62 protein-coding genes (1 of these 62 only partly in view) are annotated in these 55,587 nt (G+C 69.8%); 30 read left to right on the top strand and 32 right to left on the bottom strand.

Features of this window, described 5'->3' with window-relative positions; translation table 11 throughout:
* From IFR11_RS07785 to IFR11_RS16870, 7 genes are all read left to right on the top strand, one after another.
* Positions 1-29 carry the end of a sugar transferase gene (locus IFR11_RS07785; protein WP_441005396.1) on the top strand. The gene continues 1,510 nt to the left of window position 1, outside the view, so the window shows 29 of its 1,539 coding nt (coding positions 1,511-1,539); the start codon falls outside the window, past its left edge; its stop codon occupies positions 27-29.
* Positions 30-106: 77 nt separating this feature from the next.
* On the top strand, positions 107-1,432 hold the full coding sequence (locus IFR11_RS07780; protein ID WP_191915765.1) for a nucleotide sugar dehydrogenase: 1,326 nt from the start codon (positions 107-109) through the stop codon (positions 1,430-1,432).
* 194 nt (positions 1,433-1,626) lie between these two features.
* Positions 1,627-1,851 carry a hypothetical protein gene (locus tag IFR11_RS07775; RefSeq protein ID WP_191915764.1) on the top strand — a complete coding sequence of 75 codons (225 nt, stop codon included), beginning with the start codon at positions 1,627-1,629 and terminating at the stop codon, positions 1,849-1,851.
* A 156-nt stretch (positions 1,852-2,007) separates the two neighbouring features.
* Positions 2,008-2,187: a hypothetical protein gene (locus IFR11_RS16755; protein ID WP_055936111.1), complete on the top strand. Its 180-nt coding sequence runs from the start codon at positions 2,008-2,010 to the stop codon at positions 2,185-2,187.
* Between the two features lie 20 nt (positions 2,188-2,207).
* Positions 2,208-4,214 (top strand): AarF/UbiB family protein, encoded by a 2,007-nt coding sequence (locus IFR11_RS07765; RefSeq protein WP_191915763.1) that lies wholly within the window; start codon positions 2,208-2,210, stop codon positions 4,212-4,214.
* A gap of 97 nt (positions 4,215-4,311) precedes the next feature.
* On the top strand, positions 4,312-4,476 hold the full coding sequence (locus IFR11_RS07760; protein ID WP_156458714.1) for a hypothetical protein: 165 nt from the start codon (positions 4,312-4,314) through the stop codon (positions 4,474-4,476).
* Between the two features lie 55 nt (positions 4,477-4,531).
* Positions 4,532-4,966, top strand: coding sequence for a VanZ family protein (locus IFR11_RS16870; RefSeq protein ID WP_055833861.1), 435 nt, complete (start codon positions 4,532-4,534; stop codon positions 4,964-4,966).
* A gap of 286 nt (positions 4,967-5,252) precedes the next feature.
* Here IFR11_RS16870 and IFR11_RS07750 read toward each other — a convergent pair whose 3' ends face one another.
* On the bottom strand, positions 5,253-5,918 hold the full coding sequence (locus IFR11_RS07750; RefSeq protein ID WP_055936104.1) for an arsenate reductase/protein-tyrosine-phosphatase family protein: 666 nt from the start codon (positions 5,916-5,918) through the stop codon (positions 5,253-5,255).
* 223 nt (positions 5,919-6,141) lie between these two features.
* Here IFR11_RS07750 and IFR11_RS07745 point away from each other — a divergent pair, with 223 nt between their 5' ends.
* Positions 6,142-6,387: a twin-arginine translocase TatA/TatE family subunit gene (locus tag IFR11_RS07745; protein WP_055833857.1), complete on the top strand. Its 246-nt coding sequence runs from the start codon at positions 6,142-6,144 to the stop codon at positions 6,385-6,387.
* A 41-nt stretch (positions 6,388-6,428) separates the two neighbouring features.
* Positions 6,429-7,160 carry a twin-arginine translocase subunit TatC gene (gene tatC, locus IFR11_RS07740; RefSeq protein WP_055833854.1) on the top strand — a complete coding sequence of 244 codons (732 nt, stop codon included), beginning with the start codon at positions 6,429-6,431 and terminating at the stop codon, positions 7,158-7,160.
* On the opposite strand, the gene IFR11_RS07735 is transcribed toward tatC, so the two are convergent.
* Positions 7,149-7,502 (bottom strand): hypothetical protein, encoded by a 354-nt coding sequence (locus IFR11_RS07735; protein ID WP_191915762.1) that lies wholly within the window; start codon positions 7,500-7,502, stop codon positions 7,149-7,151. The genes tatC and IFR11_RS07735 overlap by 12 nt on opposite strands.
* A 94-nt stretch (positions 7,503-7,596) precedes the next feature.
* Complete coding sequence (locus tag IFR11_RS07730) at positions 7,597-7,872, bottom strand: helix-turn-helix domain-containing protein (RefSeq protein ID WP_055833847.1); 276 nt, start codon at positions 7,870-7,872, stop codon at positions 7,597-7,599.
* A gap of 342 nt (positions 7,873-8,214) precedes the next feature.
* Between IFR11_RS07730 and IFR11_RS07725 the strand changes: the two genes are divergently transcribed.
* Positions 8,215-9,690, top strand: a complete 1,476-nt coding sequence (locus tag IFR11_RS07725; protein WP_055936100.1) for a sugar transferase — start codon at positions 8,215-8,217, stop codon at positions 9,688-9,690.
* 63 nt (positions 9,691-9,753) lie between these two features.
* Here the strand turns inward: IFR11_RS07725 and IFR11_RS07720 are convergent, their stop codons facing one another.
* A complete protein-coding gene (locus IFR11_RS07720; protein ID WP_244630669.1) occupies positions 9,754-11,376 on the bottom strand; it encodes a polysaccharide biosynthesis tyrosine autokinase in 1,623 nt (540 codons plus the stop codon).
* 343 nt (positions 11,377-11,719) lie between these two features.
* Here IFR11_RS07720 and IFR11_RS07715 point away from each other — a divergent pair, with 343 nt between their 5' ends.
* Positions 11,720-14,194: a LuxR C-terminal-related transcriptional regulator gene (locus IFR11_RS07715; protein ID WP_191915760.1), complete on the top strand. Its 2,475-nt coding sequence runs from the start codon at positions 11,720-11,722 to the stop codon at positions 14,192-14,194.
* Here the strand turns inward: IFR11_RS07715 and IFR11_RS07710 are convergent, their stop codons facing one another.
* A complete protein-coding gene (locus IFR11_RS07710) occupies positions 14,195-14,380 on the bottom strand; it encodes a hypothetical protein (RefSeq protein WP_156458711.1) in 186 nt (61 codons plus the stop codon). It lies immediately after the preceding gene.
* A 44-nt stretch (positions 14,381-14,424) separates the two neighbouring features.
* The gene (locus IFR11_RS07705) at positions 14,425-15,120 is read right to left on the bottom strand and encodes a DUF998 domain-containing protein (RefSeq protein WP_055833836.1); all 696 of its coding nucleotides are present in this window, start codon (positions 15,118-15,120) and stop codon (positions 14,425-14,427) included.
* A gap of 573 nt (positions 15,121-15,693) precedes the next feature.
* Here IFR11_RS07705 and IFR11_RS07700 point away from each other — a divergent pair.
* Both IFR11_RS07700 and IFR11_RS07695 read left to right on the top strand, forming a co-directional pair.
* Positions 15,694-17,037 (top strand): cell division initiation protein, encoded by a 1,344-nt coding sequence (locus IFR11_RS07700; protein ID WP_181015993.1) that lies wholly within the window; start codon positions 15,694-15,696, stop codon positions 17,035-17,037.
* Between the two features lie 48 nt (positions 17,038-17,085).
* Positions 17,086-18,021 (top strand): aldo/keto reductase, encoded by a 936-nt coding sequence (locus IFR11_RS07695; protein ID WP_191915759.1) that lies wholly within the window; start codon positions 17,086-17,088, stop codon positions 18,019-18,021.
* Between the two features lie 10 nt (positions 18,022-18,031).
* On the opposite strand, the gene IFR11_RS07690 is transcribed toward IFR11_RS07695, so the two are convergent.
* On the bottom strand, positions 18,032-18,622 hold the full coding sequence (locus IFR11_RS07690; RefSeq protein WP_191915758.1) for a hypothetical protein: 591 nt from the start codon (positions 18,620-18,622) through the stop codon (positions 18,032-18,034).
* Between the two features lie 146 nt (positions 18,623-18,768).
* Between IFR11_RS07690 and IFR11_RS07685 the strand changes: the two genes are divergently transcribed.
* Positions 18,769-18,996: a hypothetical protein gene (locus IFR11_RS07685; protein ID WP_156458710.1), complete on the top strand. Its 228-nt coding sequence runs from the start codon at positions 18,769-18,771 to the stop codon at positions 18,994-18,996.
* A gap of 200 nt (positions 18,997-19,196) precedes the next feature.
* Here the strand turns inward: IFR11_RS07685 and IFR11_RS07680 are convergent, their stop codons facing one another.
* The gene (locus IFR11_RS07680) at positions 19,197-19,574 is read right to left on the bottom strand and encodes a DUF7882 family protein (RefSeq protein ID WP_055833824.1); all 378 of its coding nucleotides are present in this window, start codon (positions 19,572-19,574) and stop codon (positions 19,197-19,199) included.
* 81 nt (positions 19,575-19,655) lie between these two features.
* Between IFR11_RS07680 and IFR11_RS07675 the strand changes: the two genes are divergently transcribed.
* The 3 genes from IFR11_RS07675 to IFR11_RS07665 are packed head-to-tail and all read left to right on the top strand — an operon-like array spanning position 19,656 to position 22,933.
* Positions 19,656-20,243, top strand: a complete 588-nt coding sequence (locus IFR11_RS07675; protein WP_191915757.1) for a MarR family winged helix-turn-helix transcriptional regulator — start codon at positions 19,656-19,658, stop codon at positions 20,241-20,243.
* Positions 20,240-21,031: a transglutaminase-like domain-containing protein gene (locus IFR11_RS07670; protein ID WP_055833820.1), complete on the top strand. Its 792-nt coding sequence runs from the start codon at positions 20,240-20,242 to the stop codon at positions 21,029-21,031. Before IFR11_RS07675 ends, IFR11_RS07670 begins: the two co-directional genes overlap by 4 nt.
* 51 nt (positions 21,032-21,082) lie before the next feature.
* Positions 21,083-22,933 carry a DUF2207 domain-containing protein gene (locus tag IFR11_RS07665; RefSeq protein WP_191915756.1) on the top strand — a complete coding sequence of 617 codons (1,851 nt, stop codon included), beginning with the start codon at positions 21,083-21,085 and terminating at the stop codon, positions 22,931-22,933.
* Positions 22,934-22,984: 51 nt separating this feature from the next.
* On the opposite strand, the gene IFR11_RS07660 is transcribed toward IFR11_RS07665, so the two are convergent.
* Positions 22,985-23,668 carry an esterase/lipase family protein gene (locus tag IFR11_RS07660; protein ID WP_191915755.1) on the bottom strand — a complete coding sequence of 228 codons (684 nt, stop codon included), beginning with the start codon at positions 23,666-23,668 and terminating at the stop codon, positions 22,985-22,987.
* A gap of 123 nt (positions 23,669-23,791) precedes the next feature.
* Here IFR11_RS07660 and IFR11_RS07655 point away from each other — a divergent pair, with 123 nt between their 5' ends.
* Together IFR11_RS07655 and IFR11_RS07650 are read left to right on the top strand one after the other, a co-directional pair.
* Positions 23,792-24,040: a hypothetical protein gene (locus IFR11_RS07655; RefSeq protein ID WP_191915754.1), complete on the top strand. Its 249-nt coding sequence runs from the start codon at positions 23,792-23,794 to the stop codon at positions 24,038-24,040.
* Entirely contained in the window at positions 24,037-25,476 is a 1,440-nt protein-coding gene (locus tag IFR11_RS07650) for a glycosyltransferase (RefSeq protein ID WP_191915753.1), read from the top strand. The genes IFR11_RS07655 and IFR11_RS07650 overlap by 4 nt, the downstream gene beginning before the upstream one ends.
* A gap of 149 nt (positions 25,477-25,625) precedes the next feature.
* Here the strand turns inward: IFR11_RS07650 and IFR11_RS07645 are convergent, their stop codons facing one another.
* Together IFR11_RS07645 and IFR11_RS07640 are read right to left on the bottom strand one after the other, a co-directional pair.
* Positions 25,626-25,811, bottom strand: a complete 186-nt coding sequence (locus tag IFR11_RS07645) for a hypothetical protein (protein WP_055833809.1) — start codon at positions 25,809-25,811, stop codon at positions 25,626-25,628.
* A gap of 90 nt (positions 25,812-25,901) precedes the next feature.
* Entirely contained in the window at positions 25,902-28,559 is a 2,658-nt protein-coding gene (locus IFR11_RS07640) for an MMPL family transporter (RefSeq protein ID WP_191915752.1), read from the bottom strand.
* A gap of 119 nt (positions 28,560-28,678) precedes the next feature.
* On the opposite strand from IFR11_RS07640, the gene IFR11_RS07635 reads away from it, so the two are divergent.
* From IFR11_RS07635 to IFR11_RS07625, 3 genes are all read left to right on the top strand, one after another.
* Positions 28,679-29,242, top strand: a complete 564-nt coding sequence (locus IFR11_RS07635; RefSeq protein WP_055833802.1) for a TetR/AcrR family transcriptional regulator — start codon at positions 28,679-28,681, stop codon at positions 29,240-29,242.
* A gap of 230 nt (positions 29,243-29,472) precedes the next feature.
* The gene (locus tag IFR11_RS07630) at positions 29,473-30,495 is read left to right on the top strand and encodes a TerC family protein (protein ID WP_191915751.1); all 1,023 of its coding nucleotides are present in this window, start codon (positions 29,473-29,475) and stop codon (positions 30,493-30,495) included.
* A gap of 108 nt (positions 30,496-30,603) precedes the next feature.
* Positions 30,604-31,569, top strand: a complete 966-nt coding sequence (locus IFR11_RS07625; RefSeq protein ID WP_055833795.1) for an LLM class F420-dependent oxidoreductase — start codon at positions 30,604-30,606, stop codon at positions 31,567-31,569.
* Positions 31,570-31,615: 46 nt separating this feature from the next.
* On the opposite strand, the gene IFR11_RS07620 is transcribed toward IFR11_RS07625, so the two are convergent.
* The 6 genes from IFR11_RS07620 to IFR11_RS07595 all read right to left on the bottom strand — a co-directional run bounded on the left by IFR11_RS07620 (position 31,616) and on the right by IFR11_RS07595 (position 35,056).
* Positions 31,616-32,518: a helix-turn-helix domain-containing protein gene (locus tag IFR11_RS07620; protein ID WP_191915750.1), complete on the bottom strand. Its 903-nt coding sequence runs from the start codon at positions 32,516-32,518 to the stop codon at positions 31,616-31,618.
* A 5-nt stretch (positions 32,519-32,523) separates the two neighbouring features.
* Positions 32,524-32,691, bottom strand: a complete 168-nt coding sequence (locus IFR11_RS07615) for a hypothetical protein (RefSeq protein WP_197978720.1) — start codon at positions 32,689-32,691, stop codon at positions 32,524-32,526.
* 302 nt (positions 32,692-32,993) lie between these two features.
* A complete protein-coding gene (locus IFR11_RS07610; RefSeq protein ID WP_191915748.1) occupies positions 32,994-33,485 on the bottom strand; it encodes an FBP domain-containing protein in 492 nt (163 codons plus the stop codon).
* Positions 33,486-33,757: 272 nt separating this feature from the next.
* Complete coding sequence (locus IFR11_RS07605) at positions 33,758-34,135, bottom strand: PPOX class F420-dependent oxidoreductase (RefSeq protein ID WP_082509263.1); 378 nt, start codon at positions 34,133-34,135, stop codon at positions 33,758-33,760.
* 17 nt (positions 34,136-34,152) lie between these two features.
* Positions 34,153-34,671: a 2'-5' RNA ligase family protein gene (locus IFR11_RS07600; RefSeq protein ID WP_055833785.1), complete on the bottom strand. Its 519-nt coding sequence runs from the start codon at positions 34,669-34,671 to the stop codon at positions 34,153-34,155.
* A gap of 7 nt (positions 34,672-34,678) precedes the next feature.
* A complete protein-coding gene (locus IFR11_RS07595) occupies positions 34,679-35,056 on the bottom strand; it encodes a DoxX family protein (RefSeq protein ID WP_070408563.1) in 378 nt (125 codons plus the stop codon).
* Positions 35,057-35,222: 166 nt separating this feature from the next.
* On the opposite strand from IFR11_RS07595, the gene IFR11_RS07590 reads away from it, so the two are divergent.
* Both IFR11_RS07590 and IFR11_RS07585 read left to right on the top strand, forming a co-directional pair.
* Entirely contained in the window at positions 35,223-35,516 is a 294-nt protein-coding gene (locus tag IFR11_RS07590; protein ID WP_156458709.1) for a hypothetical protein, read from the top strand.
* Between the two features lie 317 nt (positions 35,517-35,833).
* On the top strand, positions 35,834-36,286 hold the full coding sequence (locus tag IFR11_RS07585; RefSeq protein WP_191915747.1) for a MarR family winged helix-turn-helix transcriptional regulator: 453 nt from the start codon (positions 35,834-35,836) through the stop codon (positions 36,284-36,286).
* Positions 36,287-36,293: 7 nt separating this feature from the next.
* On the opposite strand, the gene IFR11_RS07580 is transcribed toward IFR11_RS07585, so the two are convergent.
* Positions 36,294-36,611 carry a DUF7882 family protein gene (locus IFR11_RS07580; protein ID WP_191915746.1) on the bottom strand — a complete coding sequence of 106 codons (318 nt, stop codon included), beginning with the start codon at positions 36,609-36,611 and terminating at the stop codon, positions 36,294-36,296.
* A gap of 74 nt (positions 36,612-36,685) precedes the next feature.
* Between IFR11_RS07580 and IFR11_RS07575 the strand changes: the two genes are divergently transcribed.
* Both IFR11_RS07575 and IFR11_RS07570 read left to right on the top strand, forming a co-directional pair.
* On the top strand, positions 36,686-37,711 hold the full coding sequence (locus IFR11_RS07575) for a glycoside hydrolase family 6 protein (protein ID WP_342030265.1): 1,026 nt from the start codon (positions 36,686-36,688) through the stop codon (positions 37,709-37,711).
* A 133-nt stretch (positions 37,712-37,844) separates the two neighbouring features.
* Positions 37,845-38,789, top strand: coding sequence for a response regulator transcription factor (locus IFR11_RS07570; RefSeq protein WP_181015995.1), 945 nt, complete (start codon positions 37,845-37,847; stop codon positions 38,787-38,789).
* Positions 38,790-38,887: 98 nt separating this feature from the next.
* Here IFR11_RS07570 and IFR11_RS07565 read toward each other — a convergent pair whose 3' ends face one another.
* Both IFR11_RS07565 and IFR11_RS07555 read right to left on the bottom strand, forming a co-directional pair.
* The gene (locus IFR11_RS07565) at positions 38,888-40,366 is read right to left on the bottom strand and encodes a glycosyltransferase family 2 protein (protein WP_191915745.1); all 1,479 of its coding nucleotides are present in this window, start codon (positions 40,364-40,366) and stop codon (positions 38,888-38,890) included.
* Between the two features lie 1,188 nt (positions 40,367-41,554).
* Positions 41,555-42,355, bottom strand: a complete 801-nt coding sequence (locus IFR11_RS07555; RefSeq protein ID WP_191915743.1) for a fructose 1,6-bisphosphatase — start codon at positions 42,353-42,355, stop codon at positions 41,555-41,557.
* A 177-nt stretch (positions 42,356-42,532) separates the two neighbouring features.
* Here IFR11_RS07555 and IFR11_RS07550 point away from each other — a divergent pair, with 177 nt between their 5' ends.
* Complete coding sequence (locus tag IFR11_RS07550; RefSeq protein WP_244630658.1) at positions 42,533-44,200, top strand: sensor histidine kinase; 1,668 nt, start codon at positions 42,533-42,535, stop codon at positions 44,198-44,200.
* Positions 44,197-45,315, top strand: coding sequence for a hypothetical protein (locus IFR11_RS07545; protein WP_191915742.1), 1,119 nt, complete (start codon positions 44,197-44,199; stop codon positions 45,313-45,315). The genes IFR11_RS07550 and IFR11_RS07545 overlap by 4 nt, the downstream gene beginning before the upstream one ends.
* Here IFR11_RS07545 and IFR11_RS07540 read toward each other — a convergent pair whose 3' ends face one another.
* Positions 45,316-45,954 (bottom strand): hypothetical protein, encoded by a 639-nt coding sequence (locus tag IFR11_RS07540; protein ID WP_055833754.1) that lies wholly within the window; start codon positions 45,952-45,954, stop codon positions 45,316-45,318.
* An 88-nt stretch (positions 45,955-46,042) separates the two neighbouring features.
* On the opposite strand from IFR11_RS07540, the gene IFR11_RS16750 reads away from it, so the two are divergent.
* Together IFR11_RS16750 and IFR11_RS07530 are read left to right on the top strand one after the other, a co-directional pair.
* Positions 46,043-47,815, top strand: coding sequence for a DUF4012 domain-containing protein (locus IFR11_RS16750; RefSeq protein WP_191915741.1), 1,773 nt, complete (start codon positions 46,043-46,045; stop codon positions 47,813-47,815).
* Between the two features lie 183 nt (positions 47,816-47,998).
* A complete protein-coding gene (locus IFR11_RS07530; protein WP_162242837.1) occupies positions 47,999-48,553 on the top strand; it encodes a hypothetical protein in 555 nt (184 codons plus the stop codon).
* 45 nt (positions 48,554-48,598) lie between these two features.
* On the opposite strand, the gene IFR11_RS07525 is transcribed toward IFR11_RS07530, so the two are convergent.
* The 11 genes from IFR11_RS07525 to IFR11_RS07475 form a co-directional block, all read right to left on the bottom strand.
* Positions 48,599-49,312, bottom strand: a complete 714-nt coding sequence (locus tag IFR11_RS07525) for an endonuclease/exonuclease/phosphatase family protein (RefSeq protein WP_055835835.1) — start codon at positions 49,310-49,312, stop codon at positions 48,599-48,601.
* 81 nt (positions 49,313-49,393) lie between these two features.
* Positions 49,394-50,239 (bottom strand): tRNA pseudouridine(38-40) synthase TruA, encoded by an 846-nt coding sequence (truA, locus tag IFR11_RS07520; RefSeq protein WP_191915740.1) that lies wholly within the window; start codon positions 50,237-50,239, stop codon positions 49,394-49,396.
* Between the two features lie 119 nt (positions 50,240-50,358).
* Positions 50,359-50,916 carry a 50S ribosomal protein L17 gene (gene rplQ / locus IFR11_RS07515; protein ID WP_191915739.1) on the bottom strand — a complete coding sequence of 186 codons (558 nt, stop codon included), beginning with the start codon at positions 50,914-50,916 and terminating at the stop codon, positions 50,359-50,361.
* Positions 50,917-50,958: 42 nt separating this feature from the next.
* Positions 50,959-51,948: a DNA-directed RNA polymerase subunit alpha gene (locus IFR11_RS07510; RefSeq protein ID WP_055833740.1), complete on the bottom strand. Its 990-nt coding sequence runs from the start codon at positions 51,946-51,948 to the stop codon at positions 50,959-50,961.
* A gap of 188 nt (positions 51,949-52,136) precedes the next feature.
* Complete coding sequence (rpsK, locus tag IFR11_RS07505) at positions 52,137-52,535, bottom strand: 30S ribosomal protein S11 (RefSeq protein ID WP_013583990.1); 399 nt, start codon at positions 52,533-52,535, stop codon at positions 52,137-52,139.
* Positions 52,536-52,569: 34 nt separating this feature from the next.
* Positions 52,570-52,944 (bottom strand): 30S ribosomal protein S13, encoded by a 375-nt coding sequence (rpsM, locus tag IFR11_RS07500; RefSeq protein WP_055833737.1) that lies wholly within the window; start codon positions 52,942-52,944, stop codon positions 52,570-52,572.
* 145 nt (positions 52,945-53,089) lie between these two features.
* The gene (rpmJ, locus tag IFR11_RS07495; RefSeq protein WP_005050492.1) at positions 53,090-53,206 is read right to left on the bottom strand and encodes a 50S ribosomal protein L36; all 117 of its coding nucleotides are present in this window, start codon (positions 53,204-53,206) and stop codon (positions 53,090-53,092) included.
* A gap of 59 nt (positions 53,207-53,265) precedes the next feature.
* A complete protein-coding gene (gene infA, locus IFR11_RS07490) occupies positions 53,266-53,487 on the bottom strand; it encodes a translation initiation factor IF-1 (protein ID WP_013583992.1) in 222 nt (73 codons plus the stop codon).
* Between the two features lie 140 nt (positions 53,488-53,627).
* On the bottom strand, positions 53,628-54,326 hold the full coding sequence (locus IFR11_RS07485; protein ID WP_244630657.1) for a DsbA family protein: 699 nt from the start codon (positions 54,324-54,326) through the stop codon (positions 53,628-53,630).
* Positions 54,327-54,331: 5 nt separating this feature from the next.
* Complete coding sequence (gene map, locus IFR11_RS07480) at positions 54,332-55,171, bottom strand: type I methionyl aminopeptidase (RefSeq protein WP_082509262.1); 840 nt, start codon at positions 55,169-55,171, stop codon at positions 54,332-54,334.
* Between the two features lies 1 nt (position 55,172).
* Positions 55,173-55,587 (bottom strand): nucleoside monophosphate kinase (locus tag IFR11_RS07475; protein WP_191915738.1); only part of this gene is annotated, 415 nt, incomplete at its 5' end.

The following is a 55,587-nucleotide window of genomic DNA, read 5'->3' as shown; positions in this document are numbered from 1 at the left end:
CCCTGGCGCCGGGCGAGACGGCCGCGTGAAATCCCCGCGCTCCCTCGCGGGTCCGCGACCCGGTGTCACCGGGTCGCGTCGTCAGGAATCTGGAAGGCTCTGAATCGTGCGCTTGTCTGTAGTGGGTTGCGGGTACCTGGGAGCCGTTCACGCGGCCGCGATGGCCTCCATCGGTCACGACGTCGTCGGTATCGATGTCGACGAACGGAAGATCGCCACCCTGAACAAGGGGGAGGCCCCCTTCTTCGAGCCCGGCCTGCAGGAGATCCTGACCGAGGGCATCGAGTCGGGCCGCCTGACCTTCACCACCGACATGTCTGCCGCCCAGGGCGCCAAGGTGCACTTCGTCGGCGTCGGAACGCCGCAGCAGGCGGGAAGCCACGCCGCCGACCTCACCTACGTGAACGCCGCGATCGAGGGCCTTCTGCCGTTCCTCAGCGAGGGCGACATCGTCGCCGGCAAGTCGACCGTCCCGGTCGGCACCGCCGCGCGGCTCGCGCCGAGCGTGGCCGAGCGCGGCGCGACCCTGGTGTGGAACCCCGAGTTCCTCCGCGAGGGCTGGGCCGTCCAGGACACGATCGACCCCGATCGCCTCGTCGCCGGTGTGCCCACCGAGAACGGCGCCCCCTCGGCCGAAGGAGAGCGCACTGCTCAGGTGCTCCGCGAGGTCTACCACCCCTCCATCGCCAAGGGCACGCCCTTCATCGTCACCGACTACGCCACCGCGGAACTGGTGAAGGTGTCGGCCAACGCGTTCCTGGCGACCAAGATCAGCTTCATCAACGCGATCGCCGAGATCGCCGAGGTCACGGGTGCCGACGTCACGACGTTGGCGGATGCCATCGGCCACGACGCCCGTATCGGCCGGCGCTTCCTGGGTGCGGGCATCGGCTTCGGCGGCGGGTGCCTCCCGAAGGACATCCGCGCCTTCTCGGCTCGTGCCGAGGAGCTCGGGCGGGGCGAGTCCGTCGCCTTCCTGCGAGAGATCGACGCGATCAACCTCCGCCGACGCGACCGGGCCGTCGAACTCACCACCGAAGCCCTGGGCGGCAGCGTCTTCGAGAAGAAGATCGCCGTGCTCGGCGCGGCGTTCAAGCCCCACAGCGACGACATCCGCGACTCCCCCGCGCTCGACGTCGCCGTGCGTCTGCACGGTCTGGGCGCGAAGGTCACCCTCACCGACCCGGCCGCGATCGACAACGCCCGCCGCATCCACCCGCAGCTGACGTACGAGCGCGACCTCGACGAGACCCTGCGCGACGCCGACGCCGTCATCGTCGTCACCGAGTGGGACGAGTACCGTCGCGAGCTCTCCCCCGAGCACGCCGCCTCGCTCGCGCGGGGACGCGTCGTCGTCGACGGCCGCAACTGCCTCGACCCGGCCGCATGGCGAGCCGCCGGCTGGACCTACTTCGGCATGGGTCGCCCCTGATCCCTGCCCGACGGAAGACGCCCCGACCGCTCGGTCGGGGCGTCTTCCGCATTCCGGCGAGCGCACCGCGACGATGAGATCCGCGACCCGGGTTCGGCCGCGGGCGTGACGAATCGGTGTCCCGATACGTCTCCATCGTGAGCGGGTCTTCGTGACCTCTCGCCACGGAGCACATCGAAGAGGAAGAGGATGCCATGCGCAACAAGGTCATCGCGGTCGGCGCGATCGTGTTCATCGCCTACGTCATCGGCGCGCGGGCATCGCGTGTACAGGTCAAGAACCGGGAGTCGGTCGGTCACCAGGTGGTGCGCCTGTGGAACGACCCTCGTGCACGCAAGCGTCGCCACAAGGCGGCAAGGAAGGCCGCCGCCGCCGCCGAGAAGCGCGCGAAGGAGACGATGCGCCAGCTGCGTAAGTGAGCATGACCCCGGGCCGCACCTCCTCGGTGCGGCCCGGGGACGTCTTCTGCGGACGTCGTGCCCGCGTCGCCCCGAGGGCGGATGCTCCCCTGTGGATGACGCCACCCTCTTCGCACATGCGCATGCAAAGATGCTGCACAACCCGAAGGAGACCCCGTGACTTCTGCGCCACGCCTCGCCGCACACGCCGCCTCGCACGACGCCGGCGACGACCTCGACCTCCTCGGCGGGTTCGCACCGACCTGCCGGCGCTGTCTCGCCACGACCACGCCCGAGAGCGGGCTGCGCGGCGTCTGGTGGCGCTGCCCCGAGTGCGCTCTGCCGCAGATCGGCTGACGGCCGGATACGCTGACCCCGTGATCGCCAGCATCCTCATCTCGATCTCCGCCATCGTTTCGGCGGTCCTGGTCGGGTTCGTGGCGCGCCGCATTCTCGGGACCGCCGTCGGCTGGCCCCGCAGCATCGTGGTCGGGCTCCTCGTCTTCTTCCTCGGCGTCCCCTCCGCCGAATGGACGTTGCGCCAGACCGGTCTTCCCGAGGGGACGACCGTGATCCCCGCGCAGGACGTCTGGCTGTGGATCGGCCTGATCGCCCTGTCCCTGGCGTGGGTGTTCGCCCTCGGGGTGGCCACCCTCGTCGCCATCGAGGCGATCTTCCCGACCCGACCACTGCCCAATCCCGTCGACCTCGTGCGGGCAGCCCTGCGCCAACGCAAACGCACTCGGCGCTACCTCGAGATCCTCACGATCGCCTCCCGCCACGGCGTCGGCTGGCTCTTCCATGGCGGCGGCTCCCGCGTCGAGGCCGAGCTCAGCACCTCGGAGGAACGCGCGAAGGCCATCGTCGCCACCATCAACGATGCCGGAGTCAGCTTCGTCAAGCTGGGCCAGGTGCTCTCCACCCGCCGCGACCTCATCCCCGAGCCGTATCTCAGCGCGCTCGCATCTCTGCAGACGAGCGCCACCACTCTTCCCTGGGACACCGTCCGCGCGGTCATCGAAGACGATCTGGGCGCCTCCATCGACGAGGTCTACGCCGACGTCGACCCCGTTCCCCTCGCCGCGGCCTCCGTCGCGCAGGTTCACCGCGCCCACCTCCTCGACGGCACCCCCGTCGTGGTGAAGGTTCAGCGACCCGCGGCACGCGCACAGGTGGAGGCCGATGCCGACATCATCGGCCGGCTCGCTCATCGCGCCGAGGCCCGCACGCGGGTGGGTCGGGATCTGCGCATCGAGTCCGTCGCCCGCGGATTCACCGCCACCCTCGTCGAAGAGCTCAACTACCGCATCGAAGCGCGCAACACGCGCATGATCCACTCGACTCTCGATCTCATCGATCGCGCCGAGCCCGAGCGGCGCGGTGTCGTCACCGTGCCCGAGGTGTTCGCCGCCGCGTCCGGGCAGCGTGTCCTCACGATGGAGCTCGTCGACGGCGTCGCGCTGAGCGATTCCGCGGATCACCTCGCCGCTCTCGACGCCGAGCAACGCGACCGGCTGGCCCAGGTGCTGATGTCCACCGTGATCGAGCAGATCCTCGTCTACGGCGTCTTCCACGCCGACCTGCACCCCGGCAACGTCCTCCTGAAAGAAGACGGCACCCTCGGGCTCATCGACTTCGGCGCGGTCGGGATCATCGAGCGCAGCCGCAGACAGCACATGACCGCTCTGCTCCTCGCCGCCCTCAGTGAGAACGACGTCGCCGCGACCGACGCGCTTCTGCTCATCGTGGACGCCCCGGCCGACGTCGACCTCGAGGCTTTCCGTCATGACGTCGGGATCGTGTTGACCACGGAGCATCTGCGCACCGGCGGCCAGGGATCCATCTTCACGCGCATGGTCGACGTCATCCGTCAGCACCGCATCGCTCTCCCGGGCGAGCTGGCCTCGGCGTTCCGCAGCTTCGCCACCCTCGAGGGCTGCCTGCGCGTGATCGTCGACGACTTCGACATGGTCGGGCGCGCGCTCCCGCTCATGCCGACGCTGCTGCGCCGCACGGTGTCCCTCAAGCGCATGGCGACCGACCTCCAGGCGCAGAGCGTCATCACGATGGCGCGGTTGGAGAACATCCCGCGCCGCCTCGATGCTCTGCTGACCGGTGTGGAGAAGGGGTCGATCGGCATCACGCTGCGCAGTGACGACGGCGACGACGTCAGCGGCATCCTCGGGCGGGTCACCGCCGAGGTGGCCTCCACCCTCGTCTCGATCGCCGCCGTCGTGATCGCGGTGGTCCTGATCCTCGCGGGAGGCGGTCCGGTCCTCGGCGGCGACGTCACGCTCTTCGCCGTGCTCGGAGCCGTCGTCGGTCTCTTCGGATTCCTCGGCTTGCTCCGGATCGTGCGCAGGACCTTCGGTCGCAAGGGCTGACGACACGCCCGCACCGGTGCGACCCCGGGCCCGATCGACCGCTACTTTGAGCACAACCACCGTTCGGTGGCCGCTCGGACTCCGAAGGAGAAGTCCCATGGTCGCTCTTGCCGTCATCCTCATCGCCGCAGCCGTCTGGGCGACGATCTCGCTCGCCGCGGGAATCGGGCTCGGCCGCGTCATGGCGCGCGCCGACGCCGAAGAATCCAGAACGGTGCTGAGCCGCTCGTCGGACCCGCTCCTCGTCCCCGCGCGCCTCTGACCTCACCCGCTCCCGCGGAGCCCCACCGCGGTGGGCGCGTTTCGTACGGTGAGGCGTGCTCTCCGTACGTATCGCGTCACTCGCTCGTCGCCGTGGAGCCGTCGCGGCGGCCCTGTACCTGGCGGCCCTCGGGGTGATCGTGTTCTGGCCGGTGCACCTCGAGCGCCGCGTCGACTTCCTCTACGACTGCCTGTACGCCGTCGTGCCCGCTGCCGCCTCGCTCAACCTCGACGTCATCGCGAACGTCGTCTTCCTCATCCCTCTCGGCGTCCTGCTCGCGCGTCTCTTTCCCGGCCGCCCCTGGCTGCTCCTGGGCATCGCGTGGACGGTTCCGCTGCTGGTCGAGATCGCTCAGGGCGTCTTCCTCCCCGGCCGGACGAGCAGTGCGATCGACGTCGCCGCGAACACTCTCGGCGGAGTGATGGGAGCCATCGGGGTGGGGATCCGACGCCGATACGTCACCCGGCGAGACACCCGCCGTATGCCCTGACTTCGCCCGGTCGCGGTCCGCTTCGAGCGACTGCTGGGCCGCCGCGTCGGTGAGGTCGCGAATGATCCGCTTCGGGTGCAACAGGCGGGGGTCGTACTCGCGCCAGTCGGGGGCCAGCTCATTCAGGTCGTCCACGACCTGCGACTTTCCCTGCAGATAGAGCGCGTGCATGCGACCCACCGCGCGCGGCAGGGAGTGCCGCCATTCGCGCAACCGCTCCGGGCCGATGATCAACCCGACGATGACGCCCACGAAGATCAGCTTGTCCATCCCCATGTCGAACACCTCAGCTCCTCCAGCCCGCGGGCGGCGCGGCCGGGGGTTCCGCCAGCTGCATTCCCCTGTATTCCCGCCGCGTGGCGGGGATGAAGCCTTGCGCGGCGGCCTCCGCATCGATGCGGGGAAGCGAGGCGATCGACGCGAGGATGGTCGACACCGCCCACGTGGCCTCCCGTTCGAACGCCAGCCACACGTCAGCCGGTCGGCCGACCGGGTCGACGATGTCGTCGTCGAGCCCGCGTCGCTCGACGGAACGAGCCCGAGCGGCCGCCTGCACGAGCGCGGGCCAGTTGCCGGCCCCGCCCGCGGTCGTCACGGTCTCGACCGAGCGGGCGAACTCTCGCACCGTGAACACCGACGAGATGAGATCGGGGCGAAGGTCCAGCACCGCACGGCGGTGGGCGCGTTCCGCGCACAGCACGGTGTCGCCGGTCTGCAGCACACCCTCGTCGAGCCGCCGAGTGCGATGCTCGTCCAGCGAGAGGCCGTAGGTACGCCCCATCTCGATCACGCCGTCGGCCGCCGCGTCCCCCGGGCGGGCCGCCGTGCCGGCGCTCGAGATATCCAGCACCGCGCCCGGGCCGGAGGCCAGACGCGTGCGCAGGAGCGCGGCGACGAAAGGGGATCGGATCATGTTGGCCGTGCAGACCACCAGCACGCGGTTGGTGATCATCGGTCGCATCGGCGCATCGCACGTCTCCCTCTGCGCGACACCTGCCACGCGGCGCCAGTCAACCGGAGTGCCAGGCGGGGGTGAACCGGAACGGACGCACACCCCACGAGCGCAGGGCTGGTGAAGTGCGGCAGCAGATCGGGCGATGTTGCCCCCGCGCCGCGGGCTGAGTCACGACCACAGTCGAGCATGGAAGAACCGTCCGGCTATCGAAAGGTCCCCCATGGGTATTTTTGGGAACGCATTCTCGGGGTGGCACCTCATCCTGATCCTCGCCGTCATCCTCCTTCTGTTCGGCGCAGCCAAACTCCCGGGGCTCGCCAAGAGCGTCGGAGAGTCGGTCCGCATCCTGCGCAGCGAATCCGGCGGTGACAAGAAGGCCAAGGCCGAAGACGAACCGGTCGCCACCGGCGCGGCACAGGACGAACTCCCCCACCGTTCCGAGTCGGGCCCGTCATCGCCCGCGTGAAGTCACCGCGCTCGCGACGCACGAGTGGCAAGAAAGGGGTCATGCCCCTCCTCTCCCACTTCGCGGAACTCCGTCGGCGGATCGCCATCTCGGCCGCAGCCGTCGTGGTCGCCGGAATCGCCGGCTTCGCCCTCTCCGACGTCGTCATCGAAGCCGCTGCTGCCCCGCTCACGCACATTCAGGGGCCGTCGCTGACCGGTTTGAACTTCACACGTCTGGGCGAGGCGTTCGACCTGCGCTTCAAGATCGCGATGACCCTCGGCATCGTTCTGTCCGCGCCCGTCTGGCTCTACCAGGTCTGGGCGTTCCTCGTTCCCGGCCTGACCTCGCGCGAACGGCGGATCGGCATCGTCTTCGTCGGCACCGCAGTCCCGCTTTTTCTTGCTGGAGCCTGGTTCGGGTGGATCGTCGTCCCCCAGATCGTTACCCTGCTCGCCGGCTTCGCCCCCGTCGGCTCCTCGACGATGCTCACCGCGAGCCAGTACTTCGACTTCCTCCTCAAACTGATCGTCGGGGTCGGGATCTCTTTCGTCTCCCCCCTCGGAATCATCGCGCTGAACGCGGTCGGGGTGCTGAGCGCGCGATCCATCATTCGCGGATGGCGTGTCGCTCTGGTCGTCATCATCATCTTCTCGGCGACGGTCACCCCTCCCTCCGACATGATGAGCATGGCCCTCATCGCCCTGCCGCTGTGCCTGCTGTACATCGGCGCCGCGGCGTGGGCGTGGGTGCACGACCGTCGAGCCGCGCGCCGCGCCCTCTCAGCCGGCTGAGCCCGGAGCGGCGGATACCGCCCTGACGTCGCCGTCGTCGAGAAGTCGACGCGCAAGGGTCTGCGCAGCCTCGGGCGACAACGCGAGCGAGGTGCCGATACCGGTCTCGATGACGATCCACGCCGCGGCGTCATCGGTGCGACGGAGCACGCCGACCTCGAGCACGGTCACGATTCCCGGCCCGCTCCCTCGGCCGTCGCGAACGCGGCCGAGCCACCCCCACCCCTCGCTGCGGTGATCCTCATCGTCGGGGTGCACCGTCGCACCGTGATCCGTCGTGCACCACTCGAACGCGCACCGCGCTCGCCGTTCGACGTCTTCGGCAGCTACTCGCCGTTCCATGCCTGACACCTCTCTCGTGGAGCCGCCGGCGACACCGGCGACCCGAACATCGGCGGGCACGAAAGAAGTAAATCGCACACCTCCGACACCGCCCTCAGCGGCCGGGAGCGAGGCCTTCGGGAGGGGTGGGCAGAAGGTCCCGCAGCGGAACCTCCAGCACCTCGGCGAGGGCTACCAGAGTGCGAAGCCGCGGATTCGCCGCGGTGCCCGGGTTGGACTCGCCCTTCTCGAGCTTGCGGTACGTGAAGGTCGCCAGCCCCGCGGCGTGCGCCACTTGCTCCTGCGACATCCGTTTGTCTGCCCGGGCACGGAGAAGCCGCACTCCCAGCTCGCGGACGAAGTCGTTCCAGGGATCGGGCGCGTCGGTCATGCTCCCAGCTTGCTCGGGGACTCACGCTCACATACACATGCAAACATGCCGTGATCGCGAGGAAGCTCCTGGCCGCAGCCTCACCGCGTCGAGGTGACGCCCAGAAGCCGTCGGGTGACGCGCCAGGCGATCCGAGACGGGAACTCGCCGCCGGTGCCCGCCCACTCGACGAGCGGGCGGCCTGCCGCACCGGCACGAGGGGCTCTCTTCACCCGCGCCCACACAGCCGGCGCTCTGCCCTCCGCACTCCGACGCGATGAGAGAGTCCCCGCGCCCACGGCCGCTTCCATCCCGGCGCGGCTCTCCAGTGAATGTCCCCCGGGCCCGGACTGCGGAGCACCCATGAATCCTGCCGTCTCACTCACCGAGTCACCCGCGCGGCTGGCGCGGCTCACCCCGCTCGAGTCGCCCCGACGCAGTACCTGGCAGCGTCGATACGCCCGACTCGTCGTCGTCGTCGACGCCCTCGTCGTCGTCATCGCCGTGGTCGGCACCCAGCTGCTCTGGCTGGGGCCGCACCCCGTCGACGTGGCTTCGGTCGCCGTCGACTACACGACGGTGTCGGTCGGCCTCTGCCTGGCGTGGCTGCTCGCCCTCGGCCTCTGGGGGAGCCGACACCCCCGCGTGGTGGGCTACGGCGTCACGGAGTACCGGCTCGTGCTCGCCGCCTCCACCCAGGTCTTCGGGATCGTCGCCATCGCCGCCTACTTGACCAGCGCCGACCTCTCGCGCGGGTACTTCCTCCTCAGTCTCCCCGTCGGCTCCGCGGCCCTGCTCGGTGGGCGGGTCCTCTGCCGCCGATGGCTCGCCGGCAAGCGACGGTCCGGAGCCATGGGGGCACGGGTCGTGCTGGTCGGCGCAGACGAGGAGAACGAGCGCGTGGCCGCCGAGCTGGCCCGCCAGCCCGCCGCGGGACTCCATGTGGTCGGGATACGCCCCCTGGCGCGCGTGTCGTCGGGGCCGACGTGGACGGAGCGGCAGGCCGATCTCCTGCGCGAGCAACTTCGCGTGCTCGATGCCGACAGCGTCCTCGTCTCGGGCGGCGCTCTGCTCGACTCTCACGACATCCGCCGGATCGGTTGGAGCCTCGACCCCGGCCGCCAGCACCTGATCGTCGCCGTGAACCTGACCGACGTCGCCGGGCCCCGCCTGCACACCCGCCCCGTCGCCGGGCTCCCCCTCGTGCACATCGAGACGCCCCAGTACTCCGCCAGACAACGGGTGCTCAAGCGCGCCTTCGACATCGTCGGCGCCGGCACCCTGGTTCTTCTCCTGTCTCCGATACTGCTCGTGCTGGCCGGGCTCGTCCGCGCGTCGGGACCGGGACCGATTCTGTATCGCCAGGAGCGCGTCGGCCAGGGGGGCTCGCACTTCGGCATGCTCAAGTTCCGCTCGATGGTCGACGGGGCGGATGCCCGCCTGCACGGCCTTCTGGCCGCACAGGGGCGCGACGGAACGCCCTTGTTCAAGATCGACAACGACCCACGGATCACCCCTGTCGGTCGCTGGCTGCGGAAGTACTCCCTCGATGAGCTCCCGCAGCTCTTCAACGTCCTGGGCGGGCAGATGAGTCTCGTCGGGCCGCGCCCCCAGCGCGACGCCGAAGTCGAGTTCTACGACGACGATGCGCACCGGCGCTTGATCGTCCGGCCCGGTATGAGCGGCCTCTGGCAGGTCAGCGGACGCTCGGCCCTGGCGTGGGACGACGCCATCCGGCTCGACCTCTTCTACGTCGAGAACTGGTCGTTCATCGGAGACCTCGTGATCCTCGCCCGCACCTTCAAAGCGGTGGTCGCTCCCGGGTCCACCGCGCACTGACACGGAAACGACGAAGGCGCCCACCCGGACGGGTCGGCGCCTTCGTCGTTTCTGCGAGAAGCGTCAGGGGGTCGTGCGTCGTCGACGCGGCGCGCCCGCGTCTACCGGGGGCTCAGACGTCTGCACCACCTCGACTTCACTCGTAGCCTCACCCGCTGCCCTCTCCATCGTCCTCCGATGAGACAGGGGGCGGAGGGCGCTGACGTTCTCGGCGGGAAGGTCGGCCGACGTGCGCCGCTTGCCGTGTTCCTCGGCCGCGCCGGGCTCGGTCGACGACTTCCGCAGCACCCGCCGCCACCACGTGCTCTTCTCGGTGCGACCGATTCCGTAGCCGTAGTAGCCGCCGTACTGCATCCCGTAGTAGCCCGAATCCGCCCCACGGAGCGGCGCGCGGTTCAGCACGACTCCGAGCAGGTGCCCTCGCGTCTTCGCGATGTTCGCGGTTGCCCGCGTCAGCATGTCGTCGGTGGTGCGCCCGGCCGTCACCACGAGGACGGTCCCGTCGGCCCAGCTCGCGATCACCGCGGCGTCGGCGACGGCGAGCGTCGGAGGCGAATCGACGATGACGACCAGATCCTCGGCGAGCTTCCGCGACAGCGCCTGCATGCGCTTCGACCCGACCATCTCGCTCGGGTTGGGCGGGGTTCGCCCCGCGGCCACGACGAAGAGCCGTCCGTGTTCGTCGACCTGATGGGCGACCTGTTCGATCTGCGCGCGGCCGGCGAGGACGTCGGAGAGGCCCACGTCGTCCGAGAACCCGAACATGCCGCCCAGAACAGGGCGACGGAGATCGGCGTCGACGAGGATGACCGACTGCCCGGTCGCCGCGATGCTCACCGCCAGGTTCGCGGCGGTGGTGGACTTGCCGTCGCCGGGGAGCGGGCTGGTGACCACCATGATGCGCGCCGGGCGGTCGACGTCGACGTACTGGAGGTTCGTGCGCAGTTCGCGCATGGCCTCCTTGTGGGCGAACGACCCGCGCCCGTCGCGGATGTCGTCGAACGAGAAGACGGCGCGCCCCGCCGCCAACTCCTTGTCCACCGGGAGCACACCGACCACCGACGCATCGACGGCATCGGTGATGTCGCTGGCCGACCGCAACCGTCGGTCGAAGGTGCGTCGCACCAGCGCGAACACGACACCGGCGACGAGGCCGAGAAGCGCACCGATCATCACGTCCAGTCGTACGTTCGGTGAGGACGGCGAGGTCGGCAGTCGCGCCGAGTCGCCGGCGACGAGTCGCACCGCGCCCTGACCACTGCCCCCCGACTCGAGCTCGTCCACTTGCGTCGTCATCGCGCGGATCCACGCCTCGGCGAGATCGCGGGCCGATTCCGGGGTCGCCCCGGTGGCGTCGACGCGGACGTTCACGGTGTCGACCGGGTTGGAGACGCGGATGCGCTCCACGAGAGCCTCGGGACTGTCGGAGAGGCCGAGCTGCTGTCGAGCCGTATCGGCGACGCTGCGCCAGTACCCCATGTCGATGAACGATTTGACCTTGGACAGCGCCAACTGGTCGCCGGCAAGGGCGGCACCCGTCGAACCGTCCGACGCCACGGCCGCCACGTACCCGCTCGCGTCGGCGGAGTACACCCGCGCCTGCGTGGCGCTCCACCCGAGTCCGGCCAGCCCTCCCAGGACCGTCATCACGACGATCGCCTTCCAGTAGGCGCGCAAGATGCGCATCACTCGCTGAATGTCCACTCTGTGTCCGCCTTTCGCATGACGCGACGGCGAGACCGTCGGGTCGCCCGCAGCATAGGCACAGGCGCGAGGACGCTTCTCTCGGCACGGACGGCCGGGGTGGCGGGCGAGACACTCACGACACGAACCGCAGGGGATGCCGGTCGGCAGTCGAGAAGAGGGTGATGCGGATGGGGTGATGCCGGGGTGACGAGGGGGATGAAAGACCTGTTCTCCGCCGAGTTCGCCCGGTCCTCACCCTCAGGATCAGCACCAAGCGGCCGAGACGTGCCGCGCCGAGAACTCCCACCCTTCGGGGGGAGGCCCCGCCCTAGTGGAGATGACGATGCTGATCGATGTGGACACCCTTCCGGCCGGAGCGCGCGTGACCCGGCGGACGAGCCGTTTCTGGGCACCGCGCGAGGGGCCGATCTCTCATCTGCGCGAGGCCCTCGCGAGCGACATCGTGCTGCTGCGCGGACCCACCGGGGTCGGGAAGACCTCCCTGCTGCGCCAGTTCGCGCTCACCCTGCAAGACGACACCGAGATCGGTGTGCAGCTCATCGACGGCAACCTCACGCCGCCCGAGAGCATCGACCGCATCGCCGAGAGCTTCGCCAGCGGGCCGTCGCGGCATGTGCTGCTGGTCGACAATCACGTCGAGGGCGTCGGCGTCTCCTCCGAACACCTTCTGCAGATGCTTCACGCCGATTCCGAGCTGCGAATCGTCGTGGGCACCCGGTACGCCACCGGTCTGGAGAGCCCACTCGTGGCTCTCGAGTTCGACGTCCATGTCGTGCCGGCCGCTCGCCTGCGGATGACACGTGACGAGCTCGCACTCGTCCTGGCGCTGAACGGGGTCGAGACCACCGAGGCCGCCACCGACGAACTCGCCGAGCGCACCCACGGATGGCCCGCGCTCGGCCAGCTTGCAAGCGCCCGGCTCCGTCTGGAGGGCCTGCCGCTGAGAACTCGCGAAGAGGCGATCGCCGTCGCCGACTACGCGGGCGCGGCTCTGACCTCCGACATGGAGCAACGGCTCGATATCCCGATCACCGACGAGGTTCGCCTGCTCGCGGTCGCCCCCTTCATCAACGCGGCACTCGCGGAGGCGATGGGCATCGACTCCACGACGGGTTCGACGGCGGAACTCCTCGTGCACCTGCAACACGCGGGTCTGGTCTGGCCGAGCTCGACACGGCTCGTCCTCGCCGAGCCCATCCGCGAGCAATGGTTGCGCGACATCTCGGCACGTACGCCGGGGGTGGTGACGACCGCCCGTCTGAGCCTGCTGAATCATCTCGTCGAAGCGGGCGAACCCTTGCTCGCCGCGCAGATCGCGGCGGACGCCGAACAGTGGCAGACGCTGGCATCGGTGCTGCGAGATTCCGCTCCGGAGATCTGGGCTCGCGACGCGGACAGCTTCGCTCACCTGGTGGGGCGCTTGCGCGACAGCGCGCCGACCGACCCCCTCTCGATCGACGTGCTCCTCGCGCTCGACCCCGATACGGCGCTGTCACCCGAGACTCCCGGGCTCGCCGTCTCCGCACTGGGCCGCCTCCCCGATGCGAAGACGGCCGCGGCGGCGAGCAACCTCGAGGCTCTGACTCTGCGCATCAGTCTCCTGAGGGCGGCCGGGCGCTTCGCTCTCGCCACGGAGTCGGCGTCGCTCCTCGTCGACGGCCTCCGCCGCCACCGCGATGCGGAGCCGGAGGCTTCCGCCGAGGGGTGGTACCAAGCGGGCATGACCGCGTTCGCGATGGGGCGACTGCGCGACGCGGCGCAGTCCCTCCGTCAATCGGAACGCCTCGCCTCACCCGCCGGCCGATCACGCGTGAGAGGGGCGCTCGCGGTCATCGCGCTCCTCGACGGCGACGTCCGGGGAGCGTCGGGCATCGTGGGCCAGAACCGAGACGACAACTGGACGGCGTCCCCCTGGGGAGAAGGGCTCCGCGTCGCGACGGCATGGCTGCAGTTGGAGGGAGGGGATCCGGCGTCGGCTCGGGCGCTGCTGGACCAGATCCCGTCGACCCGGGGAGCGCGTGAGCTCTGGCCGTACGCCGCGTCGATCCACGCCCTCGCCTTCCTGCTCTCGGGAGCGGCATCCGACTCCCTGGGTCTGCTCCGGGTCTGGGCCGTTCGCGCGCGCAGCACCCCGCCCTCGCACTACCAGTCGACCCAGCTCCTCACCGCGCGGGCGAAAGTCCTGATCGCGCTGCGACAGGCGCGCAAGGCGCTCGCCCTCTTCGAAGGGCCGTTCTCTCTTTCTCCGGCCACCGCGCCGGCGATCGCACTGTCGCAGTTGTACGCGGGGCGGACGCACGAAGCGTTCGTCATGAGCGTCAAATGGGGTCTGCACCACGAGCCCGCTCCGCGCGCGGCTCTCGAGAGTCTCGTCGTCAGCGTGGTGGCCGACGTCCGCCTCAACGGGGTGAGCGCACATCGCACCGCCGCGCAACGCGCGGAGTCGTTGAGCATCCAGCACGATCTGTGGAGTCCGTGGAGCGCCGTCGCACCGGAGGACCGCGCGCTGGTCCTTCAGATGCTGACGCCCGCTGCGCGAGAGCGGGTGAGCGAACGGCGCTCGTTCTTCGCATCATCCGTCAGCGTGCCGCACCTCACTAAGCGCGAGCAGGTCGTGCTCGCCCACCTGACGCCCACCTCGACGATCGCCGACATCGCACGGGTCCTCGTCGTGTCGCCGAACACGGTCAAGACCCAGCTGCAGAGCCTGTACCGCAAGCTCGAGGTGTCCGACCGCTCCAGCGCGATCCGCGCGGCCCACGCGTGGGGCCTCATCGAGATCGAGACGGAGGCCTGATCACTTGGGCCGGCGCCGACGCAGTCGACCGACGACGACGCGAGCCACGACCAGCAGCACCAGGACGACGATCACCCCGGGCACCGACAGGGGAACCCCGGCACCGCGCAGGACCGCGACGACGACGATCAGCGCCGCCAGCGGAGCCAGCAACATCACGATCTGCCATACACGTCGTCGAGTCACGGCGACAACGCTAACCTCTCGCCCGCAGGGCTCGCCCCGCGACCTCAGGAGACCGGTCGGGTGGACCGACGCCCCGGAGCCGCCCGCTCATCGGCCGCCACCTGCAGGCCGAAGACGCCGAACCAGGCGATCGCCAGCGTCGCGGCAGTGAATTCCAGGTTGCCTCCGAGCACCGTGTCCCCGCCGAAGAGCGAGAGCATGGCGCCGGTGAACGACGTCACCCCGACGGCCACGAGGGTCATGACGCTCGCCGCGCGCATCCACGGCCGTCGTCGCAGAGCCGCTACCTGGCCCATCGCCACGATGGCGAGGACGAACCCCAGCACGGCGAACGAGATGTGAAAGAGGTCTTGCACCTGTGCGCCCGGGGTGAACGGAACCGGGCAGCCCGGGGAGCACGTGATGACCGAGGCCACGGCGAAGCAGAGCCCGCACACCAGCAGGGTCGTGGCGACCGGCCATCCGACGACGTATCCCCCGCCTCGACCGACGAGGGCGCGATCGACGAGCACCGCCGCGATGGCGAGCAGAAGCAGCGCGAGATTGAACAGCGGCGCCGTGGGCATGCCGGTCGCACCGAGCTGGCTGACGTACTGCACGCTCGGGTCCACACCCCGGCAGACCCAGATGAGCGCGGCACTGACGAAAGCGGCCGATCCCCCCACGGTCGCGAGCGTGGCGGGTCGAGGCGGTCTCACCCGTGATCGTGCGGGCGCGGACTGGTCGACGGTGTCGATCATCGACTCCTCCTGGGGGACAACGGGGCTCGGCCACATTATCGCTTCACCCCGGGCTGTCCGACGCCGAGGTGATCTGTCGATCCAGCGGGGTGAATTCCCCACGCCCTGGTCCGCCTGCTCGCGCGGCGCACCCGATGCTGGATCCGCGGGCAGAGCGAGCACGTCGCCTGCGAGCCGGGGGGCCGCATTGCTGAATGTCTCGCTCTGCCCGCACCTTTCCCCCTTCGGCGGTACCTCGCGTCGACGACCCGGTCGTAACGGGCGCCGGCGCGCCCATTCACCGGAGCACTCCGGGTGGGGCGAGCGCCGGGGTGAAAAAGGGGGGATCTACGCACCAGCCGGGTCGGATCGATGCAATCGTCGAGATCGAGCGATCGTCGAGTTGTTCTCCCCCAAGATTCGAACTCTTCCACCGCGATCGCTCACTCTCGGATGCGCGGTCTCGCCGCCTCGGCACCCGGCCGCGAGACCGCGCATCCCCTTAGAGCCTCCTCCGAACGCCTTACGCCCGCACGCCGATGGGGTTGAATCAAAGGGCGCCCGGATCGGACGCGCCACCCCGAGGAGGACCCCGTGACCGACGACCGCGCCGACCACGAGACCGGCCTGGATGCCCTTCTTCAGGCGTCCGAGAACGGCGACGAAGGGGCGCCCATCTTCCCCGTCGGCTTCCGCGGCTACGATCGCGACGTCGTCGACGAAGCCGTTCGTGAACTCGGTGAACGTCTGCGAAGGGCGGCGGACGACGCGCACGACGCGAAGATGCGCGCCGAAGCGATGTTCGCCCAGCAGCGCGCGGAGCATGATGACGAGCTCGAGCAGGCTGCGCGGCGGCACAGCGAAGAGAACGGCGAGCTGCAGGAACGTCTGCGCGAAGCGGCGGCGCGTGCCGCCGAGGCCGAGACACGGGCATCGGCGCTGTCCGGCGAGTTCGCCGCCCGGCTCGGAGAGGACATCGATCCCGAACAGGGGCGACAGCAGTTCGATGCGATCCTGCGCGTCGCCGAAGAACAGGCGACCGTGCTCGTGCAGAACGCCGTCGGGCAGGCGGAGCGCCTGCTGACGAGCGCTCACGACGAAGCCGCCTCCATCCGCGAGGACGCCGTCGCCGAGCAGTCCCGCCTCCGTGCCGAAGCCCAGCACGACGCCGACCAGATCCGCCTCCGCATCGAGACGGAGGCGACGGCGCACGCCGCGCGTCTCGAGCGCGAAGGCGCGCACGCCGCCGAACGGGTGTCGCAGGCGGAACGCGAGGCCGTGGCGGTGCGCACCGAAGCCGAGAAGGGCGCGGCCGCCCTGCGTTCGATGGTGTCTCGCGAGACGGGGGATCTTCGCGCGAAGGCGGAGCGCGACGTCCGCGAGATGACCGCGCGGGTGCTCGAGTTCGAAGAATCCCTCACGCGACGGCAAGACGATGCGCAGCAGGAGTTCCTCGTGCTGCACAACCAAGCGGTCGCCCACGCCGAGCGGATCACCTCCGATGCGAGCGATCAGGTGGCGGCGGCACTCGAGCACGCGCGCCGGATCAGCGCCCGGGCCGACGACTACGAGCGGCTGGCCCGCGCCCAGGCGCAGCAGGTCGAGGCCGACACGCACGTGCGCGCGCGCGACATCCTCGACGGATCCCGCGAGAAAGCACAGCGCATCGCCGACACGATCACGACGCACGCGGCGTCGGTCCTCCGAGACGCCGAGGACCGAACCCGTGATCTGCGGTGGCAGCAGCAGCAGCTGAGCAGCTTCATGGCCGAGATGAACGAGCTTCTGCGCGCTGTGCCCCGCGGTGGGTCGACGGGTCTCGACCTCGAAGACGACGCACCGACTTCGAGTACCGAACACGACGAGAAGCACACCGAGGTGGAACGAGACGTCACGGTCGGCGCGCACGAGGACGACGAGGTCGATCCTCCCAGCTGACGTTCGGCGCGCATGCTCTCCCGGAGCTCCCCGGCTAACGTGGGAAGCATGCGCACCGTCCCCCTCGGCCCCTCCGGCACTCGAGTCCCCCACGTCGTCGCAGGAATGATGCGGATCGACGGGAAGAGCGACGAGGACGTCCGCCGGCTCTACCGCGCCGCGCGCGACGCGGGAATCGATTTCTTCGACCACGCCGACATCTACGCGGCCGAACTGCACTCCGCCGAACGCCGGTTCGCCGAAGCCCTGTCGCTCGACTCGGCCGAACGGTCGGAGATCCGCCTGCAGACCAAAGCGGGGATCGTTCGGGAGGGGCCGTACTTCGACTTCTCGTACGACCACCTGGTGTCATCGGTCGAAGAATCCCTGCGGGCTCTGCGCACCGACTACGTCGATGTGCTTCTTCTCCACCGCCCCGATGCCCTCGTCGAGCCCGACGAAGTGGCTCGGGCTTTCGACCACCTCGAGTCCGCGGGCAAGGTGCGGGCGTTCGGCGTCTCGAATCACACACCGCGTCAGATCGACCTGCTGCGCACGGCCGTACGCCAGCCTCTCGTGGCCAACCAGGTGCAACTGTCCATCGCCCACGCGCCTCTGCTCACCCAGGGGCTCGCGGCGAACATGGAGGGCACGGCGCAGTCGGCCGTGCTCGACGGGGGCGGCCTGATCGAGTACTGCCGCATCGAGGCCATCACCTTGCAGGCCTGGTCTCCGCTGCAGGGATCGCGGGGTGGTGGGGTCTTCCTCGACAACCCGGCCTACGCCGAGCTCAACACGGTCATCGGCGAGCTCGCCGCGCGCTACGGGGTGACGCCCCTCGCGATCGCGGTCGCGTGGATCACCCGACACCCGGCCGGAATACAGGTGGTGCTCGGCACCACCACGCCCGAGCGCCTCACCGAGGCTGCGGCGGGTTCCGACATCGACCTCACCCGCGCCGAGTGGTACGCGCTCGTGCGCGCCGCGGGCTACGTCGTCCCCTGACCGGTGTGTCTCAGTCGCCGCGACGCCCCCGGCGACTGCGGGAGATCACGACGATGAGGCCGACTCCGACGATGACGGCGGCGATCAGCGGAACGAGGACGAACGCGAGTCGACCTGTCTCCGCCTCGGCGTCGGGTTCCGCCTGAGCGGAATCCTCCCCCGCCGAGGGGGAGGCGGACGACTCGGGTGCCGACGAGGGCGCCGAGGTCGCCGGAACCGGCTCCGCCGTCGCCGCGGTGACGGTGACCGTCGCCTGCGCCAACGTCGACTCCCCCGTGCCGACCGCGATTACGATCTCACCGGCGCGCGTCGGGATGAGCTCGACGGTCGCTGATCCGTCGACCACCGCGACGCGGGCGGTCGTCCCGCCCGCGTCGACGCCGTCTCCGTCGAAGGCCGCGGCGTCGGTGGCATCCATCCCGAAGGTGGCCGTCTCGAGGCCCCCGAGACCTGTCGCCGTGACGGTGGTGGTCTCGCCGATCGCCACGGCCGCCGGGTCGATGGTCACCGCCGGTCCCGTCGTGGCCTGTGCCGCCGCGGGAGCGAGGGCCAGCGAGGCGAAAAGTACGGAGATGGCCAGAACGGCCGGTCGGAGGCGCACGGGGATTCCCTTCGTCGGTCCGCGTAACGGTACCCACCGCGGCGACCGACCGCGCGGTGGTGGACGCGGACGCCGGGGAGCGCTAGGGATCGCCGCCCGACCCGCTTCGCTAGGCTGTGCTCGACATCCACGAGAAGGGGAAGCTCATGACGTCGATCCGACCGTTTGCGGGAGTCTTCCTCTGCGGCATCGCGGCTCTCGTCTTCGCCGCCCCGACGCTCTTTCTCGCCGCGGACTCGCCGACGGGACCCAAGGTCGCGTTCCTGGTGGTCGGGACGATCATCCTCGCCCTGGGAGCGCTGCGCATCCGCCGCGAAGGCGCCGCGAGCGAGCGGGCGACGGACGAGCCCACGAAGCGCGTCAGCGGGGAGTGACCGCTTCCCGGTCTTCGATCAAGACGACCGAGATCGGTTCGGTGGGCAGGTCCCAGGCGGCGACGGGGTTCATGAGCTTCTCTCTTGCGACGGACGTGAGGTGAGGTTCTGCGCTGTGTCACGCATCGCCACCGCGAGATCGGCGTCGATGCGCGTGCGGGCCGGCGGTGCGGCAGTCGGGGCCCCCGGCGGGCCCCCGATCACGCGACGCGGGCGAGCGAGCGCGTCGCGTTCGCGGATCGGGGCGCCGGACGCGCCGGGGCCTCGGCCGCCGGAGCTGCGTCGAGCATTCCGTCGAGGCTGAGTCCGCGCGAGGAGTTCGCGTCGTTGGCCATGCGCTTGAGGATGTTCTGGTCGAGGGACTCGGGCTGCTCGGAGTCGAAGACGAACCGCAGGGGGATCGACGGCTGCAGCCAGATCGTCGAGCGTCCGGCCGGTTCGTTCGGGCCGTGCACCCACGACAGGGTGAAGCTCTCGCCACGACGGAGCTTGGTCGCCACGACGACCTTCACGTGTGCCAGCAGTCGGTCCTCGATGATGATCGGCTCGACGGTCGTGCCGTAGAAAAGCTTGGCCATGGTGTACCCCTCTGCTCGTTGCTTGTTTGAGAACTTACTAGTTAGACTAGCGAATAGGCAAACAAGATATTAGGGGACCGGATGACGACCGAAAGCAGCACGCCTCCGTCGTACTGGTACAGCGAAAGCGCCGACGACGAACGGGGATCCCGGGTCATGGAGGCAATGCGTGCGTATCGCAGCGCCGAGATGGCCATGCGCCGTCGCACCCAGGACTCGATGGCGATGGGCGAGAACGAGCTGCTCGTTCTGCGCTATCTGACGCGAGCGGCGGGGTCGGGTCAGGACGTCACTCCGATCCACCTGGCGCGCCATCTCGGCGTGTCGACGGCATCCATCACCGCGCTGCTCGACCGTCTCGAGAAGAGTGCCCACGTGCGGAGGAGTCCGCACCCGACGGATCGCCGGAAGGTGCTCGTGTCTGCGACGATCCACGCCGATGACGAGATGCGCGACACGTTGGCGGCGATGCATCGACGCATGATGCAGGCCACCCGCGGAATGACCGAAGCCGAGACGACGGCGGTCACCGCCTTCCTCGGGCGCATGCGGTGCGCCGTGACGAACGCCTGCGCCTCGACGGGAGACCCGTGTTGCGCGATCGCGGGGGTCCCCGCCGTCTCCCCCTCGGCCGTCGTTCCCGAGACCGTCCCGGACGTGGCGGCGTGAGAGCGCGAGTCACCGCGGCCATCGAGCTCCAGGTCGACAGCGACGCCGACGTCGTCCTCTCGATCGCGGCCGCCTCGGGGTGGACGGATGACGAGCGACTCCAGGTGCGCACCACCGCCGGGGTGCTGCCCGTCACCGAGAGCGTCGACCACCACGGCGGACGCCTGCATCGCGTGACGCTGCCGGTCGGCCATGTTCGGATCGACTACGACGCCGAGGTCACGAGCCCGACCGCCCCCGCTCCCTCGGATGAGCTCGACGCCGTGCGCTACCTCCGGCCCAGCCGTTACGTCCCCTCCGACGCCCTGGGTGACGGCATCCCGAACTTCGGCGGGGCCGCACCCCGCGAACTGGTCTCGCTCGTGCCGCAGTGGGTCGCGGATGCGCTGTCTTATGTGAGCGGGTCCAGCGGGCCCACCGATACCGCTCTCGACACCCTCCGCAGCCGCGAAGGGGTCTGTCGCGACTACGCCCACGTGACGATCGCGCTTCTGCGCGCCCTGGGCGTTCCCGCCCGACTCGTCTCCGTATACGCCCCCGGCCTGTCCCCCATGGACTTCCACGCCGTCGTCGAGGCCTTCGTCGACGGACGGTGGGAGGTGGTGGATGCCACCCGCCTGGCGCCGCGCCCCCACTTCGTCCGCATCGCGACGGGGCGGGACGCTGCCGACACGGCCTTCCTCACCACGCTGTCGGGAACGATGACGTTGTCTTCCGTCGAGGTCAGCGCCGTCGCCATCGGCGCCTTCACCACCGACGACCATCGCGGCGCGGTGCTCCTACCCTGAGTCCCCCTCACGGGGGATCCCCGCCGGAACCCCGCGCGGTAACGTCGCAGCATGGACGTCTTCCCCCCGCCGTCTCGAGCCCTTCGCCGCGCCGCTGCCCTCGTGGCGGTGTTCGCACTGGCGGTTCTGCTCGTCGCCATCCCCCGCCCGGCCGCGGCCGACACCGACGACTTCACCTTCGACTCCTTCGACGCCGACATGAGCTTGTCGCGCACCTCGGACGGGCACGCCGAGCTCGCCGTCGTCGAGACCATCGTGGCGCGCTTCCCCGACGAGGATCAGAACCGCGGAATCGTGCGGGCGATCCCCGACGATTACGACGGAGTGCCGTTGCAGACCCGTGTCGTGTCGGTCACCGACGCGTCGGGTGCCGACGTGCCCTACGAGATCGAGGAGGGGCGCCGTGAGGTGCGGGTGCTCACGGGCGACGACGATTACGTGCGCGGCGTGCAGACCTACGTCATCTCGTACACGCAGCGCGACACCATCCGGTCGTTCGCCGACACCGACACCGACGAGTTCTACCGGGACATCAACGGCACCGACTGGGAACAGCCGTTCGGTGAGGTCTCGGTCCGACTCAGCGTCGACCCGTCGCTCTCCTCGACGGCGATCGACGGGGCGGCCGCGTGCTACGTCGGAGAGCAGGGCTCCGACGCCCGGTGCGACATCACCCGCACCTCGGACGCAACGGGGTCGCTCGTCTGGACCGCCGGGGCACGGGACCTCGACGCGGGCGAGAACGTCACGGTCGCGGTGGGCTTCTCACCCGGCACCTTCGTCCCGGGCGAAGTCGTCCGCACCCCCATGGAGCAGTTCTCCGTCGACGCGGCGCCCGCTCTGGCGGGGCTCTCCCTCGGCGCGGTGGGCCTGGCGGTGGCCGCAATCGGGACCGCCGTCGTCGCGCGCCGGCGCGGACGGGATGCCGCCGGGCGCGGTGTCATCGTGCCCGAGTACGCCCCACCGTCCGACGTCGACGTCCTGCAGGGCGCTGAACTCGTGCAGCGCGGGGGCGCCGGCATCCCCGCCGCTCTGCTCGACGCGGCGATCGCGGGCCATCTGCGCATCGTCGAGTCAGCGGACGACGTACAGACCCTCATGCTCGAACTCGTGCGCACCGACGACGCGAGCCCCCTGCACGCCGCGGTGCTCACGGCCGTCTTCGGCTCGGGAGCCCGGCCCGGTGCCCGCGTCGTGCTGGGGCCCGACCGGCAAGACGTGGCGAAGGCGTTGCAGGCGCTTCCCCCCGGCGCCTCCGCAGAACTGCGGGCGCGGGGATGGACCCACCCGCAGCGTCACGGCCTCTCGATCGGCGCCGGCATCACCGCGGTGGCGGCATTCGTCGTCGCGGTGGGAGCCCTCATCTTCGCGGCGATGGGAACGGCCCCCACGTGGTGGCAGATCGCCGCGATTCCCGCGACCGTGGTCCTCGGCATCCTGGCGTTCGTCCTGCTGCGCTACCGCGACCGCGTCACCGACGCCGGCGCCCCCGCCCGCGACCACCTTCGGGGCCTGCGCGACTACCTGCAGCTCGCGGAGGCCGACCGCCTGCGCGTTCTGCAGAGTCCCGAGGGAGCCGAGCGGCGCCCCGTCGACACGGCGGACTCGGCGCACGTGCTGCACCTGTACGAGCGCCTTCTGCCGTGGGCCGTGGTGTGGGGAGTCGAGCGCGAATGGGCGCAGGTCCTCGACACGCGTGTGCGCGAGAACGGCGGCGAGCTGGGCTGGTACGCCGGCTCGAACGGCTTCTCGTCGACGGCCTTCCTCGCCACGATGGGATCGATGCGCACCGCCAGCGCCCCGGCGACGGCCACGACGAGCGGATCCGGGAGCTTCTCGGGCGGGTCGTTCGGCGGGGGCTTCTCGGGCGGCGGAATGGGCGGAGGCGGCGGCGGTCGGTGACGCCGTCGGGGCCGCAGCTCGAGACCGTGGCGGGACGACGTCCGCGAGGCGTCACTCCGCGACGCGGATGACCTCCGCGATCACCCGCGGGTCGGCCAATACGCGGAAGTGCCCGCCACCGGCGAGCCGGACGTTGCGCGCCCCCGCCAGCTCGCTCCCCTCGGGGATGTGCGGGTCGAACAGACCGTAGACCGAGACGATCCGCACGTTCGCTTCGGCCGCAGCGGCGAGCGCGCGCACGGTCGCGTCGCCCGAGGCAAAAGCCCGCAACGACGGGGTGGGCATGAGCCGGCTGTAGCGCGAGCCGCCGAAGGGCGTGGCCACGGCCACCATGGCGCGCACCCTCTCGCCCTCCGGATCAAAGGCCATGACGTGCTTGCCGATCAGCCCGCCCTTGCTGTGGGCCACGAGCACGACGTCGTCGAGCCCCCGCGCGACGAGCAGCGCGGCGACGCGATCGGCGGCGTCGGCCACGGGCCGAAGATTGCCGCCCAGCTCGGTGACGACGTGCACCGGGTGCCCGCGGTCGTGCAGGGCCTTCGCGAGGGGTTCCATGAAGCGCCAGGTCTCGTAGATCCCGGGCAGCAGCACGATCGGGGTCCCGCTCCCCTCGGCGAGCGCATCGGGGGCGTCCCGACCGGTGAGCGCCCGCACTTGACCGCGCACGGCGTAGACGTAGTCGCGCACCCACCACCCGAGGTCGCGGATACCGGTGCGGAGCTTCGCGATCACCATGTCCCCATCCTCGTCGAGGCTCCTCCGCGCGGGCGTCGGGTTGCGCCGACGGGCCTCGCCGCACACCCGCGCCGTGCGCGCAACCCGCGTCTCGGTGTCTGCGGCCCGTCGTAATCTGTCGCCATGGACACCTCGGATATCCGCTGGAACGAGCCCGCCCGCCAGAAGATCCTCGACGACGCCGACGCGGTGTTGCGCGAGGCCGTCGTCGCCATCGCCCGCGAGAGCGACGGCATCTCCTCCGACGAGGCGTTCGCGCAGATCAACGCCCGCATCAAGAACCGCTTCATCGACTACGAGCCGGGTCCCGACATCCGCACGTACGCCGACGCGATCGCCGCCGGGGAGATCTCCCCCGACGACGCCGGATGACGCGCGGCCCCTCTCTTCCCCGCGGTCGGCAGTTCGTCCTCACGTGGGGCATACCCGCTGAGTACGGCGGCCTCACCGCCGCCCTCCTGCAGCGGTCGCGCGCCTTCGCCGACCACGGCTCCCCCGTGCACGTGCTGACGTGCGACGACCGCGACGATCGGGTCGCCGTGTCGGCGCAGCTCGAGCGTCGTGGTGCCCTCGCCCCGGGCGTGCACCTCACCAACCTGTGGGATTGGCTTCGCGAGAACACGCTGCGAGGCCGTCCGGTCGCCACGGGTGCGGGATTCTCACCCCTGCCGGCCTCGGCCACCGCCGAGTACACCGGGGGCCTCCTGGTGCGGCGGATACGGACGGATGCCGCGGGGGCGGTGCAGCAGATCGATCACCTCCGCGCCGACGGGACGATCGCCGTCAGCGACCGCCGCGATGTCGCCCACGGCTCCGGCCGTACCCGGCGCGTCATCGTGGCCTGCGATGAGAGCGGCGCCCCTCGCGCCGCGTGGCGCGGGGTGAGGGAGCTGTACACCGCGTGGCTCGACCGGCTGACCGGCGGTGCGCGGTCGTTCCTGCTCGTCGACAGCAAGGCCATGGCACGGTTCGCGGCCGGGTATCGCCGAGCCGGCGTGGTCGTGCTGCACGTGGTGCACGGCTCCCACCTGACCGACGACGGCAGCGCCATCCGCGCCTCCCGCGCGGAGGTGTTCTCGCGGCTCAGCGCCTTCGACGCCGTCGTGTTCTGCACGCCACGGCAGGTGGCCGACGTGCGGCGCGAGGTCGGGCCCATCCCCCTGCTGACCGCGGTACCACATCCGGTCGACGTGCCCGACGCCGATACTCGTGCACCGCGCGACGGCACGGTGGTGGTGGCCCGGCTCGAGCCGATCAAGCGCGTCGACGACGCGGTCGACGCCATCGGGCTGGCACGGTCGCACGGCGCGCAGGTGCACCTCGACGTGTACGGCGACGGTCCCTCCCGCGCCGCTCTGGAGCGACGGGCCGGCGACGGCGTCGTGTTCCACGGCTTCGATCCCGCCGCGCGCGATGCTCTCCGGCGCGCCTCGACGCTCCTGCTGACGAGTCGTTCCGAGGCCTTCTCGCTCGTGGTGGCCGAGGCGATGGCCGCCGGCTGTCTGCCCATCGCATACGACGTGCCGTACGGCCCCCGCGAGCTCATCGCCGACGGACGCACCGGGTGGCTCGTGGCGCCCGGTGATGTCGCCGCGCTGAGTGAGGCGCTCGTGCACGCGGCATCCGCGAGCCCGGCGACCCTCGCCCGCATGCGCCGTGCCGCCGTCGAGAGGGCACGCGCGTACGACGAGGCCGCGGTCCTGCGTCTGTGGGGGCGCGCGCTCTCTCGGGCTCGACGGAGACACCGGCTCCGGGGGACCACCTGGCGCACCCGCGAGATGTTGCGGCGCCGCCTTCGGATCGGCTGAGATCCGGACCTATCCGGCCCTCGCAGGCGTAACGTTCCTCTCACCACCCCGGCATCGCCGGCGCGGAAGGCACCGATCTCGGTGCCACCGACGACTCCCGTCCGTCGAGCCCTCCCCCACGCGGCTCCGGACGGGAGTCGCCGCCGTTCTCAGCGGTCTTCGCCGTAGCCGCGGATGCTGCGCAGGTCGTCTTTCAGGTCCTCGTTCGACACGTCGTCGTTCACCTGGGCGTCGGCGGCGCGCTGCTCCTGCTCGCCCTGCTTCTTCTCTTCGACCCCGGCGTCGGTCGCACCGTCCATCACGGGCGCGTCTTGGGTCTCTTCGCGGTCAGTCATCGTCGTCCTCCTCGGAAAGGGTGGTGACTGGCATCCTGACCCCCTTCGTCGCGAGCCGACCGGGGCTTGCGCCGACCTGGCCCGAGATGCTCACGCGTCGTGATGCGCCGGGTGACGACGCTCGAGCGCCGAGCCCTCGACGTCGACGTTCGGCACGATGCGATCGAGCCATCGCGGCAGCCACCAGGCCGACCCTCCGAGAACGTGCATGATCGCGGGGATGAGGAGCATGCGCACGATGAACGCGTCGAAGAGCACGCCGAGCGCGAGGCCGAGACCCATCGACTTGATGATCACCGCATCCGACGCGATGAAGCCCGAGAACACCGCGATCATGATGATCGCCGCGGCCGTCACGACGGTGCGTCCGGCGCGGAACCCCTGCGCCACCGCCAGTCGGGGCGCGGCCCCGTGCGCCCACGCCTCGCGCATGCCGGTGGCGAGGAACAACTGGTAGTCCATCGCGAGACCGAACAGGATGCCGACGAGGATCACCGGCAGGAAGCTGAGGATCGGGCCGGGGTTGTGCACGCCCAGGATGCCGCCCAGCCAGCCCCACTGGAAGACCGCGGTGACCGCGCCGTAGGTCGCGAACAACGACAGCACGAAGCCCACCGTCGCGATCAACGGCACCAGCAGCGAGCGGAAGACCATGATCATGATGAGGAACGACAACCCCACGACCACCACGAGGTAGATCGGCAGCACGTCAGCGAGACCCTCGGAGATGTCGATGTTGATCGCGGCGGCGCCCGCGACCGCCAGCTCGATGTCGCCGTCGACCGCGGGGAGGGACCGTAGATCGCGCACGAGCTGCTCGGTGGACACCGCGTTCGGGCCCTCCTTCGGGATGACCTGGAACGCCGCGAGCGTCCGGTCGTCCGACACCGCGACCGGGGCCACCGCGGCCACATCGTCCTGCGCGAACAGCTCGCGCGCGACGTCGAGCTGGATACCCTGCACGTCGGCCTCGGCGGTGCCGGCTGGCAGCGTCGCGGTCACGAGCAGGGGGGCGTTCGCCCCGGCGCCGAACGCCTGGTCGGTCCAGGTGAACGCCTGGTACGCGGTGGAGTCCTCGGCCTCCGACCCGCCGTCGGGCAGGCCCAGCCGCATCGACAGGGCGGGGATCGCCACGACCAGCAGCGCCAGGGTCGCGATCACCATGGTGAGCACGGCACGCAGCGTCGACATCGGCTTCACCGCGGAGACCGTCGCGATCGACCCCGTGCGGGCGGCGCGACGCGGATGCTCGGCGGAGTCGACGGGGGGCTCGGCGGACCGGGCGGCACGACGCGGATGCTCGGCGGAGTCGACGGGAGCCGGGGCCGAGCCCGCGGCCCGGCGCGGGCGCTCCATCGCGTCGGCGGCGGCTGTCGCCCTGGCGCGGGCCTTGCGGGTGAGGATCCGTGGACCGGCCAGCCCCAGCAGCGCGGGGATGAGCGACACCGCGATGAGCACGGCGACCAGCACGCTCACCGCCCCCGCCGTTCCCATCAGGCCGAGGAAGGGGATGCCGGTGATGTTGAGCGCCAGCAGGGCCACGATCACGGTCGTCCCGGCGAAGACGACGGCGTTCCCGGCCGTTCCGTTGGCGAGGCCGATGGATTCGACCACCTCGGCGCCCTGCAGCAGCTGGCGCCGGTGGCGATAGAGGATGAACAGCGCGTAGTCGATGCCGACCGCGAGGCCGAGCATCACGCCGAGGATCGGGGTGACGGATGCCATCTGCACCACGCCCGAGAACGACAGCGTGGCCATGGCCCCGATGGCGACGCCGACGAGCGCGGTGACGATGGGGAACGCGGCTGCGAGCACCGAGCCCAGAACGACGACGAGCACGATGGCGGCGATCGCGACGCCGATGGCCTCGCCGACGCCGAGGATCTCGGGCACACCCTGAGCGATCTCGGTGTTGAACGCCACATCGACGCCCGGCACCGGCTCGGCCGTGAAGTGCTCGACGACCGCGTCTTTCGAGGCCTCCGACAGCTCCAGCCGCGGCTCGCTGAAACCGACGTTGACGATCGCGGTGGACGCGTCGTCGGACACCAGACGGATGGCATCCGCGAACGACAGCAACTCGGCTCCGTCGGCGAGCTGGGTCTCCTGCGCGGAGATCTGCGCGACGCCGTCGGTCACCTGCGTCTGCTGCTGCGCGAGCGCCGCGCGCTGCTGGTCGAGCTGCGCCTGCTGCTGGTCGAGGGCCTCGAGCTGCGCCTGCTTCTGTGCGGTGGGCAGCGGCGCGGCCTCGAGCTGCGCGCGGGCGGCATCGAGCTGCTGCTGGCCCGCGTCGAGCTGCGCCGTCCCCGCGTCGAGTTGCTGCGCGCCCGACTCGGCCTGCGCGCGGGCGTCGGCGAGCTGCTGGCGGCCGTCGACCACCTGCTGTCGCTGATCGTCGAGCTGCTGCTGCGTCGAGAAGGGATCGGTGACGCGCGCCACGTCGGGCAGGTCGCCTGCCGAGGCGACCAGCCCCGAGATCCCGCTCTTCTGCTCATCGGTCAGCGCCGAGCCGTCGGCGGTGCGGAACACCACCGCTCCCGAGGCGCCGCTGAAGTCGGGCAGCTCCTCCTGCAGCTTCGCGATGACGTCCCCGGATGCCGTGCCCGGGATGTCGAAGCTCGAGCTGAGGCCCTTGGAGCCCAGCAGGAAGCCGCCCACCACCACGCCGAGGATCACGGCCCACGCGACGATCACCGTCCACGCGCGGCGCGCCGCGAAAGTTCCGAGACGGTGCAGCAGTTCAGCCATGCGGGGTGTTCCTCTCGTGCGGTGCGCGCGGAGGAGCACCGTCGGCTCCGACCAGTCCGTCGAAGATAACACGCACCGTCTCGTCTCGATTCGGCTCGAGGTCGTCCAGAATGTGTGTCATGGCTCTTCCGCGCAGTGGACCCGTTCGCAGCGAGGCGGCGCGCCTCGCGATCATCGATGCGGCCGTCGCCCTCTTCGTGGAGCGCGGCTACGACCACCTCACGATGGAGGGCATCGCCCGGCGCGCCGGCGTCGGCAAGCAGACCATCTATCGCTGGTGGCCGAGCAAGGGAGACGTCATCGCCGAGGCGATCCTCGAGGGCCGCCTGCTCGGCGGCCGGCGCGACCTCCCCGACACCGGAGACGCGCGCATCGACCTGGCCGACTGGCTCGACGAACTCTTCACCCTGCGCGCCAGCCCCGAGGGCGAGGGCATGCTGCACTCGCTCGTCGCCGCGGCCGCCGGAAGTGCCGAGACCGGCCGACGACTGCGCACCGAGATCCTCGCGGCGCCTCTCATGGCGCGATTGTCCGAAGCGCTGGGAGGAGCCACCGGGCCCCGTCTCGACGCCGCCGCCGACGCCCTGGTCGGAGCAGTGATCCTGCGCGCCCTGAGTCGCGAGGCCTTCCATCGCGACGACATGCTCGCTCTCGTCGACGCGATCGTGGGTGCTCGAACCTGACCCGGCGGCGGCCGCAGGACTCAGGATCGAATAGCACATCGCCCGAAACGGCGTCCAGCCCACCCACGCACATCTTCATCCCGTAGAATCGTGCGCAGCAAGGGGAGTACTCCCACGCGACGATCTCGTCAATACGGCCACGCCATCGTGGACCCGGGACGTCGGCCCGCTTCGCCGGGTGGAAGAGACCTTGGTGTTCTGGCGTACACCTATTCTCCCTGGAGGCCGTCTTGGGCGTCACACCCCTGGTCTGGATCATCACCATCGCGATCACGATCGCGTTCTTCGTCTTCGAGTTCTTCGCGCACGTGCGAAAGCCCCACGAGCCCACGATCGCCGAGTCCGCTCGATGGTCGGCGTTCTACATCGGCTTGGCCCTGCTCTTCGGCGTCGGTATCGGCGCCGTCTCGGGGTGGACCTACGGCGGCGAGTACTTCGCCGGCTACCTGACCGAGAAGGCGTTGTCGATCGACAACCTCTTCGTGTTCCTGATCATCATGACCGGGTTCGCCGTGCCGAAGATCTATCAGCAGAAGGTGCTGATGATCGGCATCGTGATCGCGCTGATCATGCGTGGCGCATTCATCGCCGTCGGTGCCGCGCTGATCGAGAACTTCTCGTGGATCTTCTACATCTTCGGCGCCCTGCTGCTCTTCCTCGCCTACCGCCAGGCGTTCTCGCACGGCGACAGCGACCCCGCGAACGGCAAGTTCATGCAGTTCGTCCGCCGCGTCCTCCCCGTGAGCGAGGAGTACAACGACGACAAGCTGACGGTGAAGAAGGACGGCAAGCGCTTCGTCACCCCGATGCTGCTCGTCATCATCGCGATCGGCTTCATCGACCTCGTCTTCGCGGTCGACTCGATTCCCGCCATCTACGGTCTGACCAACGAGGCGTACATCGTCTTCACCGCCAACGCCTTCGCGTTGATGGGCCTGCGTCAGCTCTACTTCCTCATCGGCGGGCTGCTCGAGCGCCTCGTGTACCTCGCGCAGGGACTGGCCGTCATCCTGGCGTTCATCGGTGTGAAGCTCGTCTTCCACGCCCTGCACGTCAACGAGCTGCCCTTCATCAACGGCGGCGAGCCGCTGCTGTGGGTGCCCGAGATCCCGATCTGGTTCTCGCTGCTGTTCATCGCGGCGACCGTGGCCGTGGCGACGTTCCTCAGCCTGCGCAAGACCCGCAACGACGACCAGAAGAATCAACGCGAGACGTTCGACGGCGAGAAGGTCATCCACGCACCCGAGGACTGACCCCGCACGACGACGGGCCCGCGGCGATCGCCGTGGGCCCGTTGCCGTATCCGGGCGTCGTGCGCAACCCCGGCGGACGCGTCCCTCGGCGGTCCTACCGTGGCGGTCATGACGCGATTCGGCTACACCCTCATGACCGAGCAGAGCGGCCCCCGGGCGCTCGTCGACTACGCCGTCGGCGCCGAGCGCGCCGGCTACGACTTCCTCGTCTCGAGCGACCACTACTCGCCCTGGCTCACCAGCCAGGGTCACGCGCCCTACGCGTGGACCGTGCTCGGTGCCGTCGCGCAGGCGACGACCGACGTCGAGCTCATGACGTACGTGACGTGCCCGACGGTTCGCTACCACCCCGCCGTCGTCGCACAGAAGGCGGCAACCCTTCAGCTGCTGTCGGAGGGGCGGTTCACTCTCGGCCTCGGCTCGGGCGAGAACCTCAACGAGCACGTCGTCGGTGAGGGATGGCCGGCGGTCCACGCCCGCCAGGACATGCTGGTCGAGGCCATCGAGATCATCCGCGCCCTGCACACGGGCGACCTCGTCACCTACGACGGCGAATACTTCCGCGTCGACTCCGCGCGCGTGTGGGATGCGCCCGACGGCGGCGTGCCGATCGGGGTGGCGGTGTCGGGCGAGCACTCGATCGCGCGTTTCGCTCCCCTGGGCGACCACCTCATCACCACCGAGCCCGATGCCGAGATCGTCCAGGGCTGGGACGAGCACCACGAGGGCGCGTCGCGCAAGATCGGTCAGATCCCGATCAGCTGGGACCCCGACAAGGATGCCGCCATCGCACGCGCCCACGACCAGTTCCGCTGGTTCGCCGGAGGCTGGGCCGTCAACGCCGACCTCCCGACCCCCGCGGGCTTCGCGGGCGCATCGCAGTTCGTGCGACCCGAAGACGTCGCCGAGTCGATCGCCTGCGGCCCCGACCTCGATGAGCTGGCTGAGAGCGTGCGGCCGTTCATCGACGCCGGTTTCACCGACATCGCCATCGTGCAGGTCGGCGACGAGCAGCAGCAGCGCTTCGTCGACGAGATCGCCGCTCCCCTGCTCGACAAGCTCCGCGCCCTGTGAGCCGTGGTCCGGGGCGCATCGGCGACGACGCCCCGGACTCCCGGGCTCAGCGCGGAGAGGCGCCGGTCTCGGCGATCCACCTCTCGAGGCGCCACGAGGGCAGGCGGAAGACACGGGCGACGACCGAGACCGGATGCCGGGCCTCGACGACCGCGGCGACGGCGAACTCGCGCAGCGAGCGGAACTCGCGGTCCGCCAGCACTCCTTCGCGCAGTTCGGTGAAGGTGCGGGGCTGCCGACGCAGTGCCGGGGCACGCTCGACGCCGGTCATGACCGAGCCGGCGACGGGCTGAGGTCGCGAGGCGACGACGCCGGTCGCCGGCGGGGCCGGGCGGGACGCCGTCTCGCTGGGCGCGGGTGCGTGCATCGCAGACCACGCGGCTTCCGGCGGGCGCATCGGCGCCTCGTGGCGCACCCACGGCGCGGGCGGCAGCGGCCCGCCCCACGTCTGCTCCGTCGGAGGATAGACCGTCGACTCGGGCCGGACGGGCGCGAGGGGTGGCTCGGGCATGGTCGGCGCGGCCACCGCAGAACTCCAGGGCGCAGCGGGGAGCTCCCCACCCCACACCACCTCGCTCGGCACCACGTACGGGCTGACCTTCGCTGCGGGCGCGCTCATCCAGGGCGCCGGGGGAAGGTCGCCTCCCCACACGACCTCGCTCGGCACCACGTATTCGCTGCGCGTCGCCTCGTCGCCCGGCGCCGTGCGCACGGCGCCGCCGAAGAGCTCGGCGATCCCGATCTCGAAGGTCTCGGCGAGGGCGACGAGCGTCGCCAGCGACGCCGTCGCGCGTCCCGACTCGATCGCGCGGACGCGTGACTCCGAAATGCCGGCCTCGAAAGCCAACCCGGCGACCGAGAAGTCCCGCACCCTTCGCAGGGCCCGCACCCGGTCGGCGAGGCCACGCAGAACACCGTCGAGTCGATCGTCCACCGTCACGTCCGTCATCCGTGTCATCCCCATCTCACCCGAGGCGCGGCGGCGGCCTCATCGACCCACTTTTGCAGACGCCACTGCTGGATGCGGAACAGACGCGCGATGGTCGACACCGAGTATCCGCCCTCGAGGACCGCGGCGACGGCGAAGTCCTGCAACGACGCGAACGTGCGCCCCTCGAGCACCCCGGTGCGGAGGTCCGCGAAAGAACGGGGACGACCGGACGACGGGCGCCCCACCTGCGCGGGACCCGCCGGTCGGGGTCTGCCCGCGCGCTCGGCGGGCGTGCCGGGGCGCGTCCCCCTCGCCGACCATGATCCGGGGCCGCGTCCCGCACGGGATGCGTCCTCCGACCCGTCGTCGGTCGGAGGTTGCGGCTTCCCCGCGATCGGGGGGTCAGCGGATGCCGGGATCCCCGCGTCGAGTATCGCAGCAGAGCGGACCGCGCAGGGCCTCGCCCCGACGAGTCCGCTCCCGCGCCGCGCGGTCAGACCCCGTCGCGCAGATCGCGGAAGAACGCGTCGACGTGCGATCGCAGAGACGCGACCCGACGATCGCGCGCCGCCGCGGCGTCATGACCGAGGTACGCGGGCGGATCCAGCCGACGCACGTTGCGCGAGCACTCGAATCCCGCGCAGAGCAGGGTACCGACGGTGTTCCCCGCCCGGCCCGCTTTGCCCGTCCGTCGCGCGGAGAACAGCACGACATCGTTCGGCAGCGTCACGTCGGTGCACCACGAGCACTGAGCGCGAGTGCGGGTGCGCTGTTCGGTCTGACGCAACTGCAGACCGACCGGCGTGCCGTCGATCTCGGCGACGATGAACCCGAGCAGGGGTGACTTGGCGTCGCGCCATCCGACGTAGTCGAGGCGGTCCCACGGCGACGTGTCGATGTCGGTGGGCACCGTGAGGGCGCTGCGCTCACGGGTGGAGACGTTGACGAAGGCGGAACGGAGGGTGGAGGCGGAGAGAGCGTGCATGGAGGTATCCCGAAGAGAGGGTCCGCCCGCGCGGGCGGAACGAAGACGTGCGTGCGAGAAGGAGCGCACGCGCGAAGGTGATCGACCGGTCGAGAGGACGACACGGGATCGAGGTGGTCGCTCGCACACCGGCGAGCGGGCCCCGTCGGTCAGACGGCGGGGGAAGCGGCGCGCACGACGCCTGTGCCGCCGGCGCTCCGCGCGCCGACGACCCCCTCACGCCCGGAGGGCACCGAAGGAGTGACGAAGGACATACCTCCAGGGTACGCCCGTCAGGCCCGGAACGCCGCCGAACCCAGCGTGCGCTCGACCGTCATCTCGAGCACGACGCGCTCCGGGTTCTCACGGGGCTGCCGGTACCGCGCGGCGTACAGCTCCACTGCGCGGGCCACGGCCTCCGGATCATCGGTGACCTGCGCCGACCCTTCGAAGCTGATCCACTGCGCCCCGGCGACCGAGCACACCGAGGCGCGGCCGCTGCGCGCGGCGTTCACGAACTTCTGGGTGCCGCGCGAGCCGATGACGCGCACGATGCCGTCTTCGTACGTGAAGCCCACGGGAACGGAGTGCACCCGACCCGAACGGCCGACGGTCGAGAGGGTGGCCAGGTGGTACTCGCGCAAGAAGGCGAAGGCGTCATCGGTCAGCACTCCTCCAGGGTGCCACGTCACGCGATGTCCGAGACCGTTCTCGTGGCGGCATCCCAGCGACGGATCGACGTCGCCCGCCCCGCGAGGTCCGCCCCGCCTCCTCGTGCCAACGCCGAGAGCGCCTCGCCGATCCGGTCCACCGGCACGCGTCGCGCCAGGGTGACGTGCGGCGTCCACGAACCCGGACGCGTGTGGTCGGCGTCGTCGCCGGCACCCGCGCGCTCGTGCACGCGCGCGTGCAGGTCGAGCAGGGCCGATGTGGGAACGACCGAACGGGCGATGACGCGGGTGCGACCGACGCCGAACAGCAGCGGCGCCCCGAGCGTGAGCGGCAGCGGGAGCGACGAAGCCAGTCCCGTGGCATCCATCTCATCGAGGGTCCCGCGCACCAGCATCGTCAGATGCGGGCGGTTGCTCTCGCCCGTGTGCCGAGCTTGGCTGGGGAGGTCAGCCGCGACGAGAAGGTCCCACTCGCGTCGGACGGCCGCGTCGGTGTCGTCGTCGAAGAGCAGTTCCAGGCTGGTGACGTCGCTCATCGCGCGGTCATCGCGTCGACCACCAGGCCGCCGCGACGAGAGCCGGCTGGAAGAACAGGCGAACGAGGCGCTTGCGGTCGGTGTCCAGACCGAACGCCGAACGGCGCTTGCGCCACTGATCGATGTTGCCCGGGAAGATCGCGACGAAGAAGGCCGCGAGGGCGGCCCCCACCCGGCGACGTTCTTTCGGCAGCACCAGCAGGGCCAGGCCGAAACCCGCTTCGACGACCCCGGATGCCACGACCACGGCGTCGCGGTCGAGGGGCCCCCGTTCGACCAGGGCATCCGGCACCTGCGCCTGGAAATCGCGGCGCGCGAAGGTCAGATGCGATACACCGGCGAAGAGCATTGCCAGGGCGAGCGCCCACCGTACGACAGATCTCATGCGACCACGGTACGAGCCGCGAGACGTGGATCCGGTGGGCTTGACGACGACGCGCGCGTTCTGCGCGACGGATCGCGGCGACTACGCCACCCGGCCGGATCGCGCAAGCCCCGTGTCCTCGAGGCGCTGCGCGGTTGACTGACGATACGCGACGAAGGGGGTGACCATGACGATGACCGAGACAGCATCTACAGCGAGTGAGGACGCCGACGTGGACGCTCTGCTCGTCCGCGCCGCTAGTGGCGACTGCGACGCCTTCGTCGCGTTCTACGACGCCACCGCCCCGCGCGTATACGCGGTGCTGCTCTCCCTCACCGGCGTCGCCGCCTCCGCCGACGCCCTTCTCGAGGGCATCTACGTCGAGGCGTGGGAGCGCATGCGCGGCCGTTCGGCGCCGCCGTGTCCGGGGATGCAGTGGATGTCGGTCATCGCTCACCGGCACGCCGCCGGCCAACGCTGAGCGGACGCGTCAGGCGGGCGCCGTGGGCGCCGTCGAGGTCGGTGCGCTCGGGGTCGAGAACGAACCCGCCCGACGAGTCGGGGAGAGAGATGGGCTGTACGGACGACCCGGAGCACGGAAAGCCCAGGAACGTCTCCCTCGGGAGATATTTCGCATTCAGATTTTACTAGGCCGCCTAACTATCGTCGAGGAAAATCCGACGATATGCGGTCACAGAGGCGAATTATCGGACGCCGCCCCAGGACGTATCGACCGCCTGGAATCTCGTTAACCTAACTAGACTGTCGGTCACCTCGCCCGGATCCGACAGGAGGCGTATGACGATCGCGACGGACGAACCCGCCACGAGCGCAGCCCGCGCCGTCGAACGACTCCGCCTGGCGGAGGCCCGGCTCTCCCGCCGTCGGCAGACCGACTGCGGCCCCAGCGAGAACGCGCGTGCGGCGATGCGACTCATCCTCGAGCGCACCGACGACGGCCACCACGTGACCCCGACCGAGATCGCCCAGGCGCTGGGCATCTCGACGGCGTCCGTCACCGGAATGCTCGACCGCCTTCACGCGGGCCGTCTCATCACCTTCGCGGCGAACCCCGCGGACCGACGCAGCAAGTTCGTCGTCCCGTTCGACCGGGATCAGGATCCGGATGCCATCGACCCGGTGACCGCCCGCATCCGCGAGTTCGCCCTCGACCTCCCGGCCGACACCGCCGATCAGATCGTGTCGTTCCTCGACCGCGTCCGCGAGGTCGTCGACGCCGAGTGCGGCTGACGCCGGATCACACGACCGCCACGGCTCCGTCGGGTTCCGGTTCGACACCGACCGCAAGGCCGTTGGGTGAACTGGCCTCGTTCATCATGTCGTCGATCCAGCGCCGATTCAGCTGGGGGGCTCGGCTGCCGTAGAAGTGGAAGACCAGCGGGATCGAGGGATGGATCCACAGACTCCGCGTGCCGCTGCCGTCGCCGTGGGCGTAGTGGAACATGAACGGCTCCGCGCGACGCAGTTTGTTCATGAACACCAGGCGCAGATGCGACAGGGTCCGATCTTCGATGTCGAACGAGTGCCCGAGCGTGTTGTAAACCAATTTTCCCACCGATACAGCCTATATCGGCACCTCGGTTAGCTAACGCGGCCCCGACCGATGAACGCTCGACTAGAGTCCTGAGCGTGGTGAGAACACACCGCCCGAACCGGCCCCGCCGCCGCGTTCCCCGGGGCGTCCTGGCGATTGGCGCGGTCGTCGTGATTGCCGCGCTCATCGCGGTGATCGCCGTCGTGGGAAGTCTCGTCACCACCCTCTTCCAGACTCTGTCGGCTCGACCTCCCGCGGTCGACACGCGCATCGTGGCGCCCGACGAGTCCAAGGCCGCGCAGGCAGCGAGCGCCGCCGCCGGCAGCGCCGACGAGAACGACGCCGCCAGCTGGCTCTCGACCCAACCGACGACCTACTGGCTCACCCCCGAGATCGACCCGATCGACGAGGTCTGGGACCGCGTCGCGCACCTGGCCGCCGAGGCGCGGGATCAGGATGCCGCGCTGTCGATCGCCGTCTACGGTCTGCCCGATCGCGACTGCGGCAACCACTCCGCCGGCGGCCTCGATCCCGACGCCTATCGCGAGTGGACCGCCCGGATCGGCGATGCGCTGGGCAATGCGTCGGACATCCAGAAGATCGTCGTGCTCGAACCCGACAGCATCGCACTGTCTTCTTCCTGCGGCTCGTTCTCCGACCGGGCGTCCTACCTGCGCGGAGCCGTCGACAACATCCGCGGAACGAACACCTGGATCTACATCGACGGCGGCCACTCGGCGTGGCATCCCGTCACCGAGATGGCCGATCTCCTTCGCTCGACGGGCGTGCTCTCCGACGTCCGCGGCGTGGCCCTGAACGTCTCGAACTACCAGGACACCGCCGCGGAGTTCGCCTACGCCCACGCGCTGTCCGAACAGCTCGGCGGCACTCACGCCGTCATCGACACGTCGCGTAACGGCGCGGGACCCGCGGGCGCGGAGTGGTGCAACCCCTCGGGCCGACTGGTGGGCAGCGCGGGGGGATCGTACGGCGACGACGTCGTCGACACGAACCTCTGGATCAAGCCGCCGGGCGAGAGCGACGGCGAATGCAACGGCGGCCCGGTGGCCGGAACCTGGTGGCCCGCTGCGGCCGCCGAACTGGCGCGCGAGCGGGGCTGAGGCCCGTCGCATCCCGCGCAATCGGGCCGGGATGGGCCGAATATGTGCCAGGATTGCGCTCGTCGCTCTGCGACACCGCGGCTCGGGGGAGAACGTGGGCACGCCAGCGTGCGAAGCCGGAAGAGTGGGTGACATGAGCGACAGCACTGAAATGCTGAAGACCGCGGTGATCGTCGAGGACGATCCCGATATCCGACACCTGTTGGTCGAGGTCCTCGAGGCGGCGGGTTTCTCCACCGTCTCCGTCGGCAACGGCATCGACGGCGTCCGTGCGGTGATCGCCTACCAGCCCCTCATCACCACGCTCGATGTCAACATGCCCGGCATCGACGGGTTCGAGGCCGCCCGTCGCATCCGGCAGCAGAGCGATACCTACATCATCATGCTCACCGGCCTCGAAGAAGAGGCCGACGTCGTGCTGGGCCTGGGAGCCGGAGCCGACGAGTACGTCGTGAAGCCGTTCCGCCCTCGCGAACTGCGCGCGCGGATCGAGGCGCTGCTGCGCCGCCCGCGCGGCGGCGGGCCCGCCGTGTCGTCGGCCCCGCGCCAAGACAATGTCGGGCCGTCCTTCCCCACTCCTCGCACCGAGACACCGCCCCCCGTGGCGACCCCGAGCGCTCCCGTCGTGGTGCCCTCCTCGCAGGGCCCCGACCCCCGCTCCGCACCCGCGGGTGCCGAGATCGTCCCGCGCCCCGCCGCGGGCGCGATGGCCACGAACGACCTCACCCCCACCGGCGCCCAGTGGGTGGTCCACCGCGATCTGCAGCTCGACCCCGACAGCCGCCTCGTGCGGGTGGGCGGCGACGAGCTCGAACTCACGCGCACCGAGTTCGACCTGCTCGCGACCCTCATGGAGTCCAAGCGCCGGGTGCGCAGCAAGGCCGACCTGACGCTCGTGCTCCGCGGGGAGTCCTACGTCACCAGCTACTTCGTCGGCGAGGCCGACAAGCGGGCGATCGAGGCCCACATGACGAACCTGCGACGCAAACTCGGTGACAACCCCGCGAACCCGCGATACATCGAGACCGTACGCGGTGTCGGATACCGCCTCACGTCGGAGCTGCTCGCTCCCACCTGATTCGCGCGACCCGCACCGACAGCACGGATGCCTCGACCCTCCCCAGGGCCGAGGCATCCGTCTTTCTGATGCATTCGGGCGATCAGACCGTCGGTCCGTCAGACCTTGAAGCCGTGGTGGCGACGGACGAGCTTGGTGAACATCATGACGGTCTGGAGCACGGTGACCACACCGACGATGGGCCAGCCGATCCAGAGGATCGAGGACTGCACCATCGGTCCGACCATGATCCAGATGACGGCGAGGGCGATGGCGACAGCCACCAGCACGACCAGCGGCGTCCAGTGGCCGAGTCCGCCACCGCGCTCGGCCTTGGCCTGCATGGCCCAGTTGTCGACCTTCTTGCGCGACAGGAATCGGGTCCAGGAGCGCACGAAGTGGCTGATGCGGATCCACATGAAGATCTCCGCCGGGAAGAAGAGGATGGCGAAGAGGATGTCCGAGCGGTCCACCGACTTGATGGTGCGTGCGATGCGCAGGTTCAGCAGCATCGCGATGACGGGCGGGATCAGCCACAGCGGCGAGAAGACGAAGGCGTTGAGGGCCAGCGAGCCGGCGAGCAGCGTGAGGAACGCCACGCGCACGAACAGGTTGGTCAGCATGCCGAAGTTCTCGAACCACCGCAGACGGAGGTTCGGGTGGAACGGCTGCCCCTTGGTGTCGCCGCGCTGGCCGGGCCACATGAGCTCGATGGCGCCGTAGGTCCACTTCACCTGCTGGGCGTCGTAGCCCGACAGCGTCGTCATGCCGCCCACGTCGGCGCGGGCGTAGGGGCTGATCTTCGTCAGGTACCCGGCGCTCTTGATCTGCAGCGAGAGGAGCGAGTCCTCGACCTCGGAGTCCTTCACCCACGGCGTGACCTGGTGATTCTGCTTCATCGCCTCGCGCAGCGCGTTGGTCGAGAAGATCGAGAACTGCCCGCCGAGCACCGCCATGTTTCGACCGCGCAGCATGTTCTGCAGGTTGAACGCGGCGAACTGCGTGCGCTGACCCGCGGTGAGGAATCGCGCCACGAGGCCCTTGATGGGCTTGTCGTCGATCGTGAAGATGGCGGAGATGCCGCCGATGCGCGAGTCGGAGACGGCCTCGGTCTCGAGATACTCGACGGCCTTCGAATCGGCGATCGTGTCGCCGTCCACACCCAGAAGGTAGTCGTATCCCTCGACCAGCGAGTACCCGTAGTTCAGGGCGCCCACCTTCTTGTCGGGGTTCTTGCCGATGTCGTGCACGAACACCTCGGTGAACTGCTCGCCGAGCTCGGTGGTGATCTCGTGCGGGCCGCTGTACTCCGAAGCGATCTTGACGGTCGCGTCCGAGGTGTTGTTCACCACCACGTGGATCACGTCCGGCACGCGCGTCTGCGACAGAAGCGCCTCGATGACGTCCGCGATCGACTCTTCCTCGTTGTACGCGGGAATGACGCACCCGATGGTGGAGCGGTGCACCGTGGTGTTCTCGAGCACGGCGGAGAAGTCGTCGGCGAAGCCGTGGTTCTCCTCGACAGCCCCCGTCGTCAGCTCGCCCGCGGTGTGGGAGAACTCCCGGGAGGGGGAGGAGAAGCTGCGCGCATCGGTCATGACGGTGGTCTTCCTGTGGGAGCGGTGGCGGATCGGCCAAGACCCACTCTGGTAGGTTCGCCGCAAGACGGCCAGGACACACGTCGTTCTTCCCCGCAAGATTTGCTCAAGATTGCGCCGGCCCCCCGAAGGAGGCGAGAGTTCCGTGATCTTCCTCGCCCTCCTCGCCGCGATTCTCGCCGCTGGTCTCGCTCTCGCCACGATCGTCCTCACGCACGGTCGCGCCCGCGACGATCGCGGCGGAGCCCGGGCAGACCTCGTGCGGTACTGCAACCTGTCGGCGGTGTCGGCGCTGCTCTGCGGAGCGATGAACCTGTTCGAGGCGGCCGGCGGCGGAACCACCGCTGCGGCGGCGGGGAACGCCACGAACGTGGTGGCCGTCGGTCTGCTCTGGGCCGGAGCACGGCGCTTGAACGCCCGATCGGCGATCGGTGCGATCAGCGTCGGTGCCGGCGGCATCCTGATGTTCGGACTCACCTTCCTCGTCCCCCTCGACGATGCGACGCTGGTGAAGACCGCCGGCCTCGCGGTGTTCGCCGCGCTCGGAGCCCTCGAGATGGCGCGCCGCCCGCTCGCGGACCTGTCCGGCGCCCGGCTGATGACGTGGACCCTCGGCCTGTACGGCGTCTACAACATCGCCCGGTTGGCCGTGGTGGCGGTCGCCGGCCTCGATCCCCTCCTCGGACGCGGACTCGTCTCGGCCGAGACCACGGCCGCCGTCAGCGCCGTCGCCATCGCGCTGGTCTCGCTCGCGGCCGTGCGCATCGGTCGCCACCTCGACGACGCTCCGATTCCGGGAACACGGGAGCACGATCGCGGATCACTGCGCGCCGCGGCGGCGGCGTTGCTCGCCGACGCCGCGGCGGCCCAGGTCACCGTCATCCGCGTGCCCGAGCTCGACCTCATCCGCACCGCGCACAGTTCCGAGCGCGCCGAGACGATGATGCGACAGCTGCTCGACGCCGCCAACGACGCGATCCCCCGCGCCGCNCGCAAGAGGTCGCCGTCCGACGCGCGTTCGCCTCCCGCATGCCGGGTATCGGGTACGACGACGTCCCCGACCTGGCCTTCCAGCACGTCGTGATCACCGAGGTCGGTGAACTCTCCCACCTGCTCGAGAGTCGCCGTCTCCGTCCTCGCTGAGCCGCTGCGCCTACCCGGCCGCCCGCGGCGGGCGCGCGGGCGGGATCAGCCCTGACTGCCGGACTGCCCCCACCCCGGAGCGCGACCGCTGCCGGGGGCGGGGGTGGAACCCGATGAGGCCGACCCCTGCTCGCTGTCGGCGAAGATCGCGATCGGCAGGTACTGGTACACCGTCTGCTGCCCGAACGACGTCTCGGTGTTGGCCGAGCCCTCGACCGCGACGTTGAGGGCGAACTCGAGCGTGATGCCGTAGGTGTCACCGGGCAGCTGGCGGATCGAGGTGGTGGGGACCAGCAGGCCGCCCTGGAAGCTGTTGAGCAAGAGGCCGCGGTCGGAACGGAGCGTGTCCGAGGGGACGAGCGTGCGCGGGTCGGCGCTGAACTGGAACGGGCTCGACACCTGACCGCTGGTCTGCGCGGTCTGCGACGTGACCGACAGCGATGAGACGTAGACGCGACGCTTCTGAGCGAGCACGGCCTTCTCGTCGACGCGGTGGTCGACGACGTTGACCGCGAAGCCCAACTGCTTGTCGTTGGTCGGCGTCCACTCCATCGTGCGCTTGGGGTTGACCGCCCACACGTCGAGGCGCACCTCGAGGCCGTCGGCGACCTCGGTCGAGAGCGACACCGAGCCGTCGTACGTGAACTGCGAGTCGAACGGCTTGTCGGCGGACGCCGACGGCGCGGGGGTCGGGACGACGGCCGCCTGGTTGCCCCCCTGCCCCGGGAAGGCACCGATGACGTCGCTGATCTGGCCGCAGCCGGTCAGCGCGACCGGCCCGGCGAAAGCCAGAACGAGGGCGAGGGCGCTCGCGCGCAGGGCGCGACGGCGGAGGGGCGTGCTCACAGGTGTCTCCTGAGGTAACGGCGCAAGGCGCGCAGAGGTCGAGAATCGACCATCACGCTGCGGGATGCAGGCCTCAGGGGGAGTCTGACCGGGCACCGCGCCCCAGAAGGGCACGTGCGGCGAGCAGAGACAGGATGGCGCGCAGAAGACTACACCACTCTCTATACACTCGATCTCATGGCATCCATGAGGAGCGTGCCGCCGGCGGTTCCTCCCGTGAGCGCACAGGACGACGACGGCACCGGACCCAGCAGTTACACACGCTCCGTGTGGCTGTTGCAGCTCGTCCTCGGGGCGAGCGTGGTCATCACGGTACTGCTCGTGCAGGCCCTCGAACCGACCCTGTTCCTCCTGTGGCCGTTCTCGTCGGGCGTCGGTGTGATCATCGCCCTGACGGCCGTCGCGATCGTCGTGCCCTGGCACCGCCTCCCGCGTGCGGCGGTCGCCGCGATCCCCTTCGCCGATATCGTCGGCATCGGGTTGTTGAGCTTCGGGACCGATCTGCGGTTCGGCTTCTTCTGGGTCTTCCCGATCATCTGGATCGCCACCCACTTCAGCCTCGCGTACATGATCTCGGCGCTCGCCACGGTGGGCTTCATCATCGTGGTGGATGCCGCGGTCAACGCGGCGGGACCCGTCACCGCTCTGCGACTCATCGTCGTGCTGCTCTCGCTCACGTTCATCGCCATCACGTCGTTCCTCTCGGCCCGGCAGACGCGGGCGTTCAAGCAACTGCTCAGACGGCAGGCCAGCCGCCTGCAGGGCACCCTGCAGCGCGTGTCGGGGCAGGAGCGCCGCGTCTCGCAGATGCTGAACGGGCTCGACACCGGCATCGCCCGGCTGTCGGCCGACGGCGAGGTGCTGGCGCTGAACGACACCTACGTCGACCTGTACGGCATCGAGCGTGACGAGTCCCAGCGTCCGGGGGGAGCCGTCGAGTACGCCACTCTTCGCGGCGACCCGCTGCCCGAGGCGGAGCGCCCGTTCACCCGCGCGGCACGCGGCGAGCAGTTCGACGACGAACGCACGTGGCTCTTCGACACCCACGGCGAGTGGCACGCGCTGTCGGTGTCGACGCGGCGCCTCATCTCTTCGGACGAACCCGAGAGCACGCTGCTCATCGTGCACGACATCACGGCGCTGATCGAGTCCGAGCGCGCGCGCGAGCGTCTCGCCGCGACCGTCTCGCACGAGCTGCGCAACCCGCTCACCGCCATCATCGGTCACGCCGACCTCGCACTGGACGACCCGGGCCTCACCCCCAAGGTGCGGGACCAGCTCGAGGTGATCGCCGGCGCCGGCGAGCGCATGCAGAAGCTGATCTCCGAGATCCTCGCGAACTCGCGTGGGGTCTTCCGCGAGCAGAACGCCCCCTCGGTCGCCGACGCCACCCGCATCATCGCGTCGTCGTTGGAATCCTTCCGCCCGGCGGCAGCCTCCCGGCGCGTCAGCGTGGTCGACGACCTCCCCGAGACAGCCGCCGTCGTCGGCGACGCCTTCCGGCTGCGTCAGGCGTTCGACAACATCCTCAGCAACGCCATCAAGTACACCCCGGCCGGCGGCTCGATCCTCATCTCGGGCGAACTCACCCCCGACGACGTCATCCTCCGCTTCGCCGACACGGGTATCGGCATCCATCCCTCCGATCTGGCGCGTGTCTTCGACCCGTACTTCCGCGCGCAGTCCGTGCGCGAGAGCTCGACTCCGGGAACCGGGCTCGGCATGGGCATCATCCGCAGCATCATCGAAGACGAGGGCGGCTCCCTCCTCATCGAGAGCGAGCTCGGCACCGGCACCACGGTGACCGTCGTGCTGCCCGCGCACACCCCCGCCGAGTCCTCGTGATCCCCGCCGACGCCCTCTCCAACCTGGGTCTCGCCCAGGCCACCGTCGCCACGGTGGGCACCGTGATGCTCATCGGGTTGGGCTTCCTGCACCGCCCCTCGCGGTCGGCGTTGCTCTGGTCGCTGGCGTTCGTGCTGGCGATGACGAGCACCTGGGTCTCTGTAGCCGGATCGATCGTCGAAGACGAAGCGATCCGGCGCGCGGGGCTCGGACTCATGCTCGGCGCCCCCGCGCTGGTCTGGTCTGGCTTCCGAGCCCGACGCGGCGTGCGGGCCCTGCCCTGGGTCGGCGCCGCGCAGGCGGTCGCGACGGCCGCCGTATTCGTGGTGGTCCCCGATCTCTCGGCCTACGGCTTCGCCTTCCGTGTCGCGTTCCTCGGCGCCGCCGTCTTCGCGGGCCTGACGAACCTCGAGCTGCTCCGGGCGGCCGATCGGCTCGAACGCCTCGCCCTTCCTCTGGCCATCGTCTCGGCGACGTTCGTGGCGCTCGGGGCGGCGGTGATGGTCGCGGGCGTCGCCGCCCCCGCCGAGATGGGCGACCTCACGCTCCCCCGCGTCCTCAACGGTCTCGCCATGCTGGTGTACCTCGTCTGCGCGACGGTGTCCCTGCTGTACTTCACCTCGGTCTCCCCCACGGGGACCCGTTCCGCCTCGTCGTGGCCCCACTTCGTCGCCACGGCATCCGATCGCCTCGCTCGCGCACGGCGCGCTCGTGAGCAGTCGTGGGCGGTTCTCACCGTTCGTCTCGACGACCCCGCTCAGTTGCGCAGCGCCGCGGGCGAGAGCAGCTGGGGCCGGCTCGTCACGGAGTTCGAGGGGATCGTCGCCGACTCCTTCCCCGCCGAAGCCGACCTCGGCTGCGAGACACGGGGACGGGTCGTGGTGGTCCTCGCCCGCCCGGACACCGTGCTGCGCGAGCACGTCAGGGAGACCCTCCGCCGCATCACCGAGGTGGACATCTCGGGCCATATCGACGTCCAGCTCTCCGCGAGCGTGGGATGGGTCCCCGCCGAGGCGGCCGACTTCGACCTCCGCGCCCTCATCGCCGCGGCCGACGATGCCGCCGCCACGGCCACGCGTCAGGGCGGCGACCGCTGGGAGCGCGTGCGCGGCTGATCAGCTCGCGGGTGTGGCCTGGCCGCCCCCGGCGATCGCGACGGTCAGAGTGTCGGTCGCGGTCTGTTTCGCGAACTCGCTCGAGTTCGGGGTGGTCTGAACGAGGAACTCGAAGGTGAACTGAAGGGTGACAAACGTGGAGTCATCGGGGACCTCGCCGACGTTGAAGGTCTGGGAGTAGCTGTACGGGGCGAGCACCAGATATCCCGGCGCGTCCGTCTGATCGCTCTGGGCCGTCAGGGGGGCGAACGACTGCGAGGCGTTGCCGGGAACCGCGGTCATGGTCGCGCGCTGCAGGTACACCTTCTGACCGTCGTCGGGCGTCACCGTTGTCACCATCGAGATGCTGACGGGTTTGAGAGCGGTCGGCGTCCAGCGGTCCATCGACAGCGTGGACCAGTAGTCGACCGTTGCGCCGACTGCTCCCGCGGTCAGCGTCCTCTTGGTGGAACCGCTCGAGAGATCGTTGCGCACCGGTTGCGGTGCGGCGCTGTTCGCGGCCGTGGGAGACGCCGACGACGACGCCTGCGCGCCGCCCTGGGCCCACGGAGGGGCTCCGCACCCGGTCAACGCCACGAGCGTCGCCCCCATCAGGGTCACCCCGATGATCGCCTTGCTTCTGCGCGCTGCGAGCCTCATGTACTCTCCCCCGGATCCTCTGCCCAGTGTAAGACGCCCGCGGCGACCCGGTCGCGCCACCACCGAAGGCCCCGTCTAGGGTGTTCGCGTGATCGACACCCCTCGCCGTCCGGCCGACGTGGCCGCACGCGTCTTCTCGTGGACCGTGGCGCTGCTCCTGGTCGCGGGCCTCGGCGGCGCCACGTGGGTCGGGGTGCGAGCGGGGCTGGCCGCCGACCACCTTCGCTCCGCGCAGGCGACGGTCGCCGCCGCCACCGCGGTCGACGATCCCTCAGCCGCGATGGCGTCCCTCGCCACGATCGGCGACGACACCGCGGCGGCCGCGGCCCTCACGGGCGATCCGGTCTGGCGGGCGGCCACCCACCTGCCGTGGGTCGGCCCTCAGCTCGCCGCCGTCTCACGCTCCGCGGCGGCCCTGGACGACGTCGCCGCGCACGCCCTCACCCCGCTGGCCGCGTCGGCGTCCGACCTGAGCCCGGCGGCGCTGACCCCCGTCGACGGCACCATCGACGTCGCGCGGATCGCCGCCGTCGAACCCGCCGCGGCCCTCGCGGCGGCGGCGCTGCGTCGCGCGGCCGATGATCTGTCCGGAATCGATCGGGCACCCCTTCTCGGCGATCTCGCCCGCACCGTAGAACAGTCGACGGCCCTGCTGATCCGCGCCGCCGACAGCGCCGATTCGCTGCACCGGGCGACGGAGATCGTGCCGACCATGTTCGGCGCCGACGGACCGCGCTCGTACCTGGTTCTCTTCCAGAACAACGCCGAGTGGCGCTCCCTCGGCGGAGTCGTGGGCGCCGTGGCCCAGGTCGACACGGCGGGCGGCCGCATCTCGCTCGTGTCGCAGGCGTCGTCGAGCGACTTCACCGGCGTCGCCGAGGCGGGTCCCGTCCTCCCCCTCACCGACGAAGACCGCGCGCTCTTCGACACGCGCCCGGCCCGTTTCGTGCAGAACTCGACGCAGATCCCCGATTTCTCCGTCGGCGCGCCCCTGGCGCGCGAGATGTGGCGGCGCCTGCACGGTGTCTCGGTCGACGGGGTGGTCACGCTCGACCCGGTCACGCTGTCGTACCTGCTGCGCGCCACCGGCCCGGTCGCACTGCCCTCGGGCGAGGAATTGACCGCCGACAACGCGGTCTCGCTGCTGCTCGACGAGGTCTACCGCCGCTACGACGATCCCGACGTGCAAGACGCCTTCTTCCAGAGCGCCGCGACGGCGGTGTTCCAGTCGCTCGCCGCAGGGCGCGCCGATCCGACGGCTCTCATCTCGGCGGTGACGCGAGCGGGTGAGGAGCGACGCCTGCTGGTGTGGAACGCGGATGCCGAGACCCAGGCCATTCTCGACGGCACCCCGTTCCAGGGTGCGCTGCCCGCCACCGACGCGACCCGCAGCATGTTCGGGGTGTACCTGAACGACGGCACGGGCTCGAAGATGGACTACTACCTGCACCCCGAGGTCGAGACGGCCTGGTGCGGCCCCGACCGCGCGTCGCTGCACGTCGAGCTGCGCAGCGACGCACCCGACCCCGCGTCGCTCCCGGCGTACGTCACCGGAGGCGGCGAGTACGGCGTACCCGTCGGCGACGCCCTGACGGGGGTCTACGTCTACCTCCCCGAGGGGGCGCGGCTCCTCGATCGTCAGACCGGCGGCGACACCGCCGCCGCTCCCGGTTTCGCCGGGGGGACCGCGCACGGGCGGGAGGTCGTGAAGTGGTCGGTGACCCTCTCACCCGGGCAGCGCGCGCAGCTGGATCTCGAGGTGCAGCTCCCCCGCACCGCCGAGCTCGGCGCTCACGCGACCCCGACGCGCGATCCGTCGGAGATCCCGCGCGGGGGCGAGTGCCGTTTCCCGCGAGGCTGAGTCCGCCCGACGCCCGGGTGAAGTCGGGCACGGCGAGACGTGAAACCTGGCGCAGCGCAAGGGTGCGCGCGCGACGGTTCCCCGAGACTCTGACGAGGAGTCGCCTTCCCTCATCTCAGGGGAGCGAGCACCACTTCGAACTCAGCACACCGGCTCGACTACGCCAAGCAGATGGGGCACATCATGAAGACCACGATCATCCGGGCCGTCGCCGCCCTCTCACTCGCCGCGGCCGCTTTGATGGCGCCGACGGCCGCCAACGCGTACACCGACCCCGCCGCCGTCTCGGTGTCGCCGTCGACGGTTGTCCCGGGCGGCTCCGCGACGTTCACCACCTCGACGGCCCCCTTCCAGACCGACGAGCAGGTGGCGATCTCGATCACGGGAGCCAACGCGAGCGCCGTCACGCTCGGGTCGGTCGCGGTGCAGACGAACAACTCACTGAGCACCACCGCCGCGTTCGGAAAGCTCAACGTCGCGATCAAGCTCCCCTCGAACGCGACGGGCACGTACTACCTCACCTTCACCGGCCTCTCGAGCAAGGTCGTGCTGCACTCGAGCGTCGTCGTCACCGCGCCCACCTCCGACAACACCTCGAAGGGCGGGCTCGCCGTCACGGGCTTCGACGCGAACAGCACCACGGGCTTCTGGATCGCCGGAGCAGCGCTGGTCGCTGCCGGTGGCGCCGTCGCCGTGGGCGCCGCGGTACGCCGTCGCCGTCAGGCGGCCTCCGCCTGAGTCACCGCCGCGAACGCGGAGGGGGCCGTCTTCGGGCGGCCCCCTTCAGCGTTGTTCGTCCATGTGGGCCTCGAGGCTCGCCGGACGGGAGTTCGTCACCTCGGCGGTGATGAGGATCGGCAGGTGGTCGCTCAGGCCCTGCGGCAGCGTCTTGATGTGCGCGATGTCGAAGCCGATCGACGTCGCGAAGTCGTAGTGCCCGCGGAAGAAGCGGTACCGGGTGTACGTGCGGGTATCGCTGAGGGTCAGTTCATACCCCTGGTCGCGCACCTTCTGCCCCAGGTTCTCTTTGAAGACCGGGTAGTTGTAGTCCCCCACCATGAGGGCGGGAAGCCCCGGTCCGAGGTTCTGCAGTTCGGTGAGAGCGGTGCGGATCTGGTGGCGCCGCAACGAGTTCAGCGCCGTGAGTGGAGCCGCGTGGAACGAGGCCACGATGATGTCGCGACCGCTGTCGATGTCGCGCAGTCGCACGCCCAGCATGCGCTCCTCGGCGGGCTTCAGCACGTAGTCGTGCAGGGACTTCTTCAGGCTGATCGCCCGGACGTCCTCGGCGCGGTAGGCGTTCTCGCGGTAGTACAGCGCGAGCCCGAGCCTGTTGCGCTGCGTCGCGTCGGCGAGCCGAAGCCCACCGATGCGCTCCGGGATGTCTGTGCTGTCGCACTCTTGCAGGCACAGCACGTCGACCTCGTGCTTCTCGACGAGAGCGACGAGTTCACCGGCGGCCCGGTGCTTGTTGAGGTTGTACGAGATGACCTTCATGGCGATCACAGCATACGACCGAGCGATCTGCGCCAGCGGTGGGGTTGCACCCGTTCCGCCCGAGGGGATCAGGATGCCGCCTCACTCGTCGTCGCGCCGCCGACGGGTCTGCTCCGCGCGGGCGGCGAGCAGGTCGTCGGCCGGGTATCCGACCTCGGCCAGCACCAATCCTCGGGCCGCCAGCACCTTCGTCTCCGGGATGCGCATCCTCGCGTCACGGATGGCGACGACATCGTCGACCTCGATACGCCCCTCGCCCACCGCCACGCACGCACCGACCAACGCGCGCACCATGCTGTGGCAGAACGCGTCGGCGCGCACGTTCGCCACGAGCACGCCGTCGTCGGCACGGCGCCAGTCGTACTCCAGCAACGTGCGGATCGTCGTCGCCTCTTCTCGCGCTTTGCAGTACGCCGCGAAGTCGTGCAGGCCGATCAACCGCTGCGCCGCGGCATCCATCGCCGCGAGGTCGAGGGTGCTGCGCACCGCGGTCGTGCGCAGGCGATCGAGGGGGTCGTAGCCCGTCGTGGCGTCGGCGAGGCGGTACGAGTAGCGCCTCCAGACCGCCGAGAATCGCGCGTCGAAGCCCTCGGGAGCCACGGTCGTCGAGCGCACCGTCACGTCGGCATACGAGCCCAGAACGCCGCGCAGACGGCCCGCCAGGGCCGTCACGGCATCCGCTTCGTCGTTGTCACGCCGCCGGCGCGGAAGGCGCGCGATCTGCCCCGCGTCGAGGTCGATGTGCGCGACCTGCCCCGAAGCGTGCACGCCCGCGTCGGTGCGGCCGGCGACGACGAGGCGCGGGTCTCCGCCGAGGATGCGCTCGAGCGCCCCTTCGATCTCGCCCTGCACCGTCCGCAGACCCGGCTGACGCGCCCATCCGCGGAAATTCGTTCCGTCATAGGCGATGTCGAGACGAATGCGCACCCGATCAGCCTACGCGGGGTGATCTCCCACCCCTCCCCCGCGCACCCTGCCGAAGGACGCCGGTGAAACGACGATGCCCCCACCCGGAAGGGTGGGGGCATCGTACCGAGAGGGAGAACTCAGGCCTTGGCGTCGTTCTGGACGGCGTCCTCGGCTGCGGCCTCGGCCGCTGCGCCCTCTTCGTGCGACTCGGCGCCGGCGTCGGCGGCCTCGTCGGTGGTGGATTCTTCGGCGGGGGCCTCGTCGGCGACGGGCTCCTCGGCGACCGGGGCTGCGGCGGCGGGAGCCGCGGCGGCCTTGTTCGACGCCTTCTTCGCGACGGGCTCGAGGACGAGCTCGATCACGGCCATCGGGGCGTTGTCGCCCTTGCGGTTTCCGACCTTCGTGATGCGGGTGTAGCCACCCTCACGGTCGGCGACCAGGGGCGCGATCTCGGTGAAGAGGGTGTGCACGACACCCTTGTCACCGATCACGGACAGCACGCGACGACGAGCGTGCAGGTCGCCGCGCTTGGCGAAGGTGATCAGTCGCTCGGCGAGCGGACGAAGACGCTTGGCCTTGGTCTCGGTCGTCTTGATCGACTTGTGCGTGTACAGCGCTGCGGCGAGGTTCGCGAGAAGCAGACGCTCGTGGGCCGGGCCGCCTCCGAGGCGGGGACCCTTCGTGGGCTTAGGCATGTCGTATTACTCCAGTAGAAGGTTCGGTCGGGTCCGACAGGGTCAGACGGTTTCTTCGTCGTAGCCGCTGTAGAACTGGGCGCCGTCGAAACCGGGCACCGAGTCCTTGAGCGACAGTCCGAGCGAGGTGAGCTTGTCGCGCACCTCGTCGACCGACTTCTGACCGAAGTTGCGGATGTTCATCAGCTGCGTCTCCGAAAGGGCGACCAGCTCCGAAACGGTGTTGATGCCCTCACGCTTGAGGCAGTTGTACGAGCGCACCGACAGATCGAGGTCCTCGATCGGCATCGACAGCTCGTTCGAGAGAACGGTCTCGACGGGGGCGGGTCCGATCTCGATACCCTCGGCCTCGACGTTCAGCTCGCGGGCGAGACCGAACAGCTCGGTGAGGGTGCGACCGGCAGACGCCACGGCGTCGCGCGGCGCGATGGACGCCTTCGACTCGACGTCGAGGACGAGCTTGTCGAAGTCGGTACGCTCTCCGGCGCGCGTGGCGTCGACGCGGTAGCTGACCTTGAGCACCGGCGAGTAGATCGAGTCGATCGGGATCTGACCGGCCTCGGCGTACTCGTTGCGGTTCTGCGTAGCCGAGACGTAGCCGCGGCCGCGCTCGATGGTGAGCTCGAGCTCGAACTTGGCCGTGTCGTTCAACGTGGCGATGACCAGCTCGGGGTTGTGCACCTCGACACCCGCCGGGGCGGAGATGTCGGCGGCGGTGACCTCGCCCGAACCCGTCTTGCGCAGGTACGCCGTGATGGGCTCGTCGCGCTCGCTCGAAACGACGAGCTGCTTGATGTTCAGGATGATCTCGGTGACGTCTTCCTTCACGCCCGGGATGGTGCTGAACTCGTGCAGAACGCCGTCGATGCGGATGCTCGTGACGGCCGCGCCGGGGATCGACGACAGAAGGCTGCGACGCAGCGCGTTGCCGATCGTGTAACCGAAACCGGGCTCCAGCGGCTCGATGATGAAACGGCTGCGGAACTCCCCGATCTTCTCCTCGGTCAGAGTGGGACGCTGTGCGATGAGCACTATGTGTTCCTTTCGATCACGTGCCCGCTATATGACACGTGTAATGGGGTGAGGTGTTGAGTTGTACTCGCTGGATGCCGAGTCACCTGAGCGATGCGCCGAGGGTGAGCCGTGGCATCCGGAAGTCTGAGTCGCGCGTAAGCGCGGCGTTCCCGGGGAGCAACGAGCACTCCCCGGGAACGGACGCGTCAGACGCGGCGGCGCTTGGGCGGACGGCAGCCGTTGTGAGCCTGGGGCGTCACGTCCTGGATCGAGCCGACCTCGAGGCCGGCAGCCGTGAGCGAACGGATCGCGGTCTCACGACCCGAACCCGGTCCCTTCACGAAGACGTCGACCTTCTTGACGCCGTGCTCCTGCGCCTGGCGAGCGGCCGACTCCGCGGCCATGCCGGCGGCGTACGGCGTCGACTTGCGCGAGCCCTTGAACCCGACACCGCCGGACGAAGCCCAGCTGATGACGGCACCCGAGGGGTCGGTGATCGAAACGATGGTGTTGTTGAACGTCGACTTGATGTGGGCCTGACCCACGGCGATGTTCTTCTTCTCCTTGCGGCGCGGCTTGCGCGCTGCGGACTTGGCCTGTGCCATGTGCGGTTCTCCTGAATCCTGCGCCGGCGGAGGCCTAGCGCGCCTTCTTCTTGCCGGCGACGGTGCGCTTGGGTCCCTTGCGGGTACGAGCGTTCGTCTTCGTACGCTGACCGCGCACCGGGAGGCCGCGACGGTGGCGGATGCCCTCGTAGGAACCGATCTCGACCTTGCGGCGGATGTCGGCGGCGACCTCGCGACGGAGGTCACCCTCCACCTTGTAGGTGCCTTCGATGTAGTCGCGAAGCGCGACCAACTGGTCGTCGGTGAGGTCCTTCACGCGGATGTCGTGGCTGATATCCGTTGCCGTGAGAATCTCGACGGAGCGGGTGCGACCCACGCCGTAGATGTAAGTAAGTGCGATCACCACGCGCTTGTCGCGCGGGATGTCGACGCCGGCGAGACGTGCCATGCGGCTCTCCTCAGAGTGTCGTGGAGGTGTGAAGCAGGATCGGTGCTCGGGCCTCCGCCCCGAGGTGTCCCCCGCCCGCTGACGCGGGCGAGATCTGATCCTGCCGGTGTGTATTCAGTTGAAAAGTGTCGAGCTCTGAGCGAACTCAGCCCTGGCGCTGCTTGTGACGCGGGTTGCTCTTGCAGATCACCATCACGCGCCCGTGACGACGGATCACCTTGCAGTGATCGCAGATGGGCTTGACGGAGGGATTGACCTTCATGATGTTCCTGTTTCGCTGTCTTCGATCCGCGGATGCGGATCGTTACTTCTCAGCCGGGCTCAGCGGTAGCGGTAGACGATACGACCACGAGTGAGGTCGTACGGGCTCAGCTCGACGACGACGCGGTCCTCGGGGATGATACGGATGTAGTTCTGTCGCATCTTGCCCGAGATCGTCGCGAGCACTTTGTGCCCGTTCGTCAACTCGACACGGAACATCGCGTTGGGCAGTGCTTCGGACACCGTGCCCTCGATCTCGATGACACCGTCTTTCTTCGCCATATACTCGCTCACGCTCTGGACAGACCGGCTGGTCTGCGGTGGATGGGGATTCGGTGCTTCGACACGCCAATGAAGGCGCAACGCACCAAAGATCAAGCATACGTGGTATCACGAGACCCGGCAACTCGCCGGGGCCGCGATCACCCGTTGAGGCGCGCGACGATGTCCTTCTGCGGATCGCCCGACAGATCGGTCTGGTTGGTCAGCACCGTGCCGTCGACCGCGATGGTCGGGGTCGAGATTCCCGCCGCGCCCTGCTGAAGGGGCGTCTCGCGCGTCATCGCGGTGACGAACTTCGTATACGTGCCATCCGAGATGCAGGAGGCCACGGCATCCGAGGCTCCGGCCGTCGTCGCGATCGAGGCAAGGGTGGCGTCGTCGAGACCGGCCGTTCCCTCCGAGGGCTGCTGCGCGTACAGGGCCTTCACGAAGGCCGGCACGTTCGCGGCGTCGTCGACGGCTACGCAGTACGCGGCCGACGCCGCTCGAGTGGAGTACTGCGTTCCCTGCGACTGCCTGTCGAGGATCGAGATCGGGTGGATGTTCAGCGTGATCTCACCGCTCTGCACGAGCTGGTCGAGCGTGGGCCCGTAGCTCTGCTCGAACTGGTTGCAGATGGGGCACATGAAGTCGACGTAGGTGTCGACCGTCTTGGGACCCGAGCCGACGGCGATGGCGCCCGTGTCGGTGTTGACCGCCGACGCCTGCGGCAGGGTGCCGGCCGAGGTCGCCTGGCTGTTGGCGAACCACACCACCCCGCCCACGATCAGCACGACCACGAGCGCGGCGGCGGTGACGCCGATCGCGAACCAGTTCGTGGACTTGCGTGCAGCCGCCATCATCATCAATCGATCTCCTTCGGCACCACACCGAACGGCGCCAGTTTTTCGGCACCGCCGTCGTGCGCGGTGAGAACCCAGATGCCCCCATCATGCACGGCGACACTATGTTCCCAGTGGGAGCCGGCCGTGCCGTCGACGGTCGAGACGGTCCACCCGTCGTCTTCGGTGAAGGTCTGCTGGTCGCCGATGACGACCATGGGCTCGATCGCCACCGCGAGACCGGGGCGCACCTCGGGTCCGCGATCCGCCACGGCGTAGTTGAAGATGCTCGGCGACTCGTGCATCTTGCGTCCGATGCCGTGCCCGACGTAGTCGCGCAGAATGCCGTACCCGCCCTCGGGGGCATTGTCGGCGATGTACTGCTCGATCGCCGCACCCACCTCGCCGAGGTGGGTGGCCCGACTGAGCGCCGCGATCCCGGCCCACAGCGACCCCTCGGTCACCTCGGACAGCCGGCGACGCGGTGAGACGACCTCTTCGGGGGCATCCCCGGGCACGATGACGGTGAACGCCGAGTCGCCGTTCCACCCGCGGAACTGCGCTCCGGCATCGATCGAGAGGATGTCGCCCGCCTGCAGCGGCCGGTCGTTCGGGATGCCGTGCACGACCTCCTGGTTCACCGAGGCGCAGATCGTGTGACGGTAGCCGCGCACCATCTGGAAGTTCGATTCCGCTCCACGCGATGTGATCACGCGCGATGCCTCGGCGTCGAGCTCGAGGGTCGTCACCCCGGGCGCGACCCGTGCGCGCACGGCATCCAGAGCGTCAGCCGTGATGAGACCCGGCTCGATCATCGACCGCAGCTGGGCGGGCTTCTTGTAGATGGAGGAACGCAGCGCCACGTCAGACAGCCGACGGGGCGATTCCGCGCGCCTCGAGGGCGGCGAAGATGCGTGCCGTGACCTCGTCGAGCCCGCCGACACCGTCGATCTCGTCGACGATGCCGCGCGTGCCGTAGACGTCGAGGATGGGCGCGGTCTCGCGCTCGTAGATGCCCAGACGCGTGGCGATGGCCTCTTCGGTGTCGTCGGCGCGGCCCTGCTCGGCCGCACGGGCCGTCAAGCGCGCGAGCGACTCGTCGCGGGGCACCACGAGGGCGATGACCGCGTCGAGACGTTCGTCGCGTCCGCCCAGGAACTCGTCGAGGTGCATGACCTGGGCGAGGTTCCGCGGATACCCGTCGAGGAGGAAGCCCTCGGCGGCGTCGGCCTGCGAGAGGCGGTCGCGCACGACCGCGCTCGTCAGTTCATCGGGGACG

This window comes from Microbacterium sp. CFBP 8801, assembly GCF_014839455.1.
Classification (GTDB): Bacteria; Actinomycetota; Actinomycetes; order Actinomycetales; family Microbacteriaceae; genus Microbacterium.
This window is presented reverse-complemented; position numbering and strand designations above follow the sequence as displayed.

Coding starts and splice junctions, on each gene's coding strand:
- IFR11_RS07680 (WP_055833824.1), bottom strand. CDS start 19,574: ATGGCCAAGCTTTTCTACGGCACGACCGTCGAGCCGATCATCATCGAG.
- IFR11_RS07725 (WP_055936100.1), top strand. CDS start 8,215: ATGAATCCTGCCGTCTCACTCACCGAGTCACCCGCGCGGCTGGCGCGG.
- IFR11_RS07540 (WP_055833754.1), bottom strand. CDS start 45,954: ATGAGGCTCGCAGCGCGCAGAAGCAAGGCGATCATCGGGGTGACCCTG.
- IFR11_RS07715 (WP_191915760.1), top strand. CDS start 11,720: ATGCTGATCGATGTGGACACCCTTCCGGCCGGAGCGCGCGTGACCCGG.
- IFR11_RS07655 (WP_191915754.1), top strand. CDS start 23,792: ATGGACACCTCGGATATCCGCTGGAACGAGCCCGCCCGCCAGAAGATC.
- IFR11_RS07645 (WP_055833809.1), bottom strand. CDS start 25,811: ATGACTGACCGCGAAGAGACCCAAGACGCGCCCGTGATGGACGGTGCG.
- IFR11_RS07640 (WP_191915752.1), bottom strand. CDS start 28,559: ATGGCTGAACTGCTGCACCGTCTCGGAACTTTCGCGGCGCGCCGCGCG.
- IFR11_RS07750 (WP_055936104.1), bottom strand. CDS start 5,918: ATGATCACCAACCGCGTGCTGGTGGTCTGCACGGCCAACATGATCCGA.
- IFR11_RS07760 (WP_156458714.1), top strand. CDS start 4,312: ATGGTCGCTCTTGCCGTCATCCTCATCGCCGCAGCCGTCTGGGCGACG.
- IFR11_RS07590 (WP_156458709.1), top strand. CDS start 35,223: ATGACGATGACCGAGACAGCATCTACAGCGAGTGAGGACGCCGACGTG.
- IFR11_RS07635 (WP_055833802.1), top strand. CDS start 28,679: ATGGCTCTTCCGCGCAGTGGACCCGTTCGCAGCGAGGCGGCGCGCCTC.
- IFR11_RS07525 (WP_055835835.1), bottom strand. CDS start 49,312: ATGAAGGTCATCTCGTACAACCTCAACAAGCACCGGGCCGCCGGTGAA.
- IFR11_RS07530 (WP_162242837.1), top strand. CDS start 47,999: ATGAAGACCACGATCATCCGGGCCGTCGCCGCCCTCTCACTCGCCGCG.
- IFR11_RS07620 (WP_191915750.1), bottom strand. CDS start 32,518: ATGACGGACGTGACGGTGGACGATCGACTCGACGGTGTTCTGCGTGGC.
- IFR11_RS07485 (WP_244630657.1), bottom strand. CDS start 54,326: ATGGCGGCTGCACGCAAGTCCACGAACTGGTTCGCGATCGGCGTCACC.
- infA (WP_013583992.1), bottom strand. CDS start 53,487: ATGGCGAAGAAAGACGGTGTCATCGAGATCGAGGGCACGGTGTCCGAA.
- IFR11_RS07570 (WP_181015995.1), top strand. CDS start 37,845: ATGAGCGACAGCACTGAAATGCTGAAGACCGCGGTGATCGTCGAGGAC.
- IFR11_RS07685 (WP_156458710.1), top strand. CDS start 18,769: ATGACGTCGATCCGACCGTTTGCGGGAGTCTTCCTCTGCGGCATCGCG.
- IFR11_RS07735 (WP_191915762.1), bottom strand. CDS start 7,502: ATGGAACGGCGAGTAGCTGCCGAAGACGTCGAACGGCGAGCGCGGTGC.
- IFR11_RS07720 (WP_244630669.1), bottom strand. CDS start 11,376: ATGCGCATCTTGCGCGCCTACTGGAAGGCGATCGTCGTGATGACGGTC.
- IFR11_RS07625 (WP_055833795.1), top strand. CDS start 30,604: ATGACGCGATTCGGCTACACCCTCATGACCGAGCAGAGCGGCCCCCGG.
- IFR11_RS07695 (WP_191915759.1), top strand. CDS start 17,086: ATGCGCACCGTCCCCCTCGGCCCCTCCGGCACTCGAGTCCCCCACGTC.
- rpsK (WP_013583990.1), bottom strand. CDS start 52,535: ATGGCACAGGCCAAGTCCGCAGCGCGCAAGCCGCGCCGCAAGGAGAAG.
- IFR11_RS07660 (WP_191915755.1), bottom strand. CDS start 23,668: ATGGTGATCGCGAAGCTCCGCACCGGTATCCGCGACCTCGGGTGGTGG.
- tatC (WP_055833854.1), top strand. CDS start 6,429: ATGCCCCTCCTCTCCCACTTCGCGGAACTCCGTCGGCGGATCGCCATC.
- IFR11_RS07665 (WP_191915756.1), top strand. CDS start 21,083: ATGGACGTCTTCCCCCCGCCGTCTCGAGCCCTTCGCCGCGCCGCTGCC.
- IFR11_RS07675 (WP_191915757.1), top strand. CDS start 19,656: ATGACGACCGAAAGCAGCACGCCTCCGTCGTACTGGTACAGCGAAAGC.
- IFR11_RS07650 (WP_191915753.1), top strand. CDS start 24,037: ATGACGCGCGGCCCCTCTCTTCCCCGCGGTCGGCAGTTCGTCCTCACG.
- IFR11_RS07730 (WP_055833847.1), bottom strand. CDS start 7,872: ATGACCGACGCGCCCGATCCCTGGAACGACTTCGTCCGCGAGCTGGGA.
- IFR11_RS07565 (WP_191915745.1), bottom strand. CDS start 40,366: ATGACCGATGCGCGCAGCTTCTCCTCCCCCTCCCGGGAGTTCTCCCAC.
- IFR11_RS07585 (WP_191915747.1), top strand. CDS start 35,834: ATGACGATCGCGACGGACGAACCCGCCACGAGCGCAGCCCGCGCCGTC.
- IFR11_RS07550 (WP_244630658.1), top strand. CDS start 42,533: ATGGCATCCATGAGGAGCGTGCCGCCGGCGGTTCCTCCCGTGAGCGCA.
- IFR11_RS07775 (WP_191915764.1), top strand. CDS start 1,627: ATGCGCAACAAGGTCATCGCGGTCGGCGCGATCGTGTTCATCGCCTAC.
- IFR11_RS07595 (WP_070408563.1), bottom strand. CDS start 35,056: ATGAGATCTGTCGTACGGTGGGCGCTCGCCCTGGCAATGCTCTTCGCC.
- rpmJ (WP_005050492.1), bottom strand. CDS start 53,206: ATGAAGGTCAATCCCTCCGTCAAGCCCATCTGCGATCACTGCAAGGTG.
- IFR11_RS07745 (WP_055833857.1), top strand. CDS start 6,142: ATGGGTATTTTTGGGAACGCATTCTCGGGGTGGCACCTCATCCTGATC.
- IFR11_RS07600 (WP_055833785.1), bottom strand. CDS start 34,671: ATGAGCGACGTCACCAGCCTGGAACTGCTCTTCGACGACGACACCGAC.
- rpsM (WP_055833737.1), bottom strand. CDS start 52,944: ATGGCACGTCTCGCCGGCGTCGACATCCCGCGCGACAAGCGCGTGGTG.
- rplQ (WP_191915739.1), bottom strand. CDS start 50,916: ATGCCTAAGCCCACGAAGGGTCCCCGCCTCGGAGGCGGCCCGGCCCAC.
- IFR11_RS07705 (WP_055833836.1), bottom strand. CDS start 15,120: ATGATCGACACCGTCGACCAGTCCGCGCCCGCACGATCACGGGTGAGA.
- IFR11_RS07610 (WP_191915748.1), bottom strand. CDS start 33,485: ATGCACGCTCTCTCCGCCTCCACCCTCCGTTCCGCCTTCGTCAACGTC.